Consider the following 57,671-nt stretch of genomic DNA (forward strand, 5'->3'; position numbering starts at 1 on the left):
CGCGGGCCATCTGAATATTCCGGATGGGGAAGTTTATTCTGCTCCTGTAAAAGATTCAGTAAACGGCACTATTTCTTATAACACTCCGTCTCCTTACAACGGTTTTACTTTTGAGAATGTGAAGCTCACATTTAAAGACGGCAAAATCATCGAGGCAACTGCAAATGATACAGAAAGAATCAATAAGATTTTTGATACCGATGAGGGAGCAAGGTTTGTAGGAGAGTTTGCCATCGGGGTGAATCCTTACATCCTCCACCCGATGCAGGATATTCTGTTTGATGAAAAGATTGACGGAAGCTTCCACTTCACTCCCGGCCAATGCTACGATGATGCCTTTAACGGAAATCACTCAAGCATTCACTGGGATATGGTCATGATCCAGCGTCCTGAATATGGCGGCGGTGAAATCTATTTTGATGATGTTCTCATCCGAAAAGACGGGCGTTTTGTCGTTCCGGACCTTGAGGGGCTGAATCCTGAAAATCTAAAGTCATAAGAGCAAAAGCCCAATGTCGGCCTGCCGAAAGAAAGAGTATGGGAACTTGGAATTTCACGCTTTGAGCCAAAGTGTCCAGATCAGTTTATGCAGGCTGATTCTGTCAGCGTAAGCCTATATCTTCCGGGCGGACCAAGTTAACAAAGAAACCCCCGGTATGCTTCGAAACAAAGCATACCGGGGGTTTTCCCATTTCGCTATTTCATCTGAAAAAGATTTAGAGATCCACTCTATTATTTTACCGTGCTCTCATATGCACGCTGGTACTTTTGAATATCTCCGGCTCCCATAAATACAAGTACACCATTCTCATGTTTTTTCAAAACATCCATGTCTGCTTCTTCTATTAAGGAGGAATGGTCAATTTTTGCAATCAAATCATTGATGCTCAGTTTACCGGCATTTTCTCTGGCCGAGCCAAAAATATCACATAAGTAAACATAGTCAGCTTTTTTCAGACTTTCCGCAAATTCATCCATAAAGGATTGGGTGCGGGTAAATGTATGAGGCTGAAAAACCGCGACTACTTCACGGTCAGGATATTTTTGTCTTGCGGCTTCAATCGTCACTTTAATCTCAGTCGGGTGATGAGCGTAATCATCGATCAGGACTTGGCTGCCGATTTTTTTCTCGTTAAAACGGCGCTTTACGCCTTCAAAGGTCATCAAGCGCTCTTGTATAATTTCCACATTTACTTCTTCATAGTGGCATAGAGCAATGACGGATAGAGCATTAAGTACACTGTGATCACCGAATCCCGTGATTTTAAAGGAGCTGTAGAATGTGTTTCTTACAAAAACATCAAAGCTTGTTCCATCTGTGCTTTTGACTACATTCCGTGCCTGAAAATCGTTTTGTTCCCCAAAACCGTAGTAAACAACCGGCACTTTTGCCTGAATCTGCTGTAAATGCTCATCGTCTCCCCAGGCGATAATGCCTTTTTTCACTTGGAGCGCCATGTTTTGGAAGGCATCAAACACGTCTTCTATATTAGCAAAATAGTCAGGATGATCGAAATCGATGTTTGTCATAATGGCATAGTCCGGATAGTAAGAAAGGAAATGCCTGCGGTATTCGCATGATTCAAAAATAAAATATTTGCTGTCAGGCAAGCCTTTTCCTGTTCCGTCTCCAATAAGGTAAGAGGTCGGCTCCGCACCCTGAATAACGTGGGACAGCAATCCGGTTGTTGAAGTTTTCCCATGAACTCCTGTAATCCCGACGCTTGTGTACTGATTCATAAATTCACCCAGGAAGCGGTGATAGCGAATAACCGGCACATCCTGCTGAATCGCTTCTGCGATCTCCGCATGCGTATCAGGAAAAGCATTTCCCGCTATTACAGTAAGCCCTGGTTTAATATTTTCTTTATCAAAAGGAAGGATCGTGATCCCTCTGTCTTCAAGAGCTTTTTGAGTAAAAATCGTTTTGTCGATATCGGAACCTTGAACCGTGTACCCCATATCATGGAGAATCTGTGCCAAAGCACTCATTCCTGTTCCTTTAATTCCAACAAAATGATAAACAGTCATAATTGAACCTCCAGCAACGTCGATCTATCTGTATGGTTGGCAGGAGCAGCCGCCATCGTAAAGCCAGCGCGGTCTCAGTTGGCCGTGCAGGCAGCTGCCCTTGATTTTTGTTATACAGTATATGACGTTCATCTAAATTTGCAACCGCTCCGTCCATCTGGATTAACTCTCCTGATCCGGGAGGGGCATGTTTTATCTTCTTATATTTTTTATTCTTCTACGTTTAGAGTAACCTTAATTACTATAAGCCTCTTTTTATACAGTGTCAATTTACTTGAGGAACATCGATTGACTGTTCTGGCTGCCCGGTTAAAGGAGATTGCTTTCCTGTATGTTCAACAGATCATCTTCAGATATCAAAACATCTCTCGGTCTGCTTCCCTTGGCCTCAGATATAATTCCCTGCTCTTCCATCATATCGATCAAACGTGCAGCACGGTTATACCCGATTCGAAAGCGGCGCTGAAGGCTGGAGGTTGAGGCCCCGTTTTGGGTCACAACAAACTCGCACGCTTCTGCAAACAAGTCATCTTCTTCAGCCTGAATGGTAGATTTTTTCAAAAACTCTTCCTGATTAAACAAGTAAACAGGGTCCATCTGTCTTTTCACATGTGCCACAACCTGCTCCATTTCTTCATCTGAAACAAAGTTACCCTGCACCCTCAGATGCTTGGACGTACCGTTCTCAAGGAAAAGCATATCGCCTCTTCCGAGAAGCTTCTCAGCTCCCCCGACATCAAGAATCGTTCTCGAATCGACTTGAGAGGAAACCGAAAAAGCAATTCTCGTCGGAATGTTTGCTTTAATAAGACCGGTAATGACGTCAACAGAAGGTCTCTGTGTCGCTACAATTAAATGGATGCCGCACGCACGCGCTTTCTGTGCAATCCGGCAAATTGCTTCTTCTACCTCACCAGGAGCCACCATCATGAGATCGGCAAGTTCGTCGATGACTATAACTAAATATGGAAGATGCTCTCCCTGCTTATGCGTTTTGACAAGCTCGTTATACCGGTTAATGTCTCTCACTCCGGAATGGGCGAACAATTCATATCGCCTCTCCATCTCTTCCACCGCCCATTTGAGGGCTCCGGTTGCTGCTTTAGCATCTGTAATGACCGGACTGACCAGATGAGGAATCCGGTTATAGGGAGCCAGTTCAACCATCTTCGGATCGATCAGCAGCATCTTCACTTCATGGGGAGCGGCTTTATATAAAAGGCTGATCAGCATGGAATTGATGCATACACTTTTACCGGATCCCGTTGCCCCTGCTATAAGACCATGCGGCATTTTTTTCAAGTCCGTTACGATGGGCTGGCCTGAGATGTCGAGGCCAAGCGCTACCGTAAGCGGAGATGGGTTGTTCTTAAATTCCTGGCTCCTTATGATTTCCCTCAAAGAAACCGTTTTGCTTTGAAGATTCGGCACCTCAATTCCAATCGCATTTTTTCCTGGAATTGGTGCTTCAATTCGAATATCTTTAGCTGATAGACTTAACTTAATATCATCTGATAAATTGGTAATCTTGTTTACTTTTACACCGGGCTCAGGCTGTACCTCAAATCTTGTTACAGAAGGGCCCTGCGTCACATGAACCACCCTGGCTCTGACATTAAAATTCTTTAATGTATTGTCCAGAAGCTCTCTCTGTGATTCCAGCCACTCCCGGTCATCGGAGGCTTCTTTTGGCGGAATACTGAGCAAATGGATAGGAGGAAAATGGTAGGATCCTTCCCGGACATGTTCCTTCATCCGATTGCGATCCCGATTGAGCATCAGGACATTGTACGGGACATTCGACGGTTTCGGCTTATCTGTCACCGGCGCTTTATGTTCCGGTTCAGCAGAAACTGGGATTTCCTCTGCAGCAGGATCTGAAGTAAGCTCCGCCTCGGTTTCCTCCATCGCTGCCTCCCTGTCACGTCCCGTTTCTTCTGTGTACACGGACTCGTAAAAAGGTTCCTCTGGCGGCAATTCAATGCCTGCGGTTTCTTCCGGCAATTCAATGCCTGCGGCTTCCTCCATGAATACGGGCTCGAAAGATTCTTCGCTAGACTCGTTATGCTGGGGAGAGTCTTCATTTTTTAATAGATCCTCCGACTTTACTAGATCCTCCGAGTCCTGCTCAAGATCTAGCATAGCAATGGGCTCTTGATTTTTTTGCCGCTCAGTATCCATGCTGAAGGTAACGGATGGCTTCCATTGACTGTCTTCCGTTCGAACAGCAGGCGGAACATCTGCAATAGGATTGGTTCCTTTCGCAAAAAATTCCTCTTTATCTGAAGCTGCTTGTTTCTGTGCCGCCTCCGCTGCTCTCTTTTTGTAAAAAGAAGAACTGTGCATAGACAGTTTTCTAAGGGTTTCTTCTTCATATTTCCTGCTTTCAGCGATTGTTTTTTCCCTTATTTTATAAGGAAGAGATTCCATCTCCGACCTTTGCCGGAAACCATAAATGGGAGAAGGAATAGCAGTCGGCTGAAATGGTTTTTTCGGCACAGAGGGATCCGGTTCAATTTTACGGGGTATGCCCGGCTTCGGCGGAGAAGGCTTGCGTATGTGATTCCCGGCCGCTTTAGGTGTTTCCTCTGCACGGCTGGCAGAACGCTCTCTTTGTTGCCTGGGCTGCCGTTTTCTTTCATCCGGTATGGCCGGAAACCGGAATTTCCCTTCTGGATACTGGTAGGCAATTTTCGCTTCAAACTGATTACCGGACGCCCGGACATTCGGAGCCGGCATTTTCGTTTCATTGCCCTTTCTCTCAGGCTTGATTTCTTCTACTTTCTCGTTATCATCCACTCTTACATATTCTACGATTTCTACGATTTCTTCTGTTTCACCAAAAAGAAATTGTTTGAATTTTGACATCCAGCTCATTTCATTATCACTCTTTCAGCATCTTGTTGTTTTCATCAATTAGAAGCAGAATCCACAGACACACTTATTTTTTCTAACATCAAGCTCCATGAAGGAGATCATCAAACCTGGTAAATTCGGCAGGGCGCACGGGAGCACTCTCCGCTTATCATAGCAAAAAGCCACTAGAACCTTTCTAGTGACTTTTATCTTATCATAATTTACGGTGAATTTTGCTGTTTTTAGTGGGTCTTAGCGTGATTCTATGGATGATTTTATTGAAAAAATGCTTCTCCCGGTGTGCGGTTTTCTTCAAGAACGAGAATTCCTTTTTCCTGAGGCGCATCCGGCAGATCCAATTCACGTGCAGAACAGATCATGCCGCTGGATGCAACGCCTCTCAGCTCGGCATGTTTGATCATCATTCCGCTTGGCATAACAGCACCAACTTTTGCAACAACGACGTTTTGCCCCGCTTCTACATTTGGTGCGCCGCAGACGATTTGAAGAACCTCGGTCCCTGTGTTTACTTTGCATATATTCAGCTTATCTGCGTTCGGGTGCTTCTCTTTGGAAAGAATATGCCCTACAACAAATTTTGGTGAGAAATCTACTTCGAGACGCTCTTCAAACCCATTTTGAGACAAACCCTTGTTAATATCTTCAACTACCGCCTCTGTCAGCTCTACAGGGCCTGTTCCTTCAGCAGCTATGTATTTGGATGCGTTGAATAAATTGTAGCCTGCAAGCTCATGTGTTTCTGCATCATAAATTTTTACGGCATCCTGTTTCCGTTCAAATGTCCTGTTTTCGAGAGGAATATCTTTAATAAAAACAAGAAGTGTGTCGCCTACGCCTTCGCGGTTGTAAAAAACGTTCATTCTATTCTTCCTTTCCGTCCTTCGGTGTATTTGCTCTATTTTTGCCTAAAATAAAAATCGGCTCCAGTTCACCCTCTTCATATAAGAAAGAGAGAGCTGTGACGGGAACCCGGCCGCTCGCAAAGAAACTCATTGTCATTTGGGCGAGTATATCGTATCCGGTCTCATTCTGAACATCTGCAATAATTAATACGTCCTGATGAGGCAGGGCCAACGCCATTGTACCAGAAATCCGCTCTTTAAACGATTCCAGCAGGGACTCATTCAGCACCCGGCTTGCATCATATCCGTCATTGGCTCTGAAAAAATAAAAAACATTTCCGGCAACCCGATCCTCTTTAAAAGATGCAGGCAGCGATCTCAGATTAAAAAGAGCGGTCTCTTTAATCCTCTTTTTTGTCCACCCCTCTTTTTCCATCATCGCCTGATCGATCAGGCGGTATGTTTTCCCCATATCAAGAGCATAGAAAATCCGCGTTTCCGCCGTATGCTCATCAAAAATCAGAGGGATGTCCTCACTTGTCTTTTCAGGAAATGAGGTAGAGCGGATGACCGGAAAAACCGCCTTTTCTTTTCCATCCAGAGTCCCTTCTTTTTTCATGGCAAGAAGGGCCTCTTCTGCATGGTAAACAACCTCGTCTATTGCCTGTTCTTTACTTGTTTCATAGCGGGCGGCAATTTCATTTAATCCGATTGTAATCCCTTTTTTTGAAAGTGGATCTTCAATTCTAAATGTTTCCTTTTCACGGTCATAGTGAAAATTCCAGTCATGTCCGCTCATGCGTTCTTCTAATATCTGCGAAATTTTTCTGGGCTTCATCCGCGTTTCCCTCCCTTCAGTTATGATTGAATTGAGTTCAGGAATTCCTGGATTTCTTCTTTTGTTTTACGGTCCTTGCTTACAAACCGGCCTGTTTCCTGACCTTTATGAAAGCCGACAAAGCTTGGAATTCCAAAGACATTCAAATCTGCACATAAATCGATAAATTTATCACGGTCAACATAGTAAAAGGTCACCGCTTCGTTTTCTTTTTCCAGATCTGGAAGAAAAGGATCGATGAAGCGGCAGTCAGGGCACCAGTCTGCTGAAAACATCAGCACGGTATGCTCTCCGTTTATGATTTCTTGATATTGGTCCATTGATTGTAATTTTTCCATTAGTGGTTCCTCCGATTTCTAGATTTCACATAATTGCATCATACCAGAAAAAAGAGGCTTAAATCCATCTGCATGTTTCATCGGATGGATTTAAGCACCTTCATCATTTCGCTTGCTGCAGCCGGCACTGCTTCTCTCTTCAAGATGGAGGTTAATTTATTGCCGCCGACTCCGCAAGTGATTTCATATTCGTTCTTCTTCAATTTATATAGGAGGAGGTAGCCGAATTCTCCGCCCTCTTCAAACGTTTGGTCAACCAGCCTGTTCTTGTATTCCTTTTTCAGCAGCCGGTAGGACTCTTTGCTGTCTTTTCTTTCTTTCGTATTTATAAAAAGCAAAAATTCATTTTGATTTTTCTTTAGAATGGCATTATTTTTCTTTTTTGAAGAGATGCTGAACCCGCTGGGCATATAAAAGGATCCGCTCTCCATTTTTTCATTCGGTTTTTCCGGCTTCGCCTCAAAACTTTTGGCTGCATTCTGCCTTGCCTGGGTTTTCATCTCCTTTTCAGAAATCCCCCCGCACCCGGCAAGAATCAGAATTAAAGCAAAAGTGAAGAAGCCACTCCATATTTTCATCCTTTCGTCCTCCCATTGATCCTGGATTTTTTTTAATTTTTAAGACTTTCAAGCTTTGTGTATGTTAATACGGCTGTACCCTAAACAACGATCCCGCTTTTGTACTATTCCCAATTTAAGGGTAAATCTTTCTGTTTCCGGTTTTTTCGATGAACACCAGGGGTAAGAAGGGAAGAAGAGTCACATTTTGAGGAGGGTGAGAAGAATGAATCTTACGGTTTATCTCGCAGGGGAAATTCACAGCAGCTGGAGAACAGAATTAAAAGAAAGGGCGGCACATTTGCCCATCACCTTCACAGGTCCAATGGAAAATCATGAACGATCCGATGCAATAGGGGAGGAGATTTTAGGAATACAGCCTGATCCTATCGCAAAGGACGAAGCTGCATCCCGAATCAACAATTTAAGAACGACTCTTCTTTTAAAGAAAGCAGATTTGGTCATTTCCCTCTTCGGGGAATCGTATAAACAATGGAATACGGCCATGGACGCAAGTGCAGCGATTGAATTGGGGAAGCCTTTAATCCTTATCAGACCAAAGGAATTGCACCACCCTCTTAAGGAGCTTTCAAGCAAAGCAAGCGTGACGGTAGAAAGTGTCGGACAAGCCATCCAGGTTCTTTCTTACGTATACGACAAGGAATAAGGAATAGAAAAAAGCAGACCGCTCTCTATGAAAGAGAACGTCTGCTTTTTTCGTACTGATACCTTCCTGTAAGAAGTTTGACAACATGGGAAAACATTTCCGTCCGGTCGACCGTCCCATTCGTAAAAATCCCCATCGCCCCTTCGTTCTTTCCAACCTCTGAACGATCCGCAAACTCATCCATTACTTCACTTAGCTCCCTGCCTTTAACAAGCTCTGCGCCTATTTCAAGAGGAAGCTGAATTCTGGCGCCTCCCGCAACTATCGGAGACCGCTTCCCATCTGCTAATGCTCCCCAATTGCAAAGAAAAAATCCGGATGAGGTTTCTACTACCCCTCCTTCAAGACCGATTCCAATATCAGCGCCTGTTTGCTTCAAGGAAGCTTCTGCCCTGTTTATCGCACCTTTCATAGTCTCCTCATCTGAAAAAGGCTGGCTGGAAACGCCGGAGGGAACATTCACTTCTCTGAACTCTTTGATGATATCTATTTCTCCGAAGGCCTTTTTAACTGCCTTTACTTTAGCAGGATTCGTTGTTCCGATACTTACAATCATTCCGTATCCTCCAGATCTAAGAAATTAAGAGTTGGCTTTAATCGATTCGACGGTTGATTTGTCGCATGCTTTTACAAGTTTCACGAGCAGTTCTTTTGCAGCCGCATAATCATCCACATGTACGATGGATGCATGGGTATGAATGTATCTTGAACATATTCCGATAACAGCAGACGGAACGCCTTCATTGGATGTATGAACACGCCCGGCATCCGTACCTCCCTGTGAAACAAAATACTGATAAGGAATCTTGTGTGTTTCAGCCATATCCAGAACGAACTCTCTCATGCCGCGGTGTGTAACCATTGACCTGTCCAGAATACGCAGGAGGGTTCCCTTCCCTAAGTGGCCAAACTCCTTTTGATCCCCTGTCATATCATTTGCCGGACTTGCATCCATTGCAAAAAACAAATCCGGTTTAATCATGTTTGCCGCAGCCTGCGCTCCGCGAAGACCTACTTCTTCCTGAACAGTCGCACCGGAGTATAGAATATTCTCTGTCTTTTCATCCTTCAGCTCTTTCAGCAGTTCAATGGATAATCCGCACCCATAGCGGTTGTCCCACGCCTTCGCCATAATTTTCTTAGAATTGGCGAGAGGTGTAAAAGAACTATCCGGTATAACCTGCTGGCCCGGTTTAATTCCGATTCCTTTTGCATCCTCCAGGCTGTCTGCCCCAATATCGATCAGCATATTTTTAATCTCCATCGGTTTATTGCGCTGTTCTTCACTAAGAAGGTGTGGGGGAATGGATCCAATCACTCCGGGAACCGGACCATTATCCGTATAAATAAGGACTCGCTGTGCAAGAAGGACTTGGTTCCACCAGCCTCCAAGCGGCTGGAAGCGAATCATGCCGTTTTTCGTAATCGACGTGACCATAAATCCGGTCTCATCCATATGGCCGGCAGCCATGATTACCGGACCGTCCGGATTGCCTTTCTTGACTCCGAAAATTCCGCCAAGCCGGTCCTGTACTACCTCATCGGAGTATAGCTCAAGCTGGCTTCTCATAAATTTCCTTACTTGATGCTCGCTGCCCGGTGCACCCGGCAGTTCAGTCAGCGTTTTAAAAAGATCCATTGTTTCCTGATTCATTTTTAACAACCTCTTTTCGAATTTTGTATGATTATGTAATCGCTCTGCTTAACAAGCCCTCATAACTTCGGTATACTAAGATAGAAAAAGCTGAAGGAGGCAGATAGTCATGAAATGCAAAGGGTTACTCGCAGGGATCGGAATAGGCTTCGCAGCAGCGTACCTTTTACGAGACCAGCTCAAATCACCATTTATTTCGTCCGATAAAGCACTCCAGCTCGTTAAACAGGAATTTAAGAAGAAGGGGCCGATTGAAGGTTCCTGGATCTATACAGTTCCTGAAGATTATCCTATCCATGAATCGAATCACAAAGTGTATAAAACCGGAATTACGAGAACCATCGAAGGCTCCCTTGAACAGTTTGAAGCCATTGTTCATGCAGAAACCGGCCTTCTTCTTGAAGTCAACCAAGTATCCTAATCCTTTAGCTCTGTTAAACTTGGCTGTTGATTTCCGCTGCAGATGTTAAAAATCAACAAATTGCTTTAACATAGCCAATCCTTTAAAAGAAACAGAAGGCAGCCTTCTGTTTCTTTTATTTTACTCTATTTACAGTGTTCACGGTTTCCTTAGAAGCATTCCATTTGATTGCCCTGTATTTCGCATCATGATAAAACGTCATCCAAGCTTCTTTTTCAGCTGCGAAGCTCAGCCACTTTTCTTTCTGCTCTATGGACGTCATCGGATAATCATCATAGGCCAGTACCCAAAGAACATTGTCATGGGCATGGGTCGGCATTAAATCCGCCATATGCACGGCAGTCTCTCCCTGGTCCTCCAGGAGCAGAATACAATGTCCGCTGCTGTGTCCGCCTGTGTGAATCATCGTAATACCCGGAATGATTTCAATTTTTTCCCGGAACGGTTCCACTTGCTGTTCAATCGCTTTCCAATTTTCTTTCCAATATGTATTTTTAGACCGGATGTTCGGATTTCTCATTTCATCCCATTCAACGTCACTTGTAATAATCCTCGCATTGGGAAATACAGAATGCAGTTGACCGTCTATATCCCTCGTTAATCCTGTAATATGATCAAAGTGCATATGCGTGAGCAGGACGAAATCAATCTCTGCCGGAGCAATTCCTAAACTTTGAAGAGACTCCTCAAGCTTTGACTCCTCTGATACCCCATAGTTTTTGAGCTGTTTTTCGGTCAGCCTGCCTCTCCCGATTCCAGATTCAACAAGAAATTTTTTTCCGTTTGCCTGAATCAGAATGGGATCCGTCCTGAGCTCAATCTGGTTCCGCTCATTAACAGGATATTTTTTAGACCAAAGAGCCTTAGGCACAACCCCAAACATGGCGCCCCCATCAAGATGAGTAACTCCGCCGTTTAGCCAGGTAAGTTTCATTTGACCGATTTTCAGTTCTTCCATTGAATAACCCCTCCCTTTATCCATTTTAACAGGATTTTGATGATTCTGAAAATCAAAGGGGCAAACATTCCTGTTCATCAAAAAAAAGAACCTGATCCATCTGCCTGCTTCTTCTGGATGGAAGCGGAGTATGATCAGGTTCTTGCTCTTCAATCGTTTTGATATTTCGCTTCACAGCGGTATATTCTTTGACCTTTATTGGAGAATTTTTCTTCATATTCTGTCATGATGTTGCCTTCAAAATCGCTCTCATGCAGATCTAGACTGACATACGTAAGAAGAAGTCCGTATTCGGAGAAGCTTCTCAGCGAAAATTCAAACAATCCTTGATTATCCGTTTTGAAATGAATGTCTCCGCCTTTTTTCAGCAGACGTTCATACAGACTCAAAAAAGTCTTGTAGGTCAGTCGCCGCTTTTCATGACGCTTCTTCGGCCATGGGTCTGAAAAATTCAAGTACACCCGGCTGACTTCTCCATCGTCAAAAATTTCGGTTAAGTCAGCGGCGTCTACATTCAGCAATTTAAGGTTGTCCACCCCGGCTTCAAGTACCTTCTGTACCGCGATCACCATCACACTTTCAAAAAGTTCTACGCCCACATAATTTATATCCGGATTGGCTTTTGCCATACCAGAAAGAAATTGCCCTTTTCCAGTCCCTACTTCTATATGGATGGGATTGGAATTTCCAAAAAACTCATTCCATTTCCCTTTCAGCTCAGATGGCTGTGCGATGGCAATGTGGCGGTTTTCAGCGATAAAGTCACTGGCCCACGGTTTATTTCTTACTCGCATACAAACACCTCATACTATTTTTTATTAAAATTTACCCGTTTAAAATTAGCATGTCCCGCTTGATAAGACAATGGCCTGGCGCTTCTTTAACAGACAAAATCCGGCAGCTTCTGCATGCCGGAGCGTTACATAAAAAAGAGACAGTTGAACATGTTATTAGATATGGAAAAACATGAAAGGAAGATGCCCGATGCCTCTTGATTATCATCACCAGGTTACTTTGCTCAGAGATATCTTGTCCGAACATCAGGCTGATTGCTGCGGAACAGCGGCTGAATGCGAACAGATTGAAAGGCTGATTAAATCCTTAATGGTAAATGCAGAAGTAAATCAAAATGTTAAAAATGTGCTGCAAAACATTTATGATTACAGCCATAAAGGCCTATCCGCTCCGGAATTGAATCAGCATATTACATCTCAGCAGCAAAATCTTACCCAATGGATTCAGGATATCGATTCCTTTTCCTGAGCTAGATTTTACGCGCAAGCAGCAGGGACAGATTTTCAATCGCCTGATGCATTTCCTTAATATGATTCTTGGAACGATTCCACATGAGCGAAACGATAGTTTGTGCCAGGACATACCAGTACATCCGCAGACGTAGATGCTCTGTCAGTTCAAGACCATACTGGGAAAGCCAATCGCTCCAGCGGCTTTCCTCCATATAGGAATAGAGAAGATTTCCCAAGTCTATGGCAGGGTCCGCAATAACAGCACCATCCCAATCAATCAGATAAAGCTGGCCGTTCTCCGAGAGCAGCCAGTTATTATGATTTAAATCACAATGGCATACAACCTTTTCTTCCACCTCGACATCCGGCAAGCGTTCCTCCAAATATTGGAGTGCTTCTTCTATATCAGGCAAAAAGAACTTTTCGAATTCAAGTGTGTCGCGGATCCCTTCGAGAATGGAAGATGGTGTCAACGGCTGCTTTTCCAGCCTTTTCAGCATATCCAGAAGCTCTTTTGAGTGATGGATCTTATGTAATAGCGCCGCTACATGATCACCATCCATGTCTGCAGGCTTTAATTCGCGGCCATCCAGCCAGTGCTGTGCCGTTATAACATCGCCGTTTTCCATTCTTCTTGTCCAAACCAGCTTTGGAACAATTCCTTCTGCTGAGAGAACGGCAAGAAATGGCGAACTATTACGTTTTAAGAAAAGCTTCTGTTCCCCATTTCGGGCATAATAAGCTTCTCCCGTAGCCCCTCCTGCAGGAGAAAGCTCCCACTCTTGTCCGAGCAGATGTTCCAGCCAAATTTGATTCAATGTCAACCCATCATTTCATGTTAAGATTTTTATCTTTCTTACTCTTATATAAACAGATGATAAAGCAAAGGAAGATGGACCATTCATAATCCAGACTAGTGCATCCCCTCAGCCATTCGTTATATTTAAATACCGATTATTTCATAGAAGAAAAGCAAAAAGACCGCTAATTGAGGCAATCGCAAAGCAACTTCCAATAGCCGTCCTTTTAAATTTTATCGTTTACTGGTATTTCCCGTCAAGAAAAACTAAGGCCTAGGACTTAAACAATACATACGTTCCTATCTTTTTAAGGGTTACTTTTCCTTTTTCAAGGTAACAATTTCCGCCTTGATCTCCCGGCTCATAAGCAATTGCCCACTCATCCTCATCAGGCAGGGCAAATTCCGCTTCCATTTCCCAAGCCTGATGAATAACCGCGATATCCGACCAGGTTCCATACTCCTTCACATCTTTCAAATGATAAAAAATGGCGTACGGCGGTGAAGGAAGGGTATGAAAATGACGCTCTGCTTTTTCCTTGCTGCCCAATCTGAATGCACCGTGCGATTTCCGCAGGGCAATAAGCCGTCTTATTTCCTGAATATCCTGTTCATGCGCTTCTCTTAAATTCCAGTCAAGCTGATTGATTTCATCACTTTGATTATAGCTGTTTTCGCATCCTTGTTTTGTCCTGTAGAACTCCTGTCCGGCATGCAGAAAAGGAATCCCCTGAGATAGAATGACCATGGAGGATGCGAGTTTCTGATACTGGCGAAGCTTTTCATCCGAAGCTCCCGGAACCGCTATTTTCAGTTTATCCCAATACGTATGGTTATCATGTGATTCTACATAATTGACGGATTGAGACGGATCCTCGAGCCATTTCACAGAATCCTGGCTATATTGAACAATCCCTTTTATAACAGATAAGGTTTCATCCTTTTTGCCTTCATCACCCATAGAAAATCCTCTGTCTCCATGAAGGAATGTGCTTCCTTTCACCATATCGCGGAAACGGTCATTGAAAAATGCAACACCCGGAATTTTTTTCGCGTTAATAATCGTCGTTTTTCGGTCTGCTCCCAGAGGAGTTGATAAATCCCAGCCCTCTCCGAGAAGAATAGCATCTTCTTTAATGAGAGCCGCTTCGGTTCTTACCTTCCTCATCGTGTCCAAATCGAGAATTCCCATTAAATCAAAGCGGATCCCGTCCACATCGTATTCTTCCATCCAATACCTGACAGAATCGAGGATATACTTTCTTGCCATTCTTCTTTCTGATGCAAAATCGTTGCCCACTCCGGTTCCATTTGAGGGGTATCCATATTCATCCATCCTGAAATAATAGCCGGGAACGAGCTTTTCAAAGGACGACCGGTTCATATCGTATACATGATTATAGACACCGTCCATAATCATTTTCAATCCATTTGCATGGAGGGCCTGAATGGCTTCTTTTAATTCCCTGATACGGGCAAGCGGATGATCCGGGTCAGTTGAATAGCTTCCCTCAGGTGCGTTAAAGTGCACCGGATTATAGCCCCAATTGTAGCCTCCATTTTCTTCCCCTTCCGCCACTCCTTCAAAATCATAAACCGGCAGCAGTTCTACATGGGTCACTCCAAGACTTTTCAGGTAGGCCATTCCGGATGAATATCCTTTTGCTGTAGAAGTATGGTTTTCAGTAAACGCTTTGAACTTTCCTTTTGCTTGCATCCCGCTGTTTTCATGAATGGAGAAATCCCGGACATGCAATTCATAAATAATCGCATCCGTAACTTGATTTAAAGGCGGAGCCGGAATTTTGTCCACTTGCGCATCAGCAGGATTCAGCAGCACACCCCATTCTCCATTTTTAGATACGGCTTTAGCGTATGGATCAACTGCCTCTCTCCAATTTGAATTGATCAGAGCTTTGAAGCGGTAAAATTCCCCGTAATGGTCCATCCCGGCCGACACACTCCAAACGCCCTTGTCTTCCTGGTTCATGGCCCATTCTTCAGCTTTTCCGGCAGGATCGGCCAAAATCAGCTTTACCTCCACTGCCGTAGGAGCCCATACGTTTATATAAATACTGTTTTCGCTGAACCGTGCTCCAAGTTCGTCTTCATAGCTGTACAATTCATCAAATTCCGGTGTACGGATCACCGCACCCATCATAAGCTCAGCAGAAAGTCCGCTGGAATCGGTAATTGTCTGCCGTTTTCCGGCTTTGAGCTGAATGCTTGAATGGCATATGCATTTTACAAAGTTCTCAATTTCATAACAATCCGACATGGATAGAGGAGACTGATTCCCCTCATCATCTGTCACGTGAAACGATTTATTAAAAGAATGCTTCCTCTCAATCGGCAGCAAAATGGTAATGGTATGAAGATCATCTAAGTAAGCATCAAATGGGCTGTTTACACTTGTCATTGCTCTTCCCCCCCGGAGAAACGATAAAAAATTGAATTGAATGAATGCCTGCAATTGTTCAGTCTCTCCATAAATTACCGGATCTATAATTTATTTTATGTGCAGACGTCCTTCTTGTGAGAGGACTTCCCTTAATTCCCGCCGTCTTCCTCCCAGCCGCTCCGGATTCGGGATCGGGTATGAGTGTGTGTGAGAAGTGCTTTTACCGACCTCAGCTGATCGTGTTTAATGGGAGAAGAAAAATTTCTCATTTTGGTAAACCATTCACTGAAACCTCTTTTATCGATTATACCCAGATTGTAAGGTTCATTTTGAAAATCGATATAGCCGTTTTGAAAGATCAAGTTTTTCGTGACGGGGAAATCAATCTCTTTTTTCTCCAAAATCCCATTCACAATAGTAGAAGTCCGATTTAACGCTAATAAGGGATTCAATATCTTCATCGAATCCCTGCCTCTTTTAATCGTCCAGAACCGGTCATGGGAGGCAGTCAGTATATCCTCTTTTTTACCCGGAATCCAGGCGATGCATTGAATTCCAGTCGGAGTAATAAGAACAGGGCCGGTTTCAACGGTGGCATTTTTTAATTCAAATACCGCGTCATGCATGTACATATTATGATCTGGAAGCCGTTTCAAGAAAAACTGGAGGCTTTCATCGTAAAAATACCGGCGGTCAAAGTCTGATTGCTCCCTGATTGTCGAACTTGCCCATTTGAGCTGAAAGCGGTAAATTTTATCCAGGAATTCATGCTTCAATTCATCATTGGATGAAGGAACATGGGTAAACATCAAGTCAGGGCTATCCTCAGCGATCTCAATGTCCGGATAAGACGGACTATCTTCTTCGGTTTTATTCTTTTGCAGGGTCCACTTCCCCCAAAAAGGAACCTTCGTCTCTTTTTCGGCCTGATCGGGAAGCCTGACGATAAAAGGATCAAATTTTCTTTCTTCCCAAGCTTTATTGAGCCGGTCCCATTGATGTTTTTTTAACCGGATAAACTGACTTGTATAATGATAGGGATCTGTTTCATATCTGGATATGTAATCTTTCAATTTTATTAGCTGACCCATCATTGGTCTCCTTTATAAAAGTATGGATGCAATCTGCGGGCACAGCAGCGAAGCAAAAATAGCACTGAACGTCATGGCAGCGGAACTGACAGCTCCTGCCTCTTCTCCGTATTCCAGCGCTTTCGCTGTTCCGACTCCGTGGGATGCGGCTCCGAAACCTATTCCAACGGCCATAGCGTGCCGGATTTTAAGTTTTTTCATCACATATGGTCCAAACATGGATCCTGATATTCCGGCTGCCATTACATAAACAGCGGCGAGTGCCGGGATTCCATGAATGAGGGATGCAATATCCATTGCAACCGGAGCAGTCACCGATTTTGGAAGAAGGGATCGGACGATTTCAGGATTCATCCCGAATAAAATGGCCATATACATCCCGCTGAACAGACCCATCAGTGTACCTGCAAGACAGGCACCTGCGAGCAGCAGGATATGCTGTTTTAATCGGTCCCATTGTTCATGCAGCGGAAATGCAAGTGCTGTCACTGCCGGACCGAGAAACATGCTTATATAGGATCCGCCCTTCATATAGGACTGGTAGGAGGTTCCTGTCAGCAGCAGCACGATGATCAGCATGGCTGTGCTTGTTAAGATAGGAAGCAGAAAAGGGCTCGGAAACCGACTGTGCAATTTTTGCAGTAACTTGAAACAGAGAATAGTACCTGCAAAGGATACAAGGGCCGTCATCATATTTCGGTCCCCTCTTCCCCGTGTTTTGCTGCTTTTCTTTCAAGAAGCTGCTCCGTCCCCCATGAGGAGAGGGACATGACTAAAAAGGTGCTTATGAGAGCAGCTGCCAAGCTTAAAATGCCTTTTCCTTCAAAAAGGTGAAGATATTGAATAAGCCCGACCGTACCAGGCACAAACAAAAGAGTTAAATTCTTCAGCAGAAACGAACTTCCTTCCCTGATCCATTCCGTTTTCACCCACCCTGCTCTTAAAAGGGCGAAAAGCAAGATCATTCCGATAATACTGCCGGGTACTTTGAGGTGTGTGAGCTTTTGAATCAGCATGCCAGCCAGGCTAAACCCAAAAAGAACCGCAGTCTGCAAGGCGATGGTTGAATATTTCATTTGGAACCCGCTTTCATCAGCTGAAAGGAACGAACCGTTTCATACTTGGGGGTTCTTTCTGGATGTGTTTGAAGCAATTCAAAGGAAGCTGCTTCAAACGGGGGAATTTTTAACCCATCCCCTGCCTGCACGCCTGTATAAGGAGCTTTGCTGTCCCATTTTCTTGCCAGAGTAATATGGGGAACGAACGGTTTGGAATCGAGCTTGAACCCATTTTTTATACATTGGGAATAGATTTGTTCCCTTAAATCCGCTAAAGCATCGGATGCCTGTACCCCGAGCCATAAAATTCTTGGGGAATCCTGATGACCGAATGTATGGATGCTTTCAAATTCCAGAGAAAACGGCGGGAACTTCCCTTCTATTTTATCGGCTAAAGCTCCCATTAAATGAATCAGATGCGAATCTTCAGGCGGTTCTCCAAGAAAGGCCAGTGTAATATGGTAATCAAGCGGGTGAACCCACCGCTTGAACGATAACCGGTCCTTCCCGCGGATGAAATGGTGAATGGCTTCTGACTGCCGGACCGGAATCCGGACAGCTAGAAAGTAATGTATACCCATCTTATACCCTCTTTGCTATAAACTCTTATGAACTATTCTAACAAATGAATGGACGGGTTACACAATCCAAAGACTAGGTAAAGGATGATTATTTTTGATATGATATCTTTAAATAGTGTCTGGAGGAATAACATATGGACGTGGCAAATAATATGGCAGATTTAATCGGGAGAACGCCTCTCGTTAAGCTGAACCGTCTTGCACCGGAAGGCGGAGCACAAATTTATCTGAAGCTCGAATTCTTCAATCCAAGCAAAAGCGTAAAGGACCGTGCAGCTTTTCAAATGATCTGCGAAGCGGAAAAAAACGGCTTGCTGAATGAAAAGTCGACCATCATTGAACCGACTAGCGGCAATACCGGGATTGGACTGGCCATGAACGCGGCAGCCCGCGGATATAAAGCAATATTGGTTATGCCTGACACGATGTCCCAGGAACGGATTAACCTGTTAAAAGCATATGGGGCAGAGGTTGTTCTAACTCCCGGAGATGAAAAAATGCCCGGGGCCATTAAAAAAGCACAGGAACTTACTGAGCAAATTGAAAACAGCTATATGCCCATGCAATTTGATAATGCGGCGAATCCGGATGCGCACAGAACGACCACCGCGGTTGAAATTCTGGAAGCCATGAAGGAAGCCGGCATGAAGCTAAGTGCATTTGTCGCGACATCAGGAACAGGGGGGACCATTACAGGAACGGGAGAGGAGCTGAAAAAACAGCTGAAGGACCTTACTGTTCATGTAGTAGAGCCTGCCGGTTCTCCTGTTCTATCCGGCGGAAAGCCGGGCAAGCATAAACTTGTCGGAACAAGTCCGGGGTTCATTCCATCCATATTGAATGAAGACGTTTATGATGAAATTTTCCGTATCGAGGACGAAGAGGCCTACACGACAGCGAGAAGACTGGCGAAAGAAGAAGGGATTCTTGTCGGGCCCTCATCCGGTGCAGCATGTTTCGCGGCAATCGAGGTAGCAAAACGGCTTAGCCCCGAGGATACCGTTGTATGCATCGCCTGCGATACGGGGGAACGGTACTTGTCGACTGATTTATTTTCTTTGTAATCGGGCATGAAAGATGCCAGACTACAGACCCATGCACCAGGCTCTTTTTCTTTTCTTACCCCAGCCTGCGCTGCTGGCAAACGAGGTGCGTGAAAAGTCCTGAAGAGAGAAAATGATTGAACTCAAAACCCCCTGATCGCATCGTGTCTGAGCATCAGGGGGTTTTGGTTTTTTGAACAATCCTGGTATAGGCTGATTGGAGCGGAAGGTGGCTGACTCCGATGGAATTAGCGGGACAGCTGAGACCCCACAGTCACGGAGCAGGCTTCTCATAGCCTGTGCTCAAGGATGAGAAAGGCTGCCTGGAGCGGAAACCAGCCAAATAAAACGAGATAAAAAGGCTGGAAGTTTTTAATGTGGCTTACTGGACAGCCCCTTCGCCTGTTTAGATCTTCAAGCGTTCTTCCACAAAATTCCCCATCCACAGACAGACATCCCATAAATCAGCCAATGGCTCCTGCGTGAAGGGCACGGTATGCATGTAACCTGGAGGGCCGTATTCAGGCGTAAAGCTTAAGAATCGTGCTTCTCTTTGTCGGTGTATTTCCGCAATCTTCCTCCACCATCCCGCATGGAGGTCAAGCTCTTTCTTATATTCCGGTGCTCTTGGATCAGGTATTTGCGGGCCCTGACTGAAACCCACCCGCGTATGGATATGGACCGTTCTTTGAATGGCGAGCTTTAGCCGCTCCGTTTGGTTCTCGAGCAATGACTCACACACACATGCCCAATGACTGAAATCCGCCGTTATGCTTAAGTCTTCTACATCCTTAAGCAGCCGCTCTGTCGTCCAAGGGGTGAACATAGCTCTCCCCCGGTGTGTTTCATGTCCAATCAGAATTTGTGCCTGTTTTTCAATTTGGACAGCCTTCGTAAAAAAAACCAGCTGGTCTTCATATGTCATATCATCCTTCGCACTTTGAGCATTGATTAAGAGCGGCTGAAACTCCATTGCATCTGTGACCTGCTTTTCAAATTGACTTAGATCCTCTGCAAAAATTTGAGCAACGTAATCAAGCTGATGCTCCTGAAGCAGTTCCCTAAACTCCCTTTGCTGTCCTGGAGGAGGCAGGGGGGATTCAATCCCGCTGTAACCTGCCTCTGAGACAGCTTTGAACTGCTGGCTGAGCGAACCATTCATCCCCCACAGAGATTTGATTTTTTTCAACTTCATTTTGACTTGGAGTAAACAAGGGGGTTCAGCGGGCTATCTACTAAATCGCCTGTTTTCAATCCAGGCATCCACTGCTTTAAATCATTTTCCCTTGCTTCATGATCAATTTCCGAAACCGTCGTACCATCAGCCATATAAATTATGGTCATAACTTCTCTTGTACGGTCCGTTGGATTGCCAGGCGCACTGTGAAGTGTCCATCCATAATGGAAGGTAGCATCGCCTGCGTTCATTCCACCGTACGTCACTGTTTCTAAGCCCTCTGCCTCAATATAATCGCCAAGCGTCCGATGAGACTCGTCCGAGATTCCAAGCTTGCTGATGTATCCGCGTTTATGGGATTCCGAGGCGAACGACATAGAACCCATTTCATCTGATACATCCACGAGCGGCATCCACATGGTAATCGTTTTATTCGTGTCAATCGGCCAGTATGTCTGATCTTGATGCCATGGAGTATGTCCGCCGCCCGGCTCTTTAAACAATGCCTGGTCATGATAAATCCGGACCCCGTCAACACCAAGCAGATCGGCTGCGATTTTGGCAAACCTGCGCGCCATGACAAACTTCTTAACATCCTCTGATTGCTCCCAGAGATTCATAACCTGTATAAAGGCTTTGCCGTACGTATCCCTTTCAGATAAAGGCGCAAGCTTTTCAGTATGCTCAATCGTACTTTGATAAATTACATCACGATAGGCTTTCATTTCTTCCTGTGAGGCAGCTCCCCGCAGACAAATATGTCCTTTATCCTGGTATTCCTGAATTTGATTCTGAGTAAGTTTGTAATCTCCGGTTAGGTCCGGAAGCGTTTCCAATTGGTTTTTCAAAACAATCCCCCATTTCATCATTTTACAGACCGTTATGCCTGTTAATGTCATCATAAGGCATGATGAATGGGTGAAGTTCTTTATTATTGCGCGTGGATGTGCGTTTTCTTGATGTTTTTGATTGTCTCTTGTTTTACACTAGTATAATGACACCCAACCTGGAAAGGATGATGTATCTATGGATGCCGTTAGAGAGTCGCACAGCTTCGATCCGCTGTTTCCTTTTGTATATTTTCACCACTTAAGAGGAAATCCGGAGCAGGAGCCGCGTTTATCCCATTTTCACGATTGGTATGAAATCGTATTTGTCCTCGACGGACAAGGTACCTTTTTTATCGATAAAGAGTTTTTTCCAATGAAAAAAAATGACCTTTTCCTTATACCGGGAAATGTCATTCATCATCCGAATCCTTCTAAGAGGAATCCTTTTCTTTGCAACGTGATTTTATTCCACCCTGCACTTATACAATCCATGGAGCTTGGTGACTTCTTTTCTTTTCTGTCTCCCTTCTCCCAAAAAGAATATCATTATCTTCTTCCAGCTGAACACATAAGAGAGCACACAGAATATTTAATGCGTATGCATACGGAGCTTGAAAAGAAAGAAACAGGATACCGGCATGCTCTTCTCATTCATCTTAAAGGGATTCTCCTGCTGATTGCCAGACAGCAGCCGGTCGTTCCGGAACCATTCAGAAAGCTGTCAAAAAGTGAAGTATGGATGCAGGAGGTATTATTGTATATTGACTTGCATTATACAGATCATGAACTCACTCTGCCTGCTCTTGCTGAGCAGGCTCTAGTCAGTCCCGAACATTTCAGCCGGATTTTCAGGCGGGTAACCGGCTTGACACTCCCCGCCTATCTGGGAGTGAAACGATTGTTTAAAGCGAAAGAACTATTATTGCAAACGGACTTATCTGTTTCGTTTATCTCTGATGCCTGCGGCTATAAAAGCGTATCTTATTTTCACAGCAAATTTAAAGAACAGCTCGGCTGTACCCCCGGAGAGTTCAGGAAGAAAGAGGCCAGATAACTAAAGGGCTGCCTCGTTCCCTTCCTTCCATTTCCTTTTTTCCTTCATTATTCGGTTTAATCTTTCAGAGCTGAACATCATTGCAGCAATCGCAGCGACGATAAACAGCGGGAAGATTCCAATGGTCGTATGCGCTGAGACCATTCCCAGCAGCGGAGGCAGAAAGGTATTACCTGTAAAGGCAAAGGCCATTTGATAGCCTACTATATTCTGAGAGTGCGCCTTCCCGAAATGGACCGGGGTTTCATGCATCATGCAAGGGAAAATCGGCGCCAATCCAAGACCTGTCAAAACAAATCCAGCGAGTGCATAGCCTGCCGGCAGCGGAAGCATCAGCAGCGCTGCTCCTGCTAACGCAACACCCTGTCCAGCTAAAATCAGTACCCGGTTGCTTACCTTTAAGGTGATAAAGCCTGTAATAAACCGCCCGATCGTAATTCCTCCATAGTAAAGGGAAACCCATTGGGCAGCAGTTGCGGCCGGCAGTCCCTTCATATTGACAAGAAAGCTGCTTCCCCACAATCCCATTGCAGCCTCAGCTCCGCAATAAAACAGGAAAGACAGCAGAGCAAGATAAACCCCTTTTATTTTATAAGCCTTGACCTGTTCTCCGGTCGGCTGTTCCGTTTCCCCTTCTGCTCGATCTGCAGACTCACTCTTATCGGCGGCCCGTTTCCATAAAGGAAGAGTAAAAAATAGAACGGCCGCTAAAGCAAGCTGTATCAAGGCAATCATGAGATATCCGTTTCTCCATGAATGATCCGCAGAAATGGACTGTGCCATAATAATCGGACCGAGCGTTGCTCCTACGCCCCAAAAACAATGCAGCCAGCTCATATGGTGCGCTTTATAATGAACGGCCACATAATTGTTCAAGCCGGTATCAATCGCTCCCGCCCCAAGGCCAAGCGGAATAGCGCAGACCATCAGCCAAATCAGTGAAGGGGCAATGGAAAAACCCAAAAGGCCTCCAGCTGTCATCAGGCAGCTGACGAAAGTGACGGGACCGGTACCAAACCGGTTAAGGATTTTGCCGCTTGCAAGACTGGATACGATCGTTCCTGCTGCAATCGTCATGAAAAGCAGCCCGGCCCGGTCCATTGGTTCACCCAAATCTCCCTGCATGACAGGCCAGGCTGCACCAAGAATGGAATCCGGCAGTCCTAAGCTGATAAACGCTAAATAGATAATCAGTAAAAAGAATGTTGCCATGTCTATAAAACCTCCCTCACTTTATCTCTTAATCGAACCATTGGCCATTAGCGACAGCCCCGGGCTCTCAAAAAATATTACTCACAGCCGCAGGGTTTCTTCCCTTTTGTAATAGGCGCTTCTCTGTTTATTTCGCAGATTGCCCCGCAATATCCAAATGCCATTTTTAACAAAGAATTAGCTTTTCTCCGCTCAAATCATCATTTTTTTGTTTCGGTAATGATTTGTTTATTCTATAAAAATCAAAGGTGCAGTCTGAAAAACATCATCTATGTAAAAAGCTCTGAGGATGATGGTGATTTTTAACATCTGGAGCGGAAGGCGCGACATTCCTGCTTAGAGCAGCGGCACAGGTGAGACCACGCAGGCGCCAAGAGGCGAGGAGGCTCATCTCCTGCCGAAGTGAACCGAGCTATAAAAAAAGGGAGACGCATTCTAAGCGTTTCCCTGTTTTCATTTGTTGGTTAAATAAAGCCGTGAGTTCACCATTCCTTCGTCAGCAGCTGGAAGCTCACCGCCCGCCCAGCGAAGAGCGAACGCCTGATAGCTGCATTCAACAGCCAAGTTTAACCAGGCTTTCTGTTAAAGAAATGACTTGATTCAAGATACAGAGCCCGGCTCCTGTTTCACAAACAGCAGCAGGATAACGGCTAGCAGGGATAATATGCCAAAGAATAGATAGACGGAAAAGACAGAGTACGCTTCCAAAATAAAACCGCCAAGAAAAGTGCAAAACCAATTGCCGAGGCCATTCCCTACTGCAGAGTAAAGACTGATTGCCGTAGCTCCGGCGGAAACCGGAGCGAGATCTTTTACATACTGAAGGGCGGCCGGAATAAACAGCCCTGTTGAAAAGCCTTGTGCAATCGTCGTGGCGTAAACGATTGCAAGAGGCGGTTCGAAGAAATATAAAAACCACCTGGCCATTGATACAATGGCGGCAAGAAGGAGGATCTTTTTCATCCCGAATTTCCCAATCCAGCGGTTTGCAAATTTCATAACGGGGGCCTCGCTTCCAGCAGCAAGCATAAATGCCAGTCCAATCCCGGCAAGCCCTCCTCCTAAATCATCTACAAATATCCCAAAATAAAAATTGTTGGCGAGAATCGGCCCTAAGACCAGAAAAGCGACTGTGAGAAAAATAAAATAGGATGGAGCTTTCACAAGGTCACTCATCCCTTTTTTAAAGCTCACCTTGATTGGTTTGCTTTCTCTCGGAAGCTGCCAGGCAAAAATCATCCCTGCCCCCATAACAAGAGTAAATGTATAAAAAATGACGGACAGGCTTGTGGTTTCCGCCAGTTTTCCAACGGCTAGAACCGATACGGCAAATCCAATGGCTCCCCATAGCCTGATTGAACCGTAATCCATTTTTGTCTGCTGAACATAGTTAATGGATATGCTGTCCGACAAGGGGATAATGGCTGCCTGAAATATTGCAAGCACGGCTGCGGCTCCAATGATGAGAGTATAGCTGGATACGGCTGAATAGGCGACTCCCATCAAAGCTGTCACTGCCAGTGCAGCTGTGAGAAGGAGAACAGGTTTTTTGGTTACATCGCTCAGAATTCCCCAGACAGGCTGAATGAGAATCATCACGACCGGACTGATCGACAGAACCATTCCGATTTGACTGCCGGAAAGACCGATTTCATCCCTTAAATAAACGGAAAGAAGCGGGGAAAGCGCCCCAATTCCGAAAAATACAAGAAAATAATACATATAAAAATTCCATTTTACTGAGCGTTTGTTTCTTGCCAGAGAAGCTTCCAATCCAATGTCCTTCTTTCTTTATCGTACTTAAAATCAGCTCCTCTAACTATACCATTTATAAGGAGATACCGGCTTCTAAATTCCATGAATATTCATATAAAAACGAGGCTGGGACAAATAAGGTTTCCGGCTAATAAAAAGCTCTGTTGATTTCCGCTGCAGGCGCTCGCTTCAATCAACAGGGTTTAAAAAATCAACACCATGCTATAACATAGCGAATAAAAAAACCGAACGATTATTTGAAACTCCGGTATAGAGCTTCGTAATCGTTCGGTTTTATTGTTTTGCATGCTTTTCTCAAAAGAAATATTTAGCTTAAGGACAATAATTTTAGTTATGTCCCAGCCTCCTCTTCTTCATTATCTGCGATTCCGTTCTGCGTAAGGATAAATTGGATCCTTCAGTTCGAAATCATACGTTTCTCCGTTCACAAGCCCGACTGTTTTTTCACTGTCATACAGATCAAGCATGAAGCCGGCCATTTCCTTCGCTGTATGGAATTTTGGAACGGCTCCTTCATATTCAAAGCTGTCGAGGTCCATCGAACGCTTCGCAAACTCTGTTTCTGTTGCAGCGGGAGCCAGAACTTTTGCCTGCATAGGAGCACCTTTTGATTTCAGTTCCTGAGCCAGACCTTCAGTAAAAGCACTCACATAAAACTTGGTCGCACAGTAGGTAACGGCATCGGCTACGATGGTATACCCTCCTCCTGAAGAAACGTTGATCAGCTGTGTACCCTCTTTATCCGAATAGTCTCTTGCGAAAAGGGAAGATAAGATCGTTAGTGCCTCAATATTCAAGTGAAGCATCGTCTGGATTTTATTTAAGTTCTGCTCGCCTACAGCAGCGAAGTTCCCGAACCCGGCATTATTAATAAACGTTTCAATGTCATATTCTTTAAGACCTTCATAGAATTTGTGTACTTCTTCTGATGAAGATAAATCAGCCGTACGGATCACAACTTCAAGATCAGCGTTTATGCTTTGAACTTCTGATTTAAGCTTCTGAAGCTCGTCCTCTCTGCGCGCCGTAATAATTAGGTTTTTGCCCCGGGCAGCAAAGGCCAGTGCTGATTCATATCCGATTCCTGAGCTAGCACCTGTGATAACCGTATACTTCATATAATCTCCTCCTATTTTTTTGCATTTCTTTATTGTGATTCTTTTACGATTTCATTATACTGATTAGAGTTCACTCTAAGTCAAATTCGGAGGTTTTTATGTTTACAATCAGCGAGGCTGCCAAAGCTTTGGAAATCAGTACGCACACATTAAGATATTATGAAAAAGAAGGAATCATTGAACCGGAACGCAAATCCAACGGAGACCGGATATACAGCGATTTGCATATTAAATGGCTGCAGTTTGTTCTAAAATTAAAAGAAACCCAAATGCCTGTAGCGAAAATAAAAGAGTATGCCCAATTATACAAAAAAGGCGACCATACAAATTCCGCAAGGCTTCAGCTATTGGAGGAACATCGGAGAAGCATCCAGGAACAGCTCGCTGTCCTGTCCGCTACCGATCAGCTGCTTGAAGATAAAATCGAGGCCTATAAAAAGAGCCATCATTGAAGCTTTATGTTTAACTGTTCTGCCTGACAGCAGCGGGCTTTTTCTATTAAAATAAGTTTTTATCGGGTTGAACGCAAAGGAGACTCAATTATGGGAAAACAATCCTCCTTAGTCAGATGGGCTAAGATTTTGATCCCGTTTATCATCATTCTTTTTATTTATATAGAAGGGAAAAAGGAAATCACCCAGATTGATCCTTCAGAGCTGCTTGTGCAGTTAAAATCCCTTGACCCTCTGCAAATCGTTTCCATGTTCTTGATCGGATTAGTTGGAGTCGCAGCCTTAATGGTGTACGACCTCGTTCTGATTAAAAAATTAAAGGCGGCATTGCCTTGGTATTCCTTCTTAAAGATCTCATGGATTGCCAATACATTTAATGGGGTCATTGGATTTGGGGGACTTGCGGGTGCAAGTCTGCGGGGATTATTGCTGAAAAAGCATGTGAGTGATTCAGCAAAGCTTTTATCATCCATCGTTTGGCTGATGCCTGTAATGCTGACCGGAATTTCAATTCTTGCATGGCTGCCTCTTTCTTCAACGGGTTATTTGGCCCCGCTGTATCACAGTCATCCATGGATAAAATGGGCGTTGTGGGGGATGGCCTTCTATTTGCCTGCTTACCTCCTTGTCTTTTTTCTCTTTAAGAATAAAAAAGAGCTGTTTCCTTTAGACCGCTGGACAGTATGGGGGATTGCCGGCTCCCTTCTCGAATGGCTTGCAGCCGCTCTTGTACTTTGGGCCATTGCCCTGCTTACCGGGACATGGATCCCTTTTGTTTCCATGCTGGCCGTTTTTGTTATTGCATCAATAGCCGGTATCATCAGCTTAGTGCCGGGGGGAATCGGTTCTTTCGATTTAATGCTTCTGGTCGGCTTAAATCATGCTGGTGCAGAAAATAGTGAAATCTTAATCATCCTGCTTTTTTACCGGGTCTTCTACACGCTCATTCCTTTTTGTTTAGGGCTCTTATTTACTTTACCTGATGCTTATTCCCGAACAAGAATAATGGCTGATCAGTTCAAAAAAAATAAATGGGTCACCCGATTTTCGTTTATTCCAAACTCGCTTATTCCTAATCTAAGCTTTTGGGCACTGGCTGTTTTGATTTTTCTCAGCGGTGTTCTGCTTCTCTTATCTGCTGCAACACCGGGAATCCTTGAAAGGGTTAAATTTGCCGAAAAGCTTTTATCCGAGCCCGTCATGAATATTTCGCATCTCTTATCGGTTACAGCCGGAATTTCACTTATTTTGCTGTCCCGGACCATCCAGCTTAAAGTAAAAAGCGCCTACATACTAACCTATATCGTCCTTGTGGGAGGAGCGCTGTTTACATTCTCCAAGGGGCTGGACTATGAAGAATCTATTTTTTTGATCGCGATTCTTATGCTTTTGAGACTTTCCAAAAATCAGTTTTACCGGGAGCGTCTTCCTCTTACCTGGAAAGCCTCTTTGTTCATGATTGCTCTAACTCTGGGGGCCTTGCTTGCTTACGTATTGATCGGATATTTGGACCAGCCATTTCAGCGCTTATCCCTGCCCCCTGCTGTGAGAGATGTACTCATAAAAACGCCCGGCGAACTGGTTCTTACGGCTGCAGCAGGCTTTATTCTCGCCATTCTTTTCAATACCATCGGCTTTTCCTTTTTAACGAAAAAGGAAGAGCCGGCAAAGAATCATGATGAGCTTCTGGCTTTTTTAGAACATACAAAAGGCAATGTTTTAACGCATCTGGCACTAATGGGTGATAAAGAATATTTTTGGAACAAAGACCATAACGTCTTTATGATGTATGCTGTCTATTCAGATAAATTGGTTGTGCTGGGTGACCCGATTGGCGCTCACGAATCTTTCAGCAGGGCGATTATGGAATTAAGGGAATATGCCGATATAAGAGGGCTGACACCTATTTTTTATCAAACAGAAAAAGACTGGCTCTCTTTGTACCATGAAAATGGCTACCAATTTTTCAAATTAGGAGAAGAAGCGTATGTGAATCTGGATGAATTTACGCTGACCGGAAAGAAAAAAGCTAATCTGCGTGCTGTGAAAAATAAATTTGAGAGAGAAGGATTTGTCTTTACGATTGCCAAGCCCCCTTTTTCTGATTTGTTTATTGAGGAACTGGAAGCGGTCTCTTTCAACTGGCTTAGAGGAAGAAAAGAGAAAGGATTTTCTTTAGGTTTTTTTGACAGAGATTATATTCAGCAGGCCCCCGTGGCCGTTTTAAGAAACGCCGCAGGAACGATGATGGCATTTGCGACCATTATGCCGGTATACGACTCGGAAACTATATCTATTGATTTGATGCGCCATTCAAGCGAAGTCCCGAGCGGCACAATGGACATGATTTTCATTTCCATTATTCTCGATATGAAAGAACAGGGCTATAAATGGTTTAACTTAGGCATGGCCCCTTTATCGAATGTCGGCCAAAATAAGTATGCCTTCTGGAGTGAGCGGGCAGCGGCACGGATCTATAAACACGGCCAATATTTTTATCAGTTTGAAGGGATCAGGAAATACAAAGAAAAATTCGCCAGCCGCTGGGAACCTAAATATCTCGCTTTCAGCGGCAGATCCACCCTTCCTGTTACGATGCTCCAGCTATCGAGACTCATCCAGACTAAAAAACAATAGTTAGAGAGACTAGTAACGATTAGTCTCTTTTTTTTTTCACAATTCCGGATGATATAAAAAAAACCGGCCCATTATAGGCCGGCTTCTGCTAGACAATGTCCGCTCCCTGTTTCTGAAAAAAGAGCTGCCGCGGATTTTTTGTCAATAAGTCTTCCAGAGCTTCCTCTGTAAATCCCCGGTCCGAAAGCTTAGGGAGAATGTTCTCAAATAAATGAACCGGATGCCAGTTTCTCATTTGTACGGCAAGCGGGTCAGGCAGTTCCAAAGGTCTTCCGAGCCAGATATTGACGGTATCGTGCGAGAGCATAATCTGATCTCCGAAGCCCTCTTTTAACAGAACACTCAAGGTCTCTATTCGTTCTGTATCAGGCGGCGCTCCTACCATACCCTGAATGCCAAACCGGTCAAAGCCAATAAAGACTCCTTTTTCCAACACTCTCCTGTGATAGGCAGGATCCGTACTGCCGCACATGTGTCCGATGACGATTTTATCTGGAGAGGCACCTTCCGACAGCAGAAGGTCCACCTGCTCTTCTCCCATCGTACCTTCCTGTGTATGGGTAAGAATAACCGCTCCTGTTTCCTTTTGCGCTTTAGCCGCTGCACGGAAAAACATTTCTTCATAAGGTGTAATTTGGTTCTTGCCCGATGCGACTTTAAGGATGCCTGCTTTTATGCCTGTTGCCCCAATGCCTTCTGTTAACTCGGTCATGAACATCTCATAGATTTCTTCCTCCGCGGTTCCCAGCTGCTGTCGGAATTTAAAGTATGGAGTCGCTCCCTCACCTTCGTAATAATAGCCTGTCGCACATACAATCTGCAGTCCCGTACGCTCTGAAACTTCTTTTAAAAATTCAGGATCCCGTCCGCATTCATTCGGAGTGGGATCGACCACCGTTTCCACTCCAAAACTCCGAAGGGAAAGAGCGATGGTTTCGGCTGTTTCAAGAGCCTCCTTCATATTTAAGCTCCCCAGGGTTAAATCGCCGCTATAGCCAGGATAGCCAAATAAAAAGTGCTCGTGCATTAACGTTTTGCCGAGATCATCCGCATGGATGGCACCTGTTACTGTTTCCAATGTCCGATTCATTGCTTTATTCCTCCGCTCAAGCCTTGGCGTTCCTCTTCCTGCAGCTGTCTCCACAAAAGTTTTCCGCTCGCGGTCATTGGCAGAGCATCTCTAAACTCTATGACTCTCGGATATTTATAGTCCGCCATGTGCTGCTTCGCCCATTCCACAATTTCTTCAGCCGTTGTCCCCCGATGATCCTGTGCCAAAACAATGAAGGCTTTTACCGTCTCTCCTCTTCTCTCATCCGGAATGCCGACAACACATGCCTGCTGAACCGCAGGGTGCCTGTAAAGAAAAGATTCTATCTCTGCGGGCCATACTTTAAACCCCGAGGCATTGATCATCCGCTTCACTCGATCGACCATAAAATAGTAGCCTTCTTCGTCCCTCTTGCCGATATCTCCCGTGCGGAAATACTTTTTTCCTGCTATATCAATGAATGCCTGCTCATTCTCTTCCGGCCTGTTGTAGTAGCCGAGAAAGACTTGAGGGCCGTTTACCACAATTTCTCCTTCGCTCCCAACGGGCAATTCTTCCAGCGTGACGGGGTCCACAATCTTTGAATCAACATCAAAAGACGGAATGCCCAGACATTGCATCTTCGGACGGTCAGGCGGATTAAAATGAGTTTGGGCAATTGTTTCCGAAAGGCCATAGCCTTCTACAAATTTCAGGCCCGTCATACTGTATAGCTTCTCGCCGACAGCGGCAGGAAGAGCTGCTCCGCCACCTGCAAGTCCCTGCAGTGATGCCATATCTTCTATTTTCAAGTTCGGATTGGCCAGAAAATCAATGAGCATGGTACTAATGTTCACCCAGTTGCTCACCTTTTTTTCACGGATGATCTTTCGTGCGTATTCCCGGTCCCATCTTGTCATTAAAACCATGGTCGCACCCGACATAACCGGAATGTGCATACTGTGAATCATCCCCGTAACATGGAAAAGGGGGAGAGTCGCCAGACTTACTGCGTCTGACGTCGCATTCAGCCAGTGATAGCCGCCATACGTATTGGCCTGCACCGTTCGGTTTGTATGCATACATCCCTTTGGCATCCCTGTAGTCCCTGATGTATAAGGCATCACAGCCAAATCATCAGGCCCCGATACGGCAGGCAGAGGTTCATAACCGGCTCCAATCGCTTCTCTCCATAAATAGTGCCCTTCTTCGTCAACCTGCTTTCTTTTCTCCCGGACTTCCTCCGGCAGCAGACTGTTTGACAATTCCCCTGCATAATCTGAATAGGCAGCCAGCACCACCTGCCTGATTAATCCCTCTTTTACAAGGGGAGCAGCTCTTTCATAAAGCTCCTGGCCTATAAGAGCACTTTTTATGCCGCAGTCTTTCACATAAAATCTCAGTTCGTCTGCCGTATTCATTGGATTAATTGGAACGACCACCGCATCCGCTCTGAGGATGGCATAAAACCCGATAATAAACTGGGGAGAGTTCTGCATATAGAGAAGAACACTTTCTCCCTTCGTAACGTTCATTTTCTGCTGAAGGAAGCCAGCCAGTTCATCTGCTTCTTCTATTAAATCGGCAAAGCTCATTTCATTTCCGTAATAATCAATGGCTGTTTTCCCCGGATATCTGGAAGCCGTCACCTCTAAGTTGTTGTAAAGGGTTGTTTCCGGCAACGTCAGTGTTGTGGAAGTTCTTACCGGCCAATACTTAAAATGATCCTGATTCAATTCAACCACCCCATCCCTTTTTGTAAACGCTTACTTTTATGTTTTTCTATAAATATCCTGATTTCCCTTTAAATCATATCTCTATTTCTTCGTCCTCATTCGACACGTACAGTAACTGGCTTCAAATCTAAAGGAACGGCGAACCAGTGCACATTTATTTAGTCAGCAATGACTAGGTTCTTCCAAAATGGACCCGCGCTCTGTCCCGAATATGCGGAAATATTCAAAACCGCACTGCGCATATGCAGAAAAGGCCCGGTTCTTGAGCCGGGCCTCTTTCCTTTTATGGGACTAAAATCAATTTTCCTTTTGTTTTCCGCCCCTGCAGCATCCGGTGAACCTCCGGAGCCTCCTTGAGAGGATAGACTCCACCGATGGTAAGAGTCAGCTTTCCTTCACTTAAATAGGCAAGCAGCTCCTGAAGGCTTTGCGTATACAATTCTTTCTTCCTCATCATTTGCGGCAAAAAGAAGCCGATTACCGATAGATTTTGCCCCATTAACGAGGATGGATACAGTTTCGCCTGTTCTCCGCTTGCCACCCCATAGATGACGAGACGGCCAAACGGGGCCATACAAGAGAGCGTTTTGCGGAAAATATCTCCTCCTGCCATTTCAAGCGCCACGTCTATTCCACGGCCTTCTGTCAGACTAAGGACTTCTTTTTCCCAGCCATCTTTCGTGTAGTCAACGGCTTCATCGGCACCAAGTTCAATGGCTTGCGCCCGCTTTTCCTCTGTACTCGCAGTGGCAATGATTTTTCCTGCACCGAACAGCTTTGCAAGCTGAACAGCAAGTGACCCGACCCCTCCTGCAGCCGCATGAATCAAAACCGTTTCCCCTTGTTCAAGCCTGCCCATCGTTTTTAAAACATGGTAAGCACTCAAGCCCTGCAGCGGCATGGCGACGGCATGATGAAGGTCGACTCCTTCGGGAATCGGAATCAGTCCCCGTTCGTCTGCGACTGTATATTCCGCATAACCTGTTGCTCTGGAAGTGCCAAGCAGGGTCACCACTTTGTCCCCTTTTTTAAACCGCTTTACTTCTCTGCCGACTTCCGAAATGGTCCCTGCTACCTCTGCTCCCGGGACAAATGGAAGGGGAGTATCAACTACATACTGTCCCTCGCGTCTTGCTGTATCAGCATAGTTGACGCCAATCGCTTCAATTTTTATCAAGACTTCTCTGTCCCCCGGAACGGGTGTCTCAAGATCCACAAGCTTCATGACATCCGGTCCGCCGTATTCGTTCAATTGAATGGCCTTCATCTTCTTCTCCTCACTTCCCCTGGAATACCGGTTTTCTTTTTTCTTTAAATGCTGCGACACCTTCCTGGTGATCAGCCGTTTCAATCATCATGGGCTGTGTCAGCCTTTCCTGCTCGAGAATATCCTCTAAGCGGGAGTAAGAGGATTGCTCCATAATCCGCTTCATCTGGCCAAAAGCCTGAAGGGGTCCCTGGGAAAGACGGAAAGCATAGGAGCTTGCTTCATCCTTCAGCTGTTCAAGAGGCACCGTCCGATTGACAATTCCGTAAGACTTCGCCGTTTCGGCATCAATCGGCTCTGCGCTGAAGAACAGCTCTTTCGCACGCTGAGTCCCTATTAATCTCGGAAGAAAATACAGTCCGCCTCCATCTGAAATCAAGCCAACCTGAGCAAAGCTCATCACAAATTTACTGTCTTCCGCCGCAAAGATGAAATCACAGGCAAGAGCGAGGTTAAATGCTGCACCGGCAGCAAATCCATGAACCGCTGCAATCACGGGCTTGCTCAGATTTTTAATTGTCAGGATGCATTCATTCAGTTTTCCAAGGTGCTCATAAATCTGCTGTCCGTTCACCTGTCCCATTGTTTTGACATCACCGCCTGCACTGAAGGAACGGCCTGCACCGGACAGAATGATCACTTTTGTTTCCTCACTCTCTTCCGCATTACGCAAAGCGCTTGTCAATCCGGTAATCATTTCTGCACTGAAAGAGTTTAACGATTCTGGGCGATTCAGCGTTACATATAAAACAGGTCCGCTCTGTTCAACTAGTAAATGAGACATGTGATCTCCTCCATTCATTTAATTAACCATCCTCCGTCTACGAGCAGATCGGAGCCCGTCATATAGGACGCTTCCTCAGAGGCAGCAAATGCAATAACATTTGCTATCTCTTCTGCTTTCCCCACCCGTTTAAGAGCTGTATTTCTCTCAATCGATGCGGCAAACTGCGCATTCTGAAGCCCATCTGCAGTTAAAGGGGTTTCTGTAAAACCCGGTGAAACCGAGTTGACCCTGATTCCGTATGGAGCAAGCTCCAGAGCGAGCGCTTTTGAAAAATTGATTACTCCCGCCTTTGCAGCACTGTAATGAGGGATATGTGCCCCAGGTTTATAGCCTGACAGGGAGGCTACATTCACTATAGCCCGATCCATTTTCTGCTGCCTGCTGCTTTCCATCATTCGCTCACCTAAAATTTTACTCGTAAGAAAAACGCTTCTCAGGTTGAGTGACTGTACTTCGTCCCAATTTTCCAGGGACGTTTCAAGAATTTTTGACTGGCCGGATCCTCCCGCATTATTGATTAAAAGGTCGAGCGATCCGTATCCATCCACAAACTCCCGTAAGCGCTGAATCTCATTTTCCTTTGTTACATCCGCAGGAAAAACGACTGCGGTCTCCTGAAGCGTCTGTTCATTAATAAATCCGGCCGCCTTTACAAGCTTTTCCTCGGTTCTGCCAACGAGGATTACTTTAGCTCCCCCTTTGGCAAGCTTGCAGGCGGTCTCCATTCCAATTCCGCTGCCTGCACCAGTAACGACAGCTACTCGGTTTACAAATCGCATTCTCTCTTCCTCCCTAACTCACTGTGTACGCACCCTTTTCCAGAAGGGCTTCCGCAATCGACCGGTTTCTTATGACACGATCTTCCGTTCCCAGTGCAGAGAAATGCTGACTTAGTTGACGGATAAGTACGGGCTTCCGTTTATGATCCGCCAGCTGGTGGATGAGCTGTTTTGCAAGGGTTTCCCCTTGATAAAGGGCTTCTTCTGCTGCTGTCCGGCTGAGCTTCAGTATCAAATCGGCTTTTTCCTGTCCTTTCTGTTCCACAGCTTTTAAAGCGCGAAGATAAGCTGATTCAGCCGAGAAGAGGGCAGCAGCAAGGTCCGAAAGTTTTATGAGCGTTTCCTGCTCTTCTCCCAGTTCGTTCCCGTATTTCTCAACCGCTGAACCAAAGCAGACAAGGAGGGTGTCACGGAGAAGAGAAACGATTTGCTCTTCATTCCCAAGAACCGTTTCCTTTTTCTCCCTTTCCTCGTCAATGGCCGCATTGGCACTATTGACCAGACGCTCAAACTCCACCTCTCCTTTAGCTGCCTTGCGAATAAAATGAACCGGCAGCAGCAAGCGGTTAATTTCATTCGTGCCTTCGAAAATCCTGTTGATGCGGGAGTCCCGATAAACTTGTTCAATCGGATATTCTTGAATAAATCCCGCTCCCCCATGCAGCTGGAGCGCTTCATCCGCTGTATAATCAAGCGTTTCCGACCCGAATACTTTACAGACGGCACATTCTGCTGCATATTCCATCAATCGTTTTCCGATCAGCCCATGATCCTCTGTTTCGTATAAATCACCGAGAGCGTCTTCTAAAAGGCCAGCCGTTCTATACTGAATAGACTCAGCCGCATAGATTCTGGATGCCATGAGGGCGAGCTTTTCTTTTGTAGCTGGAAAGTCAGCGATGCTCCGTCCAAACTGAAAACGTCCTTTTGTAAATTCAATGGCAAGCTTCAGAGCATGTTTTGAGGCTCCCATACAGGCAGATCCGAGATTGAATCTTCCTAAATTCAAAACGTTCAAGGCAATGACATGCCCTTTCCCCGGCTCTCCCAGCAGATTTTCCTTTGGAACGAGGCAGTCTTCCAATAAAACGGATCGCGTGGAAGACCCTTTAATCCCCATCTTTTTCTCCTCAGGGCCTAATGAAAGCCCGGGAAAATCTTTTTCTGCAATGAACGCGGAGAAGTGCACCCCGTCAATCTTGGCATAGATAATAAAGGTATCCGAGAAAGCGGCGTTCGTAATGTAGAGTTTCGTCCCGTTCAGAATGTAATGCGTTTCTTCTTTATTCAGTACAGCTGTCGTTTTCGCAGCCAGAGCATCCGATCCGGAACCCGGCTCCGTCAGGCAATAGGCTCCAATGTATTCACCTGATGCAAGCTTAGGAAGGTATTTTTCCTTTTGTTCTTTTGTGCCAAAATAGGTAATAGGGAGCGTCGCTATACATGTATGGTTGGAATGCGCCACTCCATATCCGCTCGTCCTCCCTATTGCCTCACCTACAATTCCTTTCGTGATTTTATCCAGCCCCAGTCCTCCATAAGCTTCAGGAATACTGTGTGCAAGCAGTCCAAGATCTCCTGCTTTATGCAGCAGTTCAACGACACGTTCAAAATTCTGCGCCTCGATTTCCTCCCGAAATGGATCCACTTCTCTTTGAGCAAATGCCAGCGCTGTCTGAGCCATCATTTTATGTTCTTCCGTAAAATCCTCCGGGGTAAAGCAGCTGCGGTAATCGGAAGCTTCATACATAAAGCTTCCGCCTTTCACTTTTACAGAGGCTGTCTGCATGTCTCTCACTCTCCTTTTATGCCTTTCAATGATCTTTCTTTCAGTACCGGGAGGACATCATACACATTCGTTTGGCCTGCATAATCGATTTCTCTGCCATACCCATACTTGTTCAGCATTCTGCCAACCCTGGAAGACGCCAATAGCTCGTTTTTTTTTGCTTTTAAATTGGAATAAAAAAGCTTTGCAGCTAATGCAGAATCGGTTAATTCCCATGGGGTTCTCTCTGTCAAAAGCTCTATTAAACAGCCGGCTCCAAGGAAATCCTCTATACAAAACTGTCCCGAAGAACCTGAACAAACAAGAATAAGCGTTTCTTCCGGATATTCTGACAGCAGATAGTCTGCCGCTGTCCTTGCATTGAGGAGACTGGCTGCGTATACGGCTTTGGCTGAAGATGATTTCCGGATGGCAACTGTTCCATTTGTCGTAGAGAGAATGGCAATTTTGCCTCTTACTTTATTTTTTAATGCAGAGGGGCCGGGATCTAGAAATCCCTCAATCGTTTTGCCTTCATATTCACCGATTAAGACAAAGGCATTGGGTTCAAGCCCGGCTGCCGCTGTTCTCGCCTCTTCTGCATTCATGACGGGAATGACTTCCTTTGCTCCATTGAACAGCACACTGGAGATGGTCGTCGTCGCCAGCAACACATCAAACACGACCGCGATTTTGCCTTCCATTTTATTGGGGTCTATTTCTTCCTTTTTCATCAAGACATGGATTTTACCCATGACTTGTTCCCTTCGCTGTTGAGAGCGCCTGGTGAATAAGGGTATGGACAAATGGAGCAAATTTTGCAAAACGTTCATCCTTTGTCTGGCCTTTTTTATACCGGTAGTAAATCTGCTGGCAGATTACAGCAAGCTTAAAGTAGGCAAAAGCCAGGTAATAAGGGAACGAGGAAACATCCCGGCCGCTCTTTTCCGCATACCGGTCAACAAACTGCTTCCGCGAATAGAAGGAAGGCTGAATGGTAATCGAAGGCTTTCCAAATCCAAACTTCAGAGAATCCGGATCTTTCTCATCCGTCCAATAGCTCATCGCCGCTCCCAAATCAGCGAGCGGGTCACCAATGGTTGTCATTTCCCAGTCGAATAAGCCGGCCATATCCGTCAGGTCTTCCGTAAACAAGGCATTGTTCAGCTTGTAATCATAGTGGATGACACTTGGTGCTCCAGATGAGGGCAGGTGCTTTTCCAGCCAGCTTGTCAGGATGGCTACTTCTTCGATTTCATCCGTCTTCGCCCGGTGATACCGCTCGATCCAGCCTCCTACCTGTCTTTCCATGAAGCCTTCGGGCCTGCTCAGATTCACCAAATCTGTATTTTGGTAGGGAATCGCATGAAGCTGAACCAGTTTATCCACCATAAGCTCTGACAGGATCCGCCCTCTTTCTTCTGTCAGCTCGATCCCTGCAGGCAGTGAAGTATCTACGATTACCCCTTTTCTTCTTTCCATGAGAAAAAACGCACTCCCTGCAACTGAAGGATCTTCCTCATACAAATAAGGCTTTGGGGCTTCAGGGAATAGAGGATGCAAAGCTTTTAATATACGAAACTCCCTTTTCATATCGTGAGCTTTCGGTGCAACAGGTCCGAGTGGCGGCCTTCTTAAAACGGCTTCCCATTTCCCCGCTTTTAAAGCGTAGGTGAGATTGGACGCTCCCGTTCCAAACTGTTCAATCCGCAGGGAATCATCAGAAATGGCCGGGAACCGTTCTTTTAAATACCTCTCCAGTTCCTGTATCTTCAGTTCCTCTCCCTCTCTTACAGGAATCGTATAAGACATTCAGGCATCCTCCTTTCTTAAACATGAACGATGTAGGTTTCGAGCTTGCTCCGAAGATCATCCGGAATTTCTTCGCTTTTTTGGAGTTCGAAATTGAAATACACGATGGCCGCTTTTCCTTTTGCAATCGGTCTTCCGCTCTCTGCATCTTCGATAAGATGCTCCAAGTGAAAGCTTTTTCCGCCTACTTTAGAGATGGCCGTTTTCACGGTCAGCATCTGATTAAAATAGGCCTGTTCCATAAAATCACAGGAGGCAGAGGCGAGGATAAAAGGAAAATTATCCGACGTCATGGCGCGTCCGAGTTTCCCGAAAAACTCCACCCTTGCTTCCTCCAAATAGATGAAATAGCTTGTATTGTTGACATGTCCGAGCGCGTCGGTTTCACAAAATCTCACTTTAACCTGAATAGCTTCCTGCATTTCTCTGTTCCTCCTCAGCGATGTAAAAATTCCGGCTTTCTTTTTTCAATGAATGCCTGGACCCCTTCTTTAATATCCTCTGTTTGGAAAACCTCCTCGAACAGCTCCGCCTCTCTTTCCAACCCATCCTTTAAGGAAACGCCAAGACCTTCATCGACTGAGCGTTTGATTCTGGAAAGCGCCGGCAATGAAAAGCGGCTGATTCTTTCAGCAAGCTTCAAGCCATACTGCAGTCCTTCTCCTTTTGGCGCCACTTTATTGACCAGGCCGATTTCCTTCGCCTTTTCCGCATCAATCGGGTCTCCGGTAAACATCATTTCTTTTGCACGCGCTTCCCCAATCACCCTTGGCAAACGCTGAGTACCTCCGCCGCCGGGGAACAAACCGAGTTTTATTTCAGGAAGTCCAATCTGGACATGATCCTCTGCAATCCGCAAATCACATGTTAGCGCAAGTTCGCAGCCGCCCCCGAATGTCAGTCCATTCAGGACAGCAATCGTGGGCTTAGGGAAATCGTCCAGTTTATTCAAAACAGCATGGGATTCCATAAATTGCGACTTAATGCCCTTTTTGCCTATTAAGCTTGGAAACTCTTTTATATCTGCACCTGCCATAAAAGCCCGGTCGCCTGCACCTGTTATGACGACACATACTGTTTCCGTGTCATCACGCAGCTCGTCCAGCAGAGAATCCAGTTCGCGAAGGACAGCCTGGCTCATCACATTAAGCGGCGGATGGTCAATGGTTAAAATGGTGACAGCACCCTGCCTTTGCTTACTTATCACATTCCCCATCATTGTTTCACCTCTTCTTTCGAATAATCGTACCAGCCTTTTCCTGTTTTCCTCCCAAGGTTTCCTTCTTTAACTTTTTCTTCAATACAAGAAAATGGTTTGTCTGCCGGATCTCCGGTTTCTGCATACCGCTGCTGCATCACATAATAGCCGACATCGATACCGGATAAGTCCATTAATTCAAAAGGACCAATCGGATGGTTTAATGCTTTCCGGCAAATGGTATCGATGTCTTTGAAATCGGCATAGCCGTTTTCATAGAGGTAAACAGCTTCTCTTTGAAGAGCGCCAAGAATCCGGTTCGCGATGAAGCCTGAGATTTCTTTTTTCAGCAGGACGGCTGTCCGGTTAATGGTTTCACACACTTCCATTGTTAAACGGGCTGTTTCTTCAGACGTCTGTTCACTCGTCACCACTTCTACGCAGTCCATGACAAGGGCAGGAAAGAAAAAGTGCATATTGATTACTTTATCCGGTCTGTTTGTTGAGTCTGCGATATAAGAGTTCATAATGGTCGAAGAATTCGTCGCTAAGATGGTATGCGGCTTTGCATATTCATCGAGTTCGGCAAATACCTCCTTTTTCACCTCCAGTTTTTCAACGACAGCTTCAATAATAAAATCTGCTTCTCCTGCGGCATCCCTTAAACTGGTCGTCATGCTCAATTTTGCAAAGGCCCTTTCAGCTTCCTCCTCTGAAAGCTTATGTTTCTGAACCCGCTTATCCATTAATCTTTGAAGAGTAGATTGCGCCTTTTTTAAAGCGTTTTCATTTACATCCTGAAGAATAGTTTTATATCCTCCGAGCGCACACAGCATCGCAATCTGATGCCCCATTTGTCCTGCTCCAATAACGGCAATTGTATGGATATCCTTTCTATTCATCCACTATCTCTCCTTCCCCTTACTGACCGGTTGGTATGCTGAAAGCAAAGGAAGCTTCAGTTGCTTCCTTTCAGTCCCTCCAGCAAAATTTTCAAAAAGATTTCCGAGACATTTGAATCGGTCTCGCGCCCGGATGGATCGAACCAGAAATAACTCCAATTGGCCATTCCTAATACACCGAGTGTGACGATATCTACTGGCAAGTCATCTCTAAATTCCTGATGATCCATTCCCTTGCTTATAATCTCCTCAATTTGCTTTCGAAATTGATTCCTTTTTGAAGCAATAAGGCTGAGATGGGGTTCGCTCAAATTACGCATTTCCCTGAAATACACTTTTGCACTCAGCCCTTCTTTTTCAATATCATGAATGAGCAAATAGACGACGTCATACAATTTTTCCCGATAATTTTTAAGCGGGTCATCGAGAATCGTTTTCTGCTTTAACAGCAAACTGTCAATATAGCTTAAATGGATATCCATCAGCAGCTGTTCTTTGCTTGTAAAATAATAATAGAAGGTTCCCTTCGTAACACTGAGCGCATTGACGATATCCTGAATCGACGTTTCCTTGAAGCCTTTTTCAGCAAACAGCTGAATGCTTGCTGCTCTGATTTGTTCTTTCATTCTTATGTCCTCTCCATCCTGCCGGTTTTGCTCGATTATAGCATAGCCGTTAAAGATTAGAGTTTCTTTGCTGCTTCCTCCCTTAGAGCCCGCCTCAAAATTTTCCCCACATTTGTTTTAGGCAGCTCTGAGCGGAACTCCACTTCCGTCGGGACTTTATAGGCCGCCATTTGTTTGCGGCAAAACTCGATTATATCAGCCGGATCGGCACTGATGCCTTCTTTGCATACGAGAATCGCTTTTACCGTTTCTCCACGGTAAGGATCCGGTACACCTATAACAACCGCTTCCCTTACAGCGGGATGCTCGTATAAAACCTCTTCTACGTCGCGTGGATAAATGTTATAACCGCTCGCTATAATCAAGTCTTTCTTTCGATCCACAATATACACGTAGCCATCTTCATCCATTTTCGCCAAATCTCCTGTGAAGAGCCAGCCATCCCTTAATGCGGCGGCCGTTTCTTCCGGCATGTTCCAGTACCCTTTCATAACCTGCGGGCCTTTGATGATCAATTCGCCAAGCTCTCCTGACGCCAGCTCGTCAAGCCCGGTTGCGACATCCACAATTTTATAAGCGGTTTTCGGAAAACCCATCCCTACACTTCCCGGTTTTCTTTCACCGAAGTTCGGATTGCAGTGGGTACAGGGTGAAGCTTCAGACAAGCCATAACCCTCCAGAATTCTGGCACCTGTTTTCCTTTCAAACTCTTTCAGCAGTTCAACCGGCATCGGCGCACTTCCGCTATTGCAGATCCGGATGCTTCCAAGTCCATACTCTTCCGCCTTAGGGTGACTCGTGAGTGCCACATACATGGTGGGCACTCCTGGAAAGATCGTCGGCTGCTCCTCCTTAATGGTCTGCAGAACTTCTTCGAGATCGAATCTCGGCAGCAAAACCATACAGTTTGCAGTCAAGACAGATAAATTCATGCATGATGTCATGCCGAATACATGAAAGAACGGGATGACCGATAAACTTTTTTCCTCTCCAATTTCTATATCATTTTTGAAAAATTCATAGGACTGGTATACGTTCGCCACAAGGTTACGGTGGGAAAGCATAGCCCCCTTGGATCTCCCTGTTGTTCCGCCGGTATACTGAAGTACCGCGATGTCATGATGGGGATCGATAGGGACAGGAACCGGCATGCCTTTTGCTTCGGCCAGAAACATATCAAAGCTGAAATTGGCCCCTTCAGGTTTTCCCGTGTGGCCGGGAGTAAGACTTACCGTGATGATTTGCCTTACGTTTGTTTCATTTTGGATGGCTTCTGCTTTCGGATACAGGAGATCATATACAATGAGCGTTTCTGCCCCTGAGTCCGTCAAGATATGACAAAGCTCTCTTTCCATCAGCATGGGATTGACTTGAGTAACAATTCCTCCTGCAGCAAGAACACCGTAATAAGATATAACAAATTGAGGGCAGTTCGGCAGCATGATGGCTACCCGGTCCGCTTTTGTTACCCCGTTATTTTGCAGAGCAGCGGCAAAGGCATCAGCCATTTTGGCAAGTTCCTCATAGCTGAATGTTTTTTTGTAAAAAGATATAGCCGTTTTTTCACCGTGCATTTCGGCTGCAGTGCGAAGCAATTCATGAACCGGTATATCAGGTATTGAAACATCATGGCCTATTCCGGACGGGTACTTTGCCTGCCACTGTCCAGTCGTTTCCATCTCCATTTCCATCCCTCCATTTCATTGTTCAGTAAGTCAGAGTGCCGCCATCCACAACGAGTGTACTGGCTGTAATAAAGGAAGCGTCATCGCTTGCGAGGAAGAGTGCGGCTTTTGCGACTTCGTCCGGGGTTCCCGGTCTTCCCAGCGCGTTTGCTCCTGAAATGATCGGCCAGTTTTTCTCATCCTGCTTCCAGTCTTTAATAATGTCTGTATCAATGACACCCGGAGCAATCGCATTGACACGGATTTTTTTCTTCCCGTATTCAAGCGCAGCATTTTTCGTGAGCATGATGACACCCGCCTTGGATGCGTTGTAAGGAGCAAGAAGTTTCTTTCCCTTGAGGCCGAGGATACTGGATGTGTTGATTACACTTCCGCCTCCGCACTCCAGCATTTTCGGTATGCCATATTTCATCCCGAGAAAAACGCCGGTCAAATTAATGTCGATGACCCTTTGCCATTCCTGAAGCGACATGTCAGCAAGCCTTACACTTTCATTGCCTACCCCGGCGTTGTTGAATAAGATATCGAGTGTGCCAAAGGTCTCCATGGTCTTGTCCATTAGCTGTTCAATTTCTATCTCAGAGGTGACATCTGTTTTGAAAAAGACGGCTTCCCCGCCTACATCACGAATGTGCATCACTGTCTGCAAGCCGCCCTCTTCCATGATGTCTGCCACCGCTACTTTCGCGCCTTCTTTTGCCAAAAGAATGGCCGTCTCCCGGCCGATTCCCCCGGCTCCTCCCGTCACGACTGCTGTTTTACCTGCCAGCTTCATCCCTTTCCCCCGCTTTCTTTCCCCTTTGAAAACAGCTTAGGCGAAACATTTCCAATTCCTATAAAACGTGTGTACCGCCATCCACTACCAAGACATCTCCCGTCACATAATCAGAGGCTTTTGAAGCCAGGAAAACAGCTGCCCCTTTTAGATCCTGCTCTGTTCCAAATCTGCCGAGCGGCGTCCCCTGAAGAAGACCGTCCTTTCCTTTTTCGATAATGACTTTTGACATTTTAGTCGGGAAAAAGCCCGGTGCAATGGCATTTACATTGATATGATACTGTCCCCACTTGGCAGCGAGATCCTTTGTAAAGGTGATGACTGCCCCTTTACTCGTATTGTAGCCGATCGTATCCATAAATTTCGGATCCGCTCCGCCAAGTCCGGCAACGGATGAAATATTGATGATTTTTCCGCTTCTCTGCCGGATCATGTAACGGCCGGCTTCCTGTGACATCAGGAAGGTGCCCGTTACATTCACATTCATGACTTTCTGCCACGCATCAAGCGGCATTTCCTCTGCAGGGGCCCCCCATGTCGCACCGCTGTTGTTGACAAGTATATCTATGGCGCCAAACCGTTCATAGGCGAGCTGAACGGTCCGTTTTACATCTTCCTGTGAGGTAATGTCGCATTCAAGGGCCATGGCATGACAGCCGGTTTCTTTCTCTAGTCTTAATGCCGTTTCTTCACAGGCTGCTTTTTTTCTTGAACAAAGAACGATATTTGCCCCCGCCTCAGCAAGCCCCTCCGCAATTTGTTCACCAAGACCTCGTCCCCCGCCCGTAATAATCGCGGTTTTGCCTTTTAAATTGAATAGCTCATTTACATGCATCTACTCCACCTCATACCGTCTGCGTCTGCAATGAGACGTCGTATTTTTTCAGTTCAAGCCTTGCAAGCTGTGCTTTATGCACTTCATCCGGTCCATCTGCAAGTCTGAGCGTTCTCGCGTTCGCCCACTGCGCGGCAAGGGGAACATCTTCACTGACCCCAGCTGCGCCGAAAGCCTGAATAGCCCGGTCAATCACTCTCAAAGCCATGTTCGGTGCTACCACTTTAATCATTGCAATCTCAGGCTTTGCAATTTTGTTGCCGACGGTATCCATCATAAAAGCGGCTTTAAGCGTCAAAAGCCTTGCCTGCTCAATGTCAATCCGTGATTCGGCAATCCAGTCCTGCACAACACCCTGCTTAGAAAGCGGCTTGCCAAAAGCTTCCCTCTTTTGTACACGCTTACATAATTCCTCAAGCGAACGTTCAGCCGCGCCGATCAATCTCATGCAATGATGAATTCTTCCCGGTCCGAGTCTCCCTTGTGCAATGGCGAATCCCTTTCCCTCTCCCCAAATCATATTGGCATTAGGAACGCGAACATCGGTGAATGAAATTTCCGCGTGTCCATGCGGTGCGTGATCATATCCAAAAACCGGCAAAGTCCGTTCGATTTTCACTCCGGCTGTATCAAGCGGAACAAGAATCATGGACTGCTGCTCGTACTTCGGTGCTTCCGGATCGTTTTTCCCCATCACAATCGCAATTTTGCAGCGGGGGTCCCCTGCACCTGAAGACCACCACTTCGTTCCATTGATGACATACTCATCCCCGTCCCTTTCGATGCGGCATGAAATATTGGTCGCATCTGATGAAGCCGCATCTGGTTCCGTCATGGAAAAGCAGGATCTGATTTCCCCTGCAAGCAAAGGCTCCAGCCACTGCTTCTTCTGCTCCTCGGTTCCATAGCGGACCAGCACTTCCATGTTCCCTGTGTCAGGAGCACCGCAATTAAACACCTCGGGCCCGATCAAAGACCTTCCCATAATCTCGCATAGTGGAGCATATTCAACGTTCGTCAGGCCTGCTCCGTATTCACTGTCCGGAAGAAACAAATTCCACAAACCCTGCCTCTTCGCTTCTTTTTTCATCGTTTCCATAATTTCAGGAACGGCTGACCATCTGGATGATTGGCTGTTTAATTCCTCTTCATACCGCTTTTCATTAGGATACACGTGCTCCTCCATAAATTCATTGAGCCGCTTTTGCAGATCCTGTACCTTTTCCGAATACGAAAAATTCATGAAATGGTTCCTCCTTCAGCTTACTAACTAACCGGTTGGTATGTAACGTAACTCTATCATATACTAAATATTCTAAATTATCCAACTCACAATCTAAAAAGTGATAAATTCATGTGAAATAAGTACTGAAATGGACATGAGGAATCAAAAAAAGCCGCAATCTGCAGCTTAAAGAGTTCAGCGATCCGATTTTAGCCAAATCCGCACGGGCCCTAACGATTTCCAGCCTGATAATTGCGCTTGAATAAGGTCATCATCATGTTCGTATCCTGCCATTGGAAGTCCTGGGAACTCAGCTGCTGCTAATCCAGGAATCTCCCCCCATATCCTTCCATCTGCAGTTTTTGGGGAGAGTACATTTGATATCCCTACAACATCATGACTTCTATTCGCTATAAATCCGGATATTTCATCGTTTGTCTCATGCATAAAAATTTTTACGTCTTTATTCTTTAATAATCCGGGTTTAATCACATTCTCAAGGCCATTCGTTAATGTCCATTTCTGCAGATCATGTTCAGTCGCAATGACTTTCCATCCACTTTGCAAGGCAACCCTGTGAGCAGCAGGTTCCTGATAAATCCATTCTGCCTCAAAGAGAATCTCAAATCCAAGTGGAGACAGATTAAGATCAGCATAGCTATCCTTCATACTGGATACATGTCCTTTTTTTATAAAATCATTAACTTCAGCCAAATCTGCATCCCTGCAAAAACTGATTATTTCAGGGTAAAAGTCAGGTGCCTTTGAGTACAGGCCCCAAACAGAATCTGCCGAAGCGGCAATTGCCCCATGCGATTCAGATACAATGCGGCACCAGTCGATATTATTTAAAATGGCTTTGGATAAGAACGATTTCATTGGTTTCCCCCATCCAATATGTCTTTTAAGTACTTATTTTTTTTACGTAAATTATGTTCCATTAAAGTAGTTCCATTTACTACCGGCTGAATTTTGAACGCTTTAAATAACCCGCTGAGCGCCATAGCCATTCTAACTGGCCGAAATGCTTCAGCCACCACTTGCTTAAGAGGATCTAAATACAATAGCGACCCTAGGCGACGAAAATTCTGTAACATCAATTGTCAAAATTCCGAAAAGGCGAAACCGCGAAGAATAACGATTATTTCTAATCACTTATGATTGCTTTTTATGCTGTGAGGATTCATCGCTTTTTCGTCCTTATTTATGAAATGATTGACAATCCTGTTTTCGCATAAAGCTCCCATCCTTCAAAATGCTCGCTGTCGTGAAAAAGATCAAGCTGGTATCCTTCGCTGAATTCCAGACTTAATACGTTTACCTGTTCATAAAATTTGATGCCCAGAATAATTTTTCCCGATATGCAGTTGAATTTCTCGTAGACTTCCAGGATGGATGATACATACAAATAATCGGTAGAACCGACAGCAGTTACTCCATTTTTATGTAGCCTCCATGGACATTCGGCACTAATCCCTCCATTTTCAAGGAAAATCTCAAGAGGATAAGGCGTGCCATGCCTGTAATCTATTATCTTTTTCCCAATAAAAAAAGTAAACAGACTATTTTGATCATCCATCTTCAACACTTCCTTTTTCTAATCCTTAGTATCACCACTTTTATGCTGAACAATTAAAATCAACAATCCTAAACTAATGATAAGCGCCGGAATCCAGACGGTAATGCGATCAGAATTTGCTATCGCTATGGCAATGTACGCCCAGACAAACACACATGGAAATAGAAGATCTTTATTTTTGCGGATAAACAGGATGGACAATCCGCCTCCCGAAACTAGCATAATAATCGTCCACACTAGTTCACCCATCCCTAGAAAGGAAGAGATGCCATACCCTTTAACCACTTGAAAAATATTTAATATAACTGCGACCGACAGCCATCCTAAATAGATAGAAAAAGGCCATCTGAAAAAGGAGGACTTTCTTTCTTCCCGAATAATGACTCTATAGATCTGTGTGCTAATGACCAGGGCAATAATCAGATAAATACAAGCATAAATTCCCCCTGTCAGGCTTGTTAAGGCTGTAAAAAAGATACCCGCCGGGAAAAGAAATCCTATTTTTTCATACAACTCCTCATCCCTATTTTCCCTTGAAAACTGCCTGGCCAGCCAAACGGCAAAAAGCCCAAAAATAATAAACCATATAGCGAATGCGTATGGAGAAGGCATAAATAAAGGCATTTCGGCATCTGAATAAGAAAAGTCCTTTTCTTCTCCGCTAAAAAATGAAACATAAAGAAAGAAAACAAAGCTTGCTATATTGCTAAACCGGATGACATAAAACCTTACATTTTTCATTACATGTACAGCTCCTTTTTCTGATTTTTATAAAATCTATCAAATGATAGGTTTTGATCAAAAAAAAAGCAAAGTGCTTTTTTTTGTTGTTTTTACTGTTCAGAAGAAAGTAAACCATATAAAAGGACGTTGGTATATAATGAAGCTTGCTCTTTTGCAAATTTGATGGATTCCTCTTCAGTTAAACCCGGTTCAACCGCAAACTGGTTAATTAAATTCAGCAACAGCTGCGCTGCTGTTATAGGAGGGGTATTAAACTGGGCCGGATTTCTAACCTCTCCCTTTTTTATGCCCTCTTCAAAAACCGATGCAATTGGCAGTAAATACGCTTCTTGCCACCACTTAATGATGGTTCCTTTATGCCTTTCATCCAGCTCAGTTTCAATATCTCTGAACATCTGGCTTAAATCCTTAGGACTTTGATGCAAAATCGTAAATGTTACTTGAAACAAGCATTCTGGAATTTGATCATGGTAATGTGTGACGATCTTTTCAATCCGAATTTGAGCTTCATACAATTCTGTCCGGATCACTTCCAGATAAATCTCTTCTTTATTTTTAAAGTAATGATATAAAGTCGGCTGGGTAATACCGCACGTTTCCGCGATTCTTCTCGTTGATACGGCTCGAAATCCGAACTCCATAAATAATTTTCGTGACACTCTGATAATTTCCTGTCTCGTTTCCTTTTTGTATTTTCTGAACTGGGTCATGTAAACACCTTTCCCTATCACTTGATAGAAATATACCCGTTGATTGGGAAACTGTCAAGAAACCTTTATTGAGAATAAAAAAAGAACCAGACATCCAGTCTGATTCTGCTTCCTCTTATCCTTTACTTCGCCAACTCATAAATCGCCTGCGCGTATATCGCGGTTGCCCGTATTAAATCCTCTATTTCAATATATTCGTCCTTTTGATGGGCGATGTCCGGTCTGCCTGGGAACAGCGGTCCAAAGGCAACTCCCGCTTTCAGTGAACGGGCATACGTTCCGCCGCCGATTGAAATGAGGCTCGCCTTTTCTCCTGTCTGCTCTTCATATACTTTTGACAGGGTTTGGATCAGCGGATGACCGGCTTCTACGTAATGGGACGGCGAGTCATTGAACATAGTCAGCTCTGCACCTTGAATGGATTCAAAAGCAGCCCTGACCGGTTCGGATGACGCGGTTACCGGATAGCGGACGTTGATGCCAAGTTCACCGGTCTGATTGGAAAATTTCATCGTTCCAAGATTCACGGTTAAATCTCCGCTTACATCGTCGTTCGCTTTAATGCCAAGCGCTTCTCCTCTTGTATCCCCTTTAAAGTGTTCTTTGATAAAAGATGTAAACCTTTTTCCTGCTTCATCCAAATGAAGCGTGCTTAAAAATGAAGCTAAGCTCACTCCGGCATTCTTCCCATTGTTCGGTTCCATTGCATGTGCCGAAACCCCTTCAATTTGAAGTACGGTTTGTCCGCTTGCTTTTTTAACCGAACCTTTTAGTCCTTCTCTTTCAAGCCATGCTGAAAATTGTTCCTCGAAATCATCTTTTCCTTTTACTTCAGCTTCAGCAAAATCAGGCACCATGTTAAACCGGCGGCCAGATGAGAAGGAGACAAGTGTTAATGGTCCGGAATCAGCTGTTTCTTTCCCATTAAACCGCAGCTTTGCATCAATAATCCCTTTTTCCGCATGAATAATCGGGAAATCCGCATCAGGGGCAAACCCAATATCCGGCATTTGCTCGTGTTTGAAATAATGGTCTACGCAGCGCCAGTCGCTTTCTTCATCTGTTCCAATAATCATACGGACTTTTTTATTCAGCTCCACACCTGAATCTTTAACAAGCTTCATGGCATGATAGGCAGCCATAGTCGGACCTTTATCATCCAGCGCACCGCGGGCAAAAATTTTACCATCGCGGATTTCAGCGCCATAAGGATCTGAGCTCCATCCGTCTCCTTCTGGAACCACATCGATGTGGCAAAGAATGCCCAGGATTTCATCCCCTTTGCCCATTTCCAAATGGCCTGCATAGCCTTCCAGATTTTTTTTAAGGAAGCCATCCTTCTCGCCTTTATTCAGCAAGTGTTCAAACGCTTCCTGAATGCCTTTTCCGAAAGGAGCCCCTTCTTGTCCGCCATCTTCATCGAGAACGCTTTTAATTCTCAAAAATTCCTGTGTGTCCTTAATAACCTGTTCCCGTCTTTTTTCCGTTTCTTCGATCCAGTTGAACATGATCAAACCCCTCTTCTGCTCTATGTATGATTTACCTCTATATATGATAAGATACCAAACGAATAGGTTCTATGAAAGAACGGTTCGAAAAAACCAAACACAGCCCTTGCATTTTTGTTAAAAAACGAATATTATTAATAAGGTTTTGAAATAACGTTCGTATTATTTGGAGGTTTCCCATGTTTAAGCTAAAAGAAAACCAGACCACATTGAGAACAGAAATTATCGCTGGCTTTACGACTTTCCTTACCATGGTCTACATCGTGGTAGTTAACCCGCAAATTCTCTCTGCTGCAGGAGTTCCGCCGCAGCAAGTATTCACAGCAACCATCATTGCTTCCATTATCGGAACGCTCTGGATGGCTTTTTTCGCTAATTATCCAATCGCGATTGCTCCGGGAATGGGACTGAACGCGTATTTCGCTTTTTCGGTCGTTGGAGGAAAAGCCAATATTTCTTATGAAGTAGCGTTTGCATCTGTATTTGTTGCAGGTATTATTTTTGTCATCCTATCCTTGACACCATTCAGGAAAAAGCTGATTGAAGCCATTCCTGCAAACTTAAAGAATGGAATCACTGCCGGAATTGGATTATTTATTGCTTTTATTGGTCTGCGCACTTCAGGAATCGTGGCCGACCATCCCGAAAACTTAGTTGCTCTTGGAAATCTTCATTCTGCACCAGTGGTGCTCACTTTAATCGGACTTGCTATTACCCTTGTCTTGATGGCCCGCAACGTAAATGGCGCGATCTTTATCGGAATGATTATAACCGGCCTGATTGCTTATTTCACAGGCCAGCTTAAAATTAAAGGCATTGCAGCAGCTCCCCATCTTCCAGAAGGCATCATCATCAATCCGTTGACTGCCTTCGGCGATGTCATCCATTATGGACTGTATGCTGTCGTGTTCTCCTTCCTGCTTGTGACAATTTTTGACACAACGGGGACTATGATCGGAGTAGCCCAGCAGGCTGGGCTGATGAAAGGGAAAGAACTCCCGAATGCAAGAAAAGCTCTTCTTGCAGATTCTTCGGCTACCACAATTGGAGCCATTTTCGGAACCAGTCCTACAACGGCCTACATCGAATCTTCAGCCGGAGTGGCTGCTGGAGGCCGAACAGGTTTGACTGCATTGGTCGTTGCCATCCTCTTCGGCATTTCGTCTTTCTTTTTCCCGCTCGTCAATGCCGTTTCAGGAATTCCAGCCATCACTGCTCCCGCGCTTATCATCGTTGGAAGCTTAATGATGGGATCTATTTCCAACATCAACTGGGGTGAACTGGACGAAGCCTTTCCTGCATTTCTTGTTATTCTGACAATGCCTCTTACATCAAGCATTGCAACAGGAATTGCGCTTGGATTCATCTCTTATCCAATTATGAAGGCTGCGAAAGGAAAATGGAAAGAGGTTCATCCTTTTGTCTATATCTTTGCCGTTCTTTTCTTTATCCATCTCGTCGTCATTGGCTCACATTAATCATTTAGGCTCTGTTAAAGCCTGATGTGATTTTTAACACCTGGATCGGAAGGCGCGAGACTCCTGCTTAGAGCAGCGGGACAGATGAGGCCCGGCCGGCGTTTACGCCGAGTAGGCGCACCGCCGGCCCATGGAAAAAAAAGCGCCTGATAACTGCAAACAACAGGCAAATTTAACAGAGGTTAATAAAAAAGGCAGCGCAGCCCCTAAACGGAACCCGCTGCCTTTTTTTATTATCTTTAAGTCGTTCTGCCGGCTGCCCATTTGTGAGGCCTATATGTTACAGGACGAAAAGGGAAGGATCGGGCAGACAGTAGTCTCCAGGAAGAGAATGGATGATGACATCCCACATCCCTTTATCTACGACCACAGGAGGATACGGCTCTGCTGCCGTAAACAAGGGTCTGTAAACACTACCGAAAATAACATTCCCCTCTCCCGTCATCCTCGACTGAAGGTATTCCCTTATCTCTCCCTTTTTGATCCTCTGTAAGGAATCGTCTCTTCCGCTCATATTTATTGCCTCATGATACACTTGCAGGACATTCATGGTCCCTTTTTCCAGCGACCAATGATTTACAGCCTCCCTGGCAGCGTTTGCCCCCAAATAATTTCGGTAAACATCATCTGAAATAAGAGAGTACAGATAGCCGCTCAATTCATTTTCGGTCGAGTACACAATTCCATTCAATTGGTGCTGAACCATTTCAGGCAGTCCTCCAGCATTGTTTACCAATGCCGGCAGTCCTGAAATTTGGGCCTCAATTAAAGATAATGGCTGATTTTCAATTAAGCTTGGCTGCACATATAGATCCGCCTGAGCCATTAATTGTGGAACATCCCCTTTAACATCCCTTTCAATGCAATGTTCCTGGTTACCACAACTTCCCTCCATTCCAATTTGCCTATGAACTCGACAAATTAAATAAAAATTTAAGAAGAATGGTTTAAATAAGAATAAATAGTGGAATAGCACATATGTAGTAAAAGACATATGTTTTTCAGAAGGAATATGTTAATATTGTGTAAATTCACGACTCAAGGTGGAATTTATCCGCTTTTATCGTGTAAAATATAGTTGTAGCTTAAACTATACCAACTAAATAGGGTAATACGAAGACATCTTCAGTGGTTGACATCCCAGATTGTGCCAGGTCAAAAGACCTGTTCAATCCAATAATGAGGAGTGGTTTTTTGAAACCTTCAACTAATCGTATGCTAAACCGTATCAAATCTATCTACATGTACATCATGGAAAGAGGTACAGTTACGACACAGCAGCTTGTTGACGAATTTGGTATCACACCAAGAACCATTCAGCGTGACTTAAATGTGTTAGCATACAACGAGCTTGTCAAAAGCCCCGCACGAGGTAAGTGGACAACTACAAAAAAGAAAGTGAAACTCTCATCTTAACAAAAGCATGGTACGAGCCTATACATAAAAAGGAACCTGGAAAGATCAGGTTCCTTTTTTTTGCGTTTATATTTCATCAATCGGCTCCGCCAGACACCAGATTCATGGAGCCCCTACACAGCAAAGCGGTCGGCCCCGTTTACAAAAAATCAGCCGGCATGCTATTGCGGAGAATTTCAACTTCCTCTTCTGTTAAATCGCGGTACTCACCCGGCTCCAAGCTCTCATCCAGCTCAAGATCGCCCATCGTGAGCCGCTTTAAATATGTCACTTTCTTTCCTACAGACTCGAACATTCTCTTAACCTGATGAAACTTCCCTTCTGTAATCGTCAATTCAATTTCAGACGTTTCTCCGCTCTTTAAGATGGTAAGTTTTGCAGGCTTCGTCACATATTCATCATCCAGCGTGACCCCTTTTTTGAAGGCCGTGATATCTGTCTCCGTAACCTCGCCCGAGATGACGGCATAATAGGTTTTCGGCACGTGCTTTTTCGGAGAGAGCAGCTGATGGGATAACTGGCCGTCATTTGTGATAACGAGCAGCCCTTCCGTATCTTTATCCAGCCTTCCAACCGGAAACGGTTCCCGGATGGCATCTTCCGGAGTCAAAAGGTCAATGACCGTATCCTGGGCGAGATCCTCTGTGGCAGAAAGAACGCCCGGAGGCTTATTCATCATGAAATAAATAAACTCCTTATACTCCACCTGTTCTCCATGAACGGTGACCTCCTGTTTCTCAGGATCTACATGCGTTTTTGCATCCTTAATAACCTCTCCATCCGCGAGCACTGCTCCGGTTTTCAGAAGCTTTTTCACTTCCTTGCGGCTTCCATAGCCAATCGTTGCAAGCAGCTTATCAATTCTCATCCTTGTTCCACCTCATTTTAAAAGGAAAGGCCTTTTAAGCCTTTCCCTTAGTTTTTCTATTTAAAAACGAAAACCTGGATCCCAGAAGCTTTTCAAGCAAGTGTGATTTGTGAGCGGCATAGAGGTAGGCTGCTGCCCCGCCTCCAATTGAAATAACCAGAACAATTGCGGCTTCCACCTTTCCCGCCTTAAAACCAATAAATATACTTGTAATGGATTCAAGAACAGAAACAAAAATGCTCATTACAATCGTTAAAATGAAAATGAAAACCGCTCTTTTAAAGAACATCTTAAACGAAAAGCCGGCATGTCTTTTAATCATAGCAAATCCGTAAAGAATGGAAACAGCAAAGCCGAGAGCCGTTGCCATAATGGATCCTTCCCCGCCAAACAATACGACTAAAGGATAATTTACAGCCGCTTTTACAATTAAACCAGCGGCAAGACTGATGACAGCGAGCTTCTGTTTATTGATTCCCTGCAATATAGCGGCATTCACAGTAAAGTAGCAAAACAGCAAGGCAGCAGGCGCCTGCCATTGGAGCAGAACTGCGGCCTTTGGTTCATAACCGAAAAAGACTTCATAGATTGGACCGGCAAGCACCATCATTCCTGCTGTTGCAGGCAAAATTAAGAACATGATGATTTGAAAAGCCTGATTAGTCTGCTTATGCACCTGGCGCATATCACCTGCTGTAAAAGCTTTTGTAATAGACGGCACGAGCGTCAAACCAAACGCAGTTGCAAGGGATACAAGAATCATAATTAGAGATCGACCCTGAAATTGAACATAGGCAAAAATATCAAATGCCTCTTTGTGTGATACTCCAGCCTGCCTTAATGCCCCGTACATTGTCTTTTGGTCAATTACCTGATAAAGCGGGATAGCCAAACCGACAAAAACAAACGGGATCGAGTAGGTCAGCAGCTCTTTAAAAAGCACGCGCATCTTTACATCTGAAGGCTGCACGGTATTTTCCTTCATGGCCTCAAGCGTGTCTCTCCGTTTCAGCCAGTAGATGTATAAAACAATTAATCCTCCGGCCGCCCCTGCTGCGGCAGCGATTGTCGCAAAGCCGATCGCTGTCACAAGCGAACCGTGCTGAATATAAAGAACTGTATAAACAGATACAAGCAGGAAAATAATCCGGACAAGCTGCTCAACCACCTGCGATACAGATGTAGGACCCATCATCTGATGGCCCTGGAAAAATCCCCGGATGAGCGCCATAATCGGTACGATGATTAAAGCTACACTAAGCATTCTGATGATATAAGTGACATCCTCAACTTTGCCGGCAGGAGCATCATTGGAATCAAGTGATGCGGCCGCTATATCAGGAGCCAGATAATACATCGCGCCGAAGCTGAGCAAGCCCATCAGCAGCATAACGAACATTCCGTTTCTGAACATTCTCAGGCTCGTCTGGTAGTCCCCCATCGAGTTGTACCTTGAAACGAACTTGGAAACAGCCATCGGAAAGCCTGCTGTTGCAATACTGAGGAAGATCACATACGGTGTATAGCCCATTTGGTATAAAGCAGATCCCTCAGTATCAACCATATCCACGAACGGAATCATATAAATAATCCCGAGTAATCTTGATATGTACGTTCCTAACGTTAATATAAACGTTCCTTTTAATAATTTATCCGACATAAAGGGTATCACCATTCTTGTTAAAGATAAGGTTCCTATTTTATTTGAACTTTTCTATTTTACCACACGAACGCGCGAAGCGGAAAAGTTGTTCGGATTTGGCATTTTTTATTCTCACTCTTTCGGCTATAATGAATGAAGATTTATGGATGAAAATAAAGGTTGTGAAAAGATGAAATACGATGTAATCGTTATTGGGGGAGGACCTTCAGGACTGATGGCTGCCATTTCTGCAGGCAGCAAGGGGGCTAAAGTTCTCCTGATCGATAAAGGAAGCAAGCTTGGCCGGAAACTCGCTATATCCGGAGGCGGACGGTGTAATGTAACGAACCGGCTCCCCGTTGAAGAAATAATCAAACACATTCCCGGCAACGGCCGTTTTTTATACAGTGCCTTTTCTGAATTCAGCAATGAAGATATCATTTCCTTTTTTGAAGGACTTGGAGTCGGACTGAAGGAAGAAGATCATGGCAGGATGTTCCCTGTGTCAAACAAGGCTCAGTCTGTCGTAGATTCGCTGCTAACCGAGCTGAAAAGATTAAAGGTTCAAATCAGAGTCAACGAGCCGGTTAAGCAAGTCGAATATGAAAACCATCAGGTGAAGGGAATCACCCTGAAAACCGGTGAGTTTATAGCGGGCTCTGCCGTCGTGACTGCCGTCGGCGGAAAAAGCGTTCCTCACACGGGAAGCACGGGCGATGGATATGCCTGGGCCGAAAAAGCCGGACACACCATCACCGACTTATTTCCGACCGAAGTTCCTGTCACATCAAGCGAACCCTTTATCAAAAATAAATCGCTTCAAGGTCTCGCTTTAAGAGATGTGGGCTTAAGTGTGCTGAATCCAAAAGGAAAAACGGTCATTACACATAAAATGGACATGCTCTTCACCCATTTTGGTATTTCAGGACCTGCGGTACTCCGCTGCAGCCAATATATCGTGAAAACGATGAAGAAGTTCAATGCGCAGTATGTCAGAGTCTCCATTGATGCTTTGCCTGGCCGAAAAGAAGAAGAAATTTTTCAGGAGCTCGTGAAGCTTGGAAAAGAAGAACCGAAAAGAGCCCTTAAGAATCTCTATAAAGGGCTGCTGCCTGAACGATATTTATTATTTTTACTGGAACAGCAATCCATTGATCCGGGTGAAACCTACGCACAAATTCCTCACGACAAGCTAAGAGCATTCGCTAAATCATGCAAGCAGTTTGAGTTTAAGGTCGATGGCACTCTGCCGCTTGATAAAGCATTCGTTACAGGAGGCGGGGTCTCCGTTAAGGAAATCCATCCAAAGGAGATGGCCTCCAAGCTGATGCCGGGCCTTTACTTCTGCGGAGAAATTCTCGATATTCATGGCTATACAGGCGGATACAATATTACAGCGGCACTCATTACCGGAAAACTTGCCGGACAGAATGCCGCACTATATGCAAGACAGAAGGACGAAAGCCCGGTATAATACCGGGCTTTTTGTGGTTTGAATAAAGGGAACGGCGGGAATTAGCGAATTTCGTCGAAAAGTCGATATCTCTCAGGCCCCCTAACTAGTTTGGACACCTCCACTCATTCTAAATATAATGAGGGCAGAGGAGATGAGGCCAAGATGAAGAGAAAGAATGGTCCGATT

58 protein-coding genes (2 of these 58 only partly in view) are annotated in these 57,671 nt (G+C 45.0%); 13 read left to right on the top strand and 45 right to left on the bottom strand.

Annotated elements, in window-relative coordinates; translation table 11 throughout:
- A protein-coding gene (locus CEF21_RS17195) for an aminopeptidase (protein ID WP_123918498.1) crosses the window boundary here: on the top strand, positions 1–499 show its final stretch. It extends 620 nt beyond the left edge of the window; the window shows 499 of its 1,119 coding nt (coding positions 621–1,119); its start codon lies off the left edge, out of view; its stop codon occupies positions 497–499.
- Between the two features lie 233 nt (positions 500–732).
- Here CEF21_RS17195 and murC read toward each other — a convergent pair whose 3' ends face one another.
- The 6 genes from murC to CEF21_RS17225 form a co-directional block, all read right to left on the bottom strand.
- Complete coding sequence (gene murC, locus CEF21_RS17200; protein WP_123918500.1) at positions 733–2,031, bottom strand: UDP-N-acetylmuramate--L-alanine ligase; 1,299 nt, start codon at positions 2,029–2,031, stop codon at positions 733–735.
- 309 nt (positions 2,032–2,340) lie between these two features.
- Positions 2,341–4,908 (bottom strand): DNA translocase FtsK, encoded by a 2,568-nt coding sequence (locus tag CEF21_RS17205; protein ID WP_123918502.1) that lies wholly within the window; start codon positions 4,906–4,908, stop codon positions 2,341–2,343.
- Between the two features lie 254 nt (positions 4,909–5,162).
- Positions 5,163–5,768 (bottom strand): YtpR family tRNA-binding protein, encoded by a 606-nt coding sequence (gene ytpR / locus CEF21_RS17210; protein ID WP_123918504.1) that lies wholly within the window; start codon positions 5,766–5,768, stop codon positions 5,163–5,165.
- A gap of 1 nt (position 5,769) precedes the next feature.
- Complete coding sequence (locus CEF21_RS17215; protein ID WP_123918506.1) at positions 5,770–6,588, bottom strand: DUF1444 domain-containing protein; 819 nt, start codon at positions 6,586–6,588, stop codon at positions 5,770–5,772.
- Between the two features lie 20 nt (positions 6,589–6,608).
- Positions 6,609–6,926, bottom strand: coding sequence for a thioredoxin family protein (locus CEF21_RS17220; RefSeq protein WP_123918508.1), 318 nt, complete (start codon positions 6,924–6,926; stop codon positions 6,609–6,611).
- 77 nt (positions 6,927–7,003) lie between these two features.
- Entirely contained in the window at positions 7,004–7,504 is a 501-nt protein-coding gene (locus tag CEF21_RS17225) for a hypothetical protein (protein ID WP_123918510.1), read from the bottom strand.
- A 205-nt stretch (positions 7,505–7,709) separates the two neighbouring features.
- On the opposite strand from CEF21_RS17225, the gene CEF21_RS17230 reads away from it, so the two are divergent.
- Entirely contained in the window at positions 7,710–8,150 is a 441-nt protein-coding gene (locus CEF21_RS17230) for a YtoQ family protein (protein WP_123918512.1), read from the top strand.
- Positions 8,151–8,175: 25 nt separating this feature from the next.
- Here the strand turns inward: CEF21_RS17230 and CEF21_RS17235 are convergent, their stop codons facing one another.
- Both CEF21_RS17235 and CEF21_RS17240 read right to left on the bottom strand, forming a co-directional pair.
- Positions 8,176–8,706 carry a DUF84 family protein gene (locus CEF21_RS17235; protein WP_123918514.1) on the bottom strand — a complete coding sequence of 177 codons (531 nt, stop codon included), beginning with the start codon at positions 8,704–8,706 and terminating at the stop codon, positions 8,176–8,178.
- 24 nt (positions 8,707–8,730) lie between these two features.
- Complete coding sequence (locus tag CEF21_RS17240; RefSeq protein ID WP_123918516.1) at positions 8,731–9,804, bottom strand: M42 family metallopeptidase; 1,074 nt, start codon at positions 9,802–9,804, stop codon at positions 8,731–8,733.
- A 109-nt stretch (positions 9,805–9,913) separates the two neighbouring features.
- Here CEF21_RS17240 and CEF21_RS17245 point away from each other — a divergent pair, with 109 nt between their 5' ends.
- Positions 9,914–10,225, top strand: coding sequence for a hypothetical protein (locus CEF21_RS17245; RefSeq protein WP_123918518.1), 312 nt, complete (start codon positions 9,914–9,916; stop codon positions 10,223–10,225).
- 115 nt (positions 10,226–10,340) lie between these two features.
- Here CEF21_RS17245 and CEF21_RS17250 read toward each other — a convergent pair whose 3' ends face one another.
- Positions 10,341–11,183, bottom strand: coding sequence for a YtnP family quorum-quenching lactonase (locus CEF21_RS17250; protein WP_123918520.1), 843 nt, complete (start codon positions 11,181–11,183; stop codon positions 10,341–10,343).
- A gap of 39 nt (positions 11,184–11,222) precedes the next feature.
- On the opposite strand from CEF21_RS17250, the gene CEF21_RS21745 reads away from it, so the two are divergent.
- Entirely contained in the window at positions 11,223–11,345 is a 123-nt protein-coding gene (locus CEF21_RS21745) for a hypothetical protein (protein ID WP_277423912.1), read from the top strand.
- On the opposite strand, the gene trmB is transcribed toward CEF21_RS21745, so the two are convergent.
- Positions 11,333–11,977, bottom strand: coding sequence for a tRNA (guanosine(46)-N7)-methyltransferase TrmB (gene trmB, locus CEF21_RS17255; RefSeq protein WP_123918522.1), 645 nt, complete (start codon positions 11,975–11,977; stop codon positions 11,333–11,335). The genes CEF21_RS21745 and trmB overlap by 13 nt on opposite strands.
- Before the next feature lie 190 nt (positions 11,978–12,167).
- Here trmB and CEF21_RS17260 point away from each other — a divergent pair, with 190 nt between their 5' ends.
- A complete protein-coding gene (locus CEF21_RS17260) occupies positions 12,168–12,446 on the top strand; it encodes a YtzH-like family protein (RefSeq protein ID WP_123918524.1) in 279 nt (92 codons plus the stop codon).
- Position 12,447: 1 nt separating this feature from the next.
- On the opposite strand, the gene CEF21_RS17265 is transcribed toward CEF21_RS17260, so the two are convergent.
- The 6 genes from CEF21_RS17265 to thpR form a co-directional block, all read right to left on the bottom strand.
- Positions 12,448–13,254 (bottom strand): phosphotransferase family protein, encoded by an 807-nt coding sequence (locus CEF21_RS17265; protein ID WP_123918526.1) that lies wholly within the window; start codon positions 13,252–13,254, stop codon positions 12,448–12,450.
- A 249-nt stretch (positions 13,255–13,503) separates the two neighbouring features.
- Positions 13,504–15,648 carry a type I pullulanase gene (gene pulA, locus CEF21_RS17270; protein WP_123918528.1) on the bottom strand — a complete coding sequence of 715 codons (2,145 nt, stop codon included), beginning with the start codon at positions 15,646–15,648 and terminating at the stop codon, positions 13,504–13,506.
- 131 nt (positions 15,649–15,779) lie between these two features.
- Entirely contained in the window at positions 15,780–16,721 is a 942-nt protein-coding gene (locus tag CEF21_RS17275; RefSeq protein ID WP_123918530.1) for an NERD domain-containing protein, read from the bottom strand.
- A gap of 12 nt (positions 16,722–16,733) precedes the next feature.
- Positions 16,734–17,414, bottom strand: a complete 681-nt coding sequence (locus tag CEF21_RS17280; RefSeq protein ID WP_241156698.1) for an LrgB family protein — start codon at positions 17,412–17,414, stop codon at positions 16,734–16,736.
- Positions 17,411–17,797 carry a CidA/LrgA family protein gene (locus CEF21_RS17285; protein ID WP_123918532.1) on the bottom strand — a complete coding sequence of 129 codons (387 nt, stop codon included), beginning with the start codon at positions 17,795–17,797 and terminating at the stop codon, positions 17,411–17,413. Before CEF21_RS17285 ends, CEF21_RS17280 begins: the two co-directional genes overlap by 4 nt.
- Positions 17,794–18,360, bottom strand: coding sequence for an RNA 2',3'-cyclic phosphodiesterase (gene thpR / locus CEF21_RS17290; RefSeq protein ID WP_123918534.1), 567 nt, complete (start codon positions 18,358–18,360; stop codon positions 17,794–17,796). Before thpR ends, CEF21_RS17285 begins: the two co-directional genes overlap by 4 nt.
- A gap of 134 nt (positions 18,361–18,494) precedes the next feature.
- Between thpR and cysK the strand changes: the two genes are divergently transcribed.
- Complete coding sequence (cysK, locus tag CEF21_RS17295) at positions 18,495–19,424, top strand: cysteine synthase A (RefSeq protein ID WP_123918536.1); 930 nt, start codon at positions 18,495–18,497, stop codon at positions 19,422–19,424.
- Positions 19,425–19,809: 385 nt separating this feature from the next.
- On the opposite strand, the gene CEF21_RS17300 is transcribed toward cysK, so the two are convergent.
- Positions 19,810–20,565, bottom strand: a complete 756-nt coding sequence (locus CEF21_RS17300) for a sugar phosphate isomerase/epimerase family protein (protein WP_241156699.1) — start codon at positions 20,563–20,565, stop codon at positions 19,810–19,812.
- Positions 20,566–20,594: 29 nt separating this feature from the next.
- The gene (locus tag CEF21_RS17305; protein WP_241156700.1) at positions 20,595–21,428 is read right to left on the bottom strand and encodes a phytanoyl-CoA dioxygenase family protein; all 834 of its coding nucleotides are present in this window, start codon (positions 21,426–21,428) and stop codon (positions 20,595–20,597) included.
- 178 nt (positions 21,429–21,606) lie between these two features.
- Between CEF21_RS17305 and CEF21_RS17310 the strand changes: the two genes are divergently transcribed.
- A complete protein-coding gene (locus CEF21_RS17310; RefSeq protein WP_123918540.1) occupies positions 21,607–22,464 on the top strand; it encodes a helix-turn-helix transcriptional regulator in 858 nt (285 codons plus the stop codon).
- On the opposite strand, the gene CEF21_RS17315 is transcribed toward CEF21_RS17310, so the two are convergent.
- The 3 genes from CEF21_RS17315 to CEF21_RS17325 form a co-directional block, all read right to left on the bottom strand.
- A complete protein-coding gene (locus tag CEF21_RS17315) occupies positions 22,465–23,676 on the bottom strand; it encodes an MFS transporter (RefSeq protein WP_123918542.1) in 1,212 nt (403 codons plus the stop codon).
- 600 nt (positions 23,677–24,276) lie between these two features.
- The gene (locus CEF21_RS17320; RefSeq protein WP_123918544.1) at positions 24,277–25,449 is read right to left on the bottom strand and encodes an MFS transporter; all 1,173 of its coding nucleotides are present in this window, start codon (positions 25,447–25,449) and stop codon (positions 24,277–24,279) included.
- Between the two features lie 359 nt (positions 25,450–25,808).
- Complete coding sequence (locus tag CEF21_RS17325; RefSeq protein WP_123918546.1) at positions 25,809–26,570, bottom strand: SDR family NAD(P)-dependent oxidoreductase; 762 nt, start codon at positions 26,568–26,570, stop codon at positions 25,809–25,811.
- A 98-nt stretch (positions 26,571–26,668) separates the two neighbouring features.
- Here CEF21_RS17325 and CEF21_RS17330 point away from each other — a divergent pair, with 98 nt between their 5' ends.
- Both CEF21_RS17330 and mprF read left to right on the top strand, forming a co-directional pair.
- Positions 26,669–27,022, top strand: a complete 354-nt coding sequence (locus CEF21_RS17330; protein WP_123918548.1) for a MerR family transcriptional regulator — start codon at positions 26,669–26,671, stop codon at positions 27,020–27,022.
- A 90-nt stretch (positions 27,023–27,112) separates the two neighbouring features.
- Positions 27,113–29,659: a bifunctional lysylphosphatidylglycerol flippase/synthetase MprF gene (mprF, locus tag CEF21_RS17335; RefSeq protein WP_123918550.1), complete on the top strand. Its 2,547-nt coding sequence runs from the start codon at positions 27,113–27,115 to the stop codon at positions 29,657–29,659.
- An 88-nt stretch (positions 29,660–29,747) separates the two neighbouring features.
- Here mprF and CEF21_RS17340 read toward each other — a convergent pair whose 3' ends face one another.
- The 21 genes from CEF21_RS17340 to pepV form a co-directional block, all read right to left on the bottom strand.
- Positions 29,748–30,749: a phosphotriesterase family protein gene (locus tag CEF21_RS17340; protein WP_123918552.1), complete on the bottom strand. Its 1,002-nt coding sequence runs from the start codon at positions 30,747–30,749 to the stop codon at positions 29,748–29,750.
- On the bottom strand, positions 30,746–32,425 hold the full coding sequence (locus CEF21_RS17345) for a long-chain-fatty-acid--CoA ligase (protein WP_123918554.1): 1,680 nt from the start codon (positions 32,423–32,425) through the stop codon (positions 30,746–30,748). Before CEF21_RS17345 ends, CEF21_RS17340 begins: the two co-directional genes overlap by 4 nt.
- Positions 32,426–32,708: 283 nt before the next feature.
- Complete coding sequence (locus CEF21_RS17350; RefSeq protein ID WP_123918556.1) at positions 32,709–33,692, bottom strand: quinone oxidoreductase family protein; 984 nt, start codon at positions 33,690–33,692, stop codon at positions 32,709–32,711.
- 10 nt (positions 33,693–33,702) lie between these two features.
- Entirely contained in the window at positions 33,703–34,476 is a 774-nt protein-coding gene (locus CEF21_RS17355) for an enoyl-CoA hydratase/isomerase family protein (protein ID WP_123918558.1), read from the bottom strand.
- A gap of 14 nt (positions 34,477–34,490) precedes the next feature.
- Entirely contained in the window at positions 34,491–35,258 is a 768-nt protein-coding gene (locus CEF21_RS17360) for an SDR family NAD(P)-dependent oxidoreductase (RefSeq protein WP_123918560.1), read from the bottom strand.
- A 13-nt stretch (positions 35,259–35,271) separates the two neighbouring features.
- On the bottom strand, positions 35,272–37,047 hold the full coding sequence (locus CEF21_RS17365; RefSeq protein ID WP_123918562.1) for an acyl-CoA dehydrogenase family protein: 1,776 nt from the start codon (positions 37,045–37,047) through the stop codon (positions 35,272–35,274).
- A gap of 5 nt (positions 37,048–37,052) precedes the next feature.
- Positions 37,053–37,781 carry a 2-phosphosulfolactate phosphatase gene (locus CEF21_RS17370; protein ID WP_123918564.1) on the bottom strand — a complete coding sequence of 243 codons (729 nt, stop codon included), beginning with the start codon at positions 37,779–37,781 and terminating at the stop codon, positions 37,053–37,055.
- On the bottom strand, positions 37,774–38,838 hold the full coding sequence (locus CEF21_RS17375; protein ID WP_123918566.1) for a phosphotransferase family protein: 1,065 nt from the start codon (positions 38,836–38,838) through the stop codon (positions 37,774–37,776). Before CEF21_RS17375 ends, CEF21_RS17370 begins: the two co-directional genes overlap by 8 nt.
- A 17-nt stretch (positions 38,839–38,855) precedes the next feature.
- Entirely contained in the window at positions 38,856–39,260 is a 405-nt protein-coding gene (locus CEF21_RS17380; RefSeq protein WP_123918568.1) for an acyl-CoA thioesterase, read from the bottom strand.
- 14 nt (positions 39,261–39,274) lie between these two features.
- Complete coding sequence (locus CEF21_RS17385; protein ID WP_481747603.1) at positions 39,275–40,057, bottom strand: enoyl-CoA hydratase; 783 nt, start codon at positions 40,055–40,057, stop codon at positions 39,275–39,277.
- Positions 40,054–40,938 carry a 3-hydroxyacyl-CoA dehydrogenase family protein gene (locus CEF21_RS17390; protein ID WP_123918570.1) on the bottom strand — a complete coding sequence of 295 codons (885 nt, stop codon included), beginning with the start codon at positions 40,936–40,938 and terminating at the stop codon, positions 40,054–40,056. The genes CEF21_RS17385 and CEF21_RS17390 overlap by 4 nt, the downstream gene beginning before the upstream one ends.
- 56 nt (positions 40,939–40,994) lie before the next feature.
- On the bottom strand, positions 40,995–41,564 hold the full coding sequence (locus CEF21_RS17395) for a TetR/AcrR family transcriptional regulator (RefSeq protein ID WP_123918572.1): 570 nt from the start codon (positions 41,562–41,564) through the stop codon (positions 40,995–40,997).
- Positions 41,565–41,620: 56 nt separating this feature from the next.
- Positions 41,621–43,243: a long-chain-fatty-acid--CoA ligase gene (locus CEF21_RS17400; protein WP_123920355.1), complete on the bottom strand. Its 1,623-nt coding sequence runs from the start codon at positions 43,241–43,243 to the stop codon at positions 41,621–41,623.
- A gap of 28 nt (positions 43,244–43,271) precedes the next feature.
- Positions 43,272–44,024, bottom strand: coding sequence for an SDR family NAD(P)-dependent oxidoreductase (locus CEF21_RS17405; protein WP_123918574.1), 753 nt, complete (start codon positions 44,022–44,024; stop codon positions 43,272–43,274).
- A gap of 58 nt (positions 44,025–44,082) precedes the next feature.
- Entirely contained in the window at positions 44,083–44,859 is a 777-nt protein-coding gene (locus tag CEF21_RS17410) for an SDR family oxidoreductase (protein WP_123918576.1), read from the bottom strand.
- 10 nt (positions 44,860–44,869) lie between these two features.
- Positions 44,870–46,102, bottom strand: coding sequence for an acyl-CoA dehydrogenase (locus CEF21_RS17415; RefSeq protein WP_123918578.1), 1,233 nt, complete (start codon positions 46,100–46,102; stop codon positions 44,870–44,872).
- A gap of 177 nt (positions 46,103–46,279) precedes the next feature.
- Entirely contained in the window at positions 46,280–46,798 is a 519-nt protein-coding gene (locus CEF21_RS17420; RefSeq protein WP_123918580.1) for a hypothetical protein, read from the bottom strand.
- 490 nt (positions 46,799–47,288) lie between these two features.
- On the bottom strand, positions 47,289–47,663 hold the full coding sequence (locus CEF21_RS17425) for a hypothetical protein (RefSeq protein ID WP_123918582.1): 375 nt from the start codon (positions 47,661–47,663) through the stop codon (positions 47,289–47,291).
- Between the two features lie 18 nt (positions 47,664–47,681).
- On the bottom strand, positions 47,682–48,404 hold the full coding sequence (locus tag CEF21_RS17430) for a tryptophan-rich sensory protein (RefSeq protein ID WP_123918584.1): 723 nt from the start codon (positions 48,402–48,404) through the stop codon (positions 47,682–47,684).
- Between the two features lie 92 nt (positions 48,405–48,496).
- Positions 48,497–49,066: a TetR/AcrR family transcriptional regulator gene (locus CEF21_RS17435; protein WP_164462234.1), complete on the bottom strand. Its 570-nt coding sequence runs from the start codon at positions 49,064–49,066 to the stop codon at positions 48,497–48,499.
- Positions 49,067–49,239: 173 nt separating this feature from the next.
- On the bottom strand, positions 49,240–50,625 hold the full coding sequence (gene pepV, locus CEF21_RS17440; RefSeq protein ID WP_123918588.1) for a dipeptidase PepV: 1,386 nt from the start codon (positions 50,623–50,625) through the stop codon (positions 49,240–49,242).
- A gap of 179 nt (positions 50,626–50,804) precedes the next feature.
- On the opposite strand from pepV, the gene CEF21_RS17445 reads away from it, so the two are divergent.
- Positions 50,805–52,103, top strand: a complete 1,299-nt coding sequence (locus CEF21_RS17445; protein ID WP_123918590.1) for an NCS2 family permease — start codon at positions 50,805–50,807, stop codon at positions 52,101–52,103.
- 280 nt (positions 52,104–52,383) lie between these two features.
- Here CEF21_RS17445 and CEF21_RS17450 read toward each other — a convergent pair whose 3' ends face one another.
- A complete protein-coding gene (locus CEF21_RS17450) occupies positions 52,384–53,097 on the bottom strand; it encodes a glycosyltransferase (protein ID WP_123918592.1) in 714 nt (237 codons plus the stop codon).
- Between the two features lie 200 nt (positions 53,098–53,297).
- Here CEF21_RS17450 and CEF21_RS17455 point away from each other — a divergent pair, with 200 nt between their 5' ends.
- Positions 53,298–53,519, top strand: a complete 222-nt coding sequence (locus CEF21_RS17455; RefSeq protein WP_123918594.1) for a DeoR family transcriptional regulator — start codon at positions 53,298–53,300, stop codon at positions 53,517–53,519.
- 139 nt (positions 53,520–53,658) lie between these two features.
- On the opposite strand, the gene CEF21_RS17460 is transcribed toward CEF21_RS17455, so the two are convergent.
- Positions 53,659–54,387, bottom strand: a complete 729-nt coding sequence (locus CEF21_RS17460) for a pseudouridine synthase (RefSeq protein ID WP_123918596.1) — start codon at positions 54,385–54,387, stop codon at positions 53,659–53,661.
- Positions 54,388–54,421: 34 nt separating this feature from the next.
- Positions 54,422–56,047 (bottom strand): putative polysaccharide biosynthesis protein, encoded by a 1,626-nt coding sequence (locus tag CEF21_RS17465; protein ID WP_123918598.1) that lies wholly within the window; start codon positions 56,045–56,047, stop codon positions 54,422–54,424.
- A gap of 172 nt (positions 56,048–56,219) precedes the next feature.
- Between CEF21_RS17465 and CEF21_RS17470 the strand changes: the two genes are divergently transcribed.
- Positions 56,220–57,503 (top strand): BaiN/RdsA family NAD(P)/FAD-dependent oxidoreductase, encoded by a 1,284-nt coding sequence (locus CEF21_RS17470; protein ID WP_123918600.1) that lies wholly within the window; start codon positions 56,220–56,222, stop codon positions 57,501–57,503.
- A gap of 144 nt (positions 57,504–57,647) precedes the next feature.
- On the top strand, positions 57,648–57,671 hold the start of the coding sequence (locus tag CEF21_RS17475) for a transposase (RefSeq protein ID WP_123918602.1). Its footprint extends 285 nt past the window's final position; 24 of the gene's 309 nt are visible here — the first part of the coding sequence; it begins with the start codon at positions 57,648–57,650; its stop codon lies beyond the right edge, outside the window.

Source organism: Bacillus sp. FJAT-42376, assembly GCF_003816055.1.
GTDB lineage: Bacteria > Bacillota > Bacilli > Bacillales > Bacillaceae > Metabacillus_B.

Coding starts and splice junctions, on each gene's coding strand:
- murC (WP_123918500.1), bottom strand. CDS start 2,031: ATGACTGTTTATCATTTTGTTGGAATTAAAGGAACAGGAATGAGTGCT.
- CEF21_RS17205 (WP_123918502.1), bottom strand. CDS start 4,908: ATGAGCTGGATGTCAAAATTCAAACAATTTCTTTTTGGTGAAACAGAA.
- ytpR (WP_123918504.1), bottom strand. CDS start 5,768: ATGAACGTTTTTTACAACCGCGAAGGCGTAGGCGACACACTTCTTGTT.
- CEF21_RS17215 (WP_123918506.1), bottom strand. CDS start 6,588: ATGAAGCCCAGAAAAATTTCGCAGATATTAGAAGAACGCATGAGCGGA.
- CEF21_RS17220 (WP_123918508.1), bottom strand. CDS start 6,926: ATGGAAAAATTACAATCAATGGACCAATATCAAGAAATCATAAACGGA.
- CEF21_RS17225 (WP_123918510.1), bottom strand. CDS start 7,504: ATGAAAATATGGAGTGGCTTCTTCACTTTTGCTTTAATTCTGATTCTT.
- CEF21_RS17230 (WP_123918512.1), top strand. CDS start 7,710: ATGAATCTTACGGTTTATCTCGCAGGGGAAATTCACAGCAGCTGGAGA.
- CEF21_RS17235 (WP_123918514.1), bottom strand. CDS start 8,706: ATGATTGTAAGTATCGGAACAACGAATCCTGCTAAAGTAAAGGCAGTT.
- CEF21_RS17240 (WP_123918516.1), bottom strand. CDS start 9,804: ATGAATCAGGAAACAATGGATCTTTTTAAAACGCTGACTGAACTGCCG.
- CEF21_RS17245 (WP_123918518.1), top strand. CDS start 9,914: ATGAAATGCAAAGGGTTACTCGCAGGGATCGGAATAGGCTTCGCAGCA.
- CEF21_RS17250 (WP_123918520.1), bottom strand. CDS start 11,183: ATGGAAGAACTGAAAATCGGTCAAATGAAACTTACCTGGCTAAACGGC.
- CEF21_RS21745 (WP_277423912.1), top strand. CDS start 11,223: ATGATTCTGAAAATCAAAGGGGCAAACATTCCTGTTCATCAAAAAAAA.
- trmB (WP_123918522.1), bottom strand. CDS start 11,977: ATGCGAGTAAGAAATAAACCGTGGGCCAGTGACTTTATCGCTGAAAAC.
- CEF21_RS17260 (WP_123918524.1), top strand. CDS start 12,168: ATGCCTCTTGATTATCATCACCAGGTTACTTTGCTCAGAGATATCTTG.
- pulA (WP_123918528.1), bottom strand. CDS start 15,648: ATGACAAGTGTAAACAGCCCATTTGATGCTTACTTAGATGATCTTCAT.
- CEF21_RS17275 (WP_123918530.1), bottom strand. CDS start 16,721: ATGGGTCAGCTAATAAAATTGAAAGATTACATATCCAGATATGAAACA.
- CEF21_RS17280 (WP_241156698.1), bottom strand. CDS start 17,414: ATGATGACGGCCCTTGTATCCTTTGCAGGTACTATTCTCTGTTTCAAG.
- CEF21_RS17285 (WP_123918532.1), bottom strand. CDS start 17,797: ATGAAATATTCAACCATCGCCTTGCAGACTGCGGTTCTTTTTGGGTTT.
- thpR (WP_123918534.1), bottom strand. CDS start 18,360: ATGGGTATACATTACTTTCTAGCTGTCCGGATTCCGGTCCGGCAGTCA.
- cysK (WP_123918536.1), top strand. CDS start 18,495: ATGGACGTGGCAAATAATATGGCAGATTTAATCGGGAGAACGCCTCTC.
- CEF21_RS17300 (WP_241156699.1), bottom strand. CDS start 20,565: ATGAATGGTTCGCTCAGCCAGCAGTTCAAAGCTGTCTCAGAGGCAGGT.
- CEF21_RS17310 (WP_123918540.1), top strand. CDS start 21,607: ATGGATGCCGTTAGAGAGTCGCACAGCTTCGATCCGCTGTTTCCTTTT.
- CEF21_RS17315 (WP_123918542.1), bottom strand. CDS start 23,676: ATGGCAACATTCTTTTTACTGATTATCTATTTAGCGTTTATCAGCTTA.
- CEF21_RS17325 (WP_123918546.1), bottom strand. CDS start 26,570: ATGAAGTATACGGTTATCACAGGTGCTAGCTCAGGAATCGGATATGAA.
- CEF21_RS17330 (WP_123918548.1), top strand. CDS start 26,669: ATGTTTACAATCAGCGAGGCTGCCAAAGCTTTGGAAATCAGTACGCAC.
- mprF (WP_123918550.1), top strand. CDS start 27,113: ATGGGAAAACAATCCTCCTTAGTCAGATGGGCTAAGATTTTGATCCCG.
- CEF21_RS17340 (WP_123918552.1), bottom strand. CDS start 30,749: ATGAATCGGACATTGGAAACAGTAACAGGTGCCATCCATGCGGATGAT.
- CEF21_RS17350 (WP_123918556.1), bottom strand. CDS start 33,692: ATGAAGGCCATTCAATTGAACGAATACGGCGGACCGGATGTCATGAAG.
- CEF21_RS17355 (WP_123918558.1), bottom strand. CDS start 34,476: ATGTCTCATTTACTAGTTGAACAGAGCGGACCTGTTTTATATGTAACG.
- CEF21_RS17360 (WP_123918560.1), bottom strand. CDS start 35,258: ATGCGATTTGTAAACCGAGTAGCTGTCGTTACTGGTGCAGGCAGCGGA.
- CEF21_RS17365 (WP_123918562.1), bottom strand. CDS start 37,047: ATGCAGACAGCCTCTGTAAAAGTGAAAGGCGGAAGCTTTATGTATGAA.
- CEF21_RS17370 (WP_123918564.1), bottom strand. CDS start 37,781: ATGGGTAAAATCCATGTCTTGATGAAAAAGGAAGAAATAGACCCCAAT.
- CEF21_RS17375 (WP_123918566.1), bottom strand. CDS start 38,838: ATGTCTTATACGATTCCTGTAAGAGAGGGAGAGGAACTGAAGATACAG.
- CEF21_RS17380 (WP_123918568.1), bottom strand. CDS start 39,260: ATGCAGGAAGCTATTCAGGTTAAAGTGAGATTTTGTGAAACCGACGCG.
- CEF21_RS17385 (WP_481747603.1), bottom strand. CDS start 40,057: ATGATGGGGAATGTGATAAGTAAGCAAAGGCAGGGTGCTGTCACCATT.
- CEF21_RS17390 (WP_123918570.1), bottom strand. CDS start 40,938: ATGAATAGAAAGGATATCCATACAATTGCCGTTATTGGAGCAGGACAA.
- CEF21_RS17395 (WP_123918572.1), bottom strand. CDS start 41,564: ATGAAAGAACAAATCAGAGCAGCAAGCATTCAGCTGTTTGCTGAAAAA.
- CEF21_RS17400 (WP_123920355.1), bottom strand. CDS start 43,243: ATGGAAACGACTGGACAGTGGCAGGCAAAGTACCCGTCCGGAATAGGC.
- CEF21_RS17405 (WP_123918574.1), bottom strand. CDS start 44,024: ATGAAGCTGGCAGGTAAAACAGCAGTCGTGACGGGAGGAGCCGGGGGA.
- CEF21_RS17410 (WP_123918576.1), bottom strand. CDS start 44,859: ATGCATGTAAATGAGCTATTCAATTTAAAAGGCAAAACCGCGATTATT.
- CEF21_RS17415 (WP_123918578.1), bottom strand. CDS start 46,102: ATGAATTTTTCGTATTCGGAAAAGGTACAGGATCTGCAAAAGCGGCTC.
- CEF21_RS17425 (WP_123918582.1), bottom strand. CDS start 47,663: ATGGATGATCAAAATAGTCTGTTTACTTTTTTTATTGGGAAAAAGATA.
- CEF21_RS17430 (WP_123918584.1), bottom strand. CDS start 48,404: ATGAAAAATGTAAGGTTTTATGTCATCCGGTTTAGCAATATAGCAAGC.
- pepV (WP_123918588.1), bottom strand. CDS start 50,625: ATGTTCAACTGGATCGAAGAAACGGAAAAAAGACGGGAACAGGTTATT.
- CEF21_RS17445 (WP_123918590.1), top strand. CDS start 50,805: ATGTTTAAGCTAAAAGAAAACCAGACCACATTGAGAACAGAAATTATC.
- CEF21_RS17450 (WP_123918592.1), bottom strand. CDS start 53,097: ATGTCTTTTACTACATATGTGCTATTCCACTATTTATTCTTATTTAAA.
- CEF21_RS17460 (WP_123918596.1), bottom strand. CDS start 54,387: ATGAGAATTGATAAGCTGCTTGCAACGATTGGCTATGGAAGCCGCAAG.
- CEF21_RS17465 (WP_123918598.1), bottom strand. CDS start 56,047: ATGTCGGATAAATTATTAAAAGGAACGTTTATATTAACGTTAGGAACG.
- CEF21_RS17470 (WP_123918600.1), top strand. CDS start 56,220: ATGAAATACGATGTAATCGTTATTGGGGGAGGACCTTCAGGACTGATG.